General features: G+C 44.8%; 62 protein-coding genes and 2 pseudogenes (2 of these 64 only partly in view). 44 read left to right on the top strand and 20 right to left on the bottom strand.

Going from position 1 to position 56321, the window contains the following annotated elements; all coding sequences use genetic code 11:
- A protein-coding gene (locus tag FZD51_RS01870) for a competence protein ComK (protein WP_148973186.1) crosses the window boundary here: on the top strand, nt 1–297 show its 3' portion. The gene continues 231 nt to the left of window position 1, outside the view; 297 of the gene's 528 nt are visible here — the last part of the coding sequence; its start codon lies beyond the left edge, outside the window; it ends in the stop codon at nt 295–297.
- A gap of 93 nt (nt 298–390) precedes the next feature.
- A complete protein-coding gene (locus tag FZD51_RS01865; RefSeq protein WP_148973185.1) occupies nt 391–1281 on the top strand; it encodes an SAM hydrolase/SAM-dependent halogenase family protein in 891 nt (296 codons plus the stop codon).
- 440 nt (nt 1282–1721) lie between these two features.
- Here the strand turns inward: FZD51_RS01865 and FZD51_RS01860 are convergent, their stop codons facing one another.
- The gene (locus FZD51_RS01860; RefSeq protein WP_148973184.1) at nt 1722–1940 is read right to left on the bottom strand and encodes a hypothetical protein; all 219 of its coding nucleotides are present in this window, start codon (nt 1938–1940) and stop codon (nt 1722–1724) included.
- Between the two features lie 375 nt (nt 1941–2315).
- Between FZD51_RS01860 and FZD51_RS01855 the strand changes: the two genes are divergently transcribed.
- The 3 genes and pseudogenes from FZD51_RS01855 to FZD51_RS26805 all read left to right on the top strand — a co-directional run bounded on the left by FZD51_RS01855 (nt 2316) and on the right by FZD51_RS26805 (nt 5723).
- Complete coding sequence (locus FZD51_RS01855) at nt 2316–3617, top strand: coiled-coil domain-containing protein (RefSeq protein WP_187445591.1); 1302 nt, start codon at nt 2316–2318, stop codon at nt 3615–3617.
- Nucleotides 3618–4007: 390 nt separating this feature from the next.
- Nucleotides 4008–4781 (top strand): annotated as a pseudogene (locus FZD51_RS26810) (HAMP domain-containing protein); the annotation flags it as partial.
- On the top strand, nt 4767–5723 hold the full coding sequence (locus tag FZD51_RS26805; RefSeq protein WP_420886205.1) for a methyl-accepting chemotaxis protein: 957 nt from the start codon (nt 4767–4769) through the stop codon (nt 5721–5723). The pseudogene FZD51_RS26810 and the gene FZD51_RS26805, both read left to right, overlap by 15 nt.
- Before the next feature lie 129 nt (nt 5724–5852).
- On the opposite strand, the gene FZD51_RS01845 is transcribed toward FZD51_RS26805, so the two are convergent.
- Nucleotides 5853–6170: a hypothetical protein gene (locus FZD51_RS01845; protein WP_148973181.1), complete on the bottom strand. Its 318-nt coding sequence runs from the start codon at nt 6168–6170 to the stop codon at nt 5853–5855.
- Between the two features lie 160 nt (nt 6171–6330).
- Between FZD51_RS01845 and FZD51_RS01840 the strand changes: the two genes are divergently transcribed.
- The 8 genes from FZD51_RS01840 to FZD51_RS01805 all read left to right on the top strand — a co-directional run bounded on the left by FZD51_RS01840 (nt 6331) and on the right by FZD51_RS01805 (nt 14131).
- Complete coding sequence (locus FZD51_RS01840; protein ID WP_148973180.1) at nt 6331–7566, top strand: hemolysin family protein; 1236 nt, start codon at nt 6331–6333, stop codon at nt 7564–7566.
- 174 nt (nt 7567–7740) lie between these two features.
- Nucleotides 7741–8523: a helix-turn-helix domain-containing protein gene (locus FZD51_RS01835; RefSeq protein WP_148973179.1), complete on the top strand. Its 783-nt coding sequence runs from the start codon at nt 7741–7743 to the stop codon at nt 8521–8523.
- A 53-nt stretch (nt 8524–8576) separates the two neighbouring features.
- Entirely contained in the window at nt 8577–9038 is a 462-nt protein-coding gene (locus FZD51_RS01830) for an SRPBCC family protein (RefSeq protein ID WP_148973178.1), read from the top strand.
- Between the two features lie 19 nt (nt 9039–9057).
- Nucleotides 9058–9417, top strand: coding sequence for a VOC family protein (locus FZD51_RS01825; RefSeq protein WP_262380628.1), 360 nt, complete (start codon nt 9058–9060; stop codon nt 9415–9417).
- Between the two features lie 83 nt (nt 9418–9500).
- A complete protein-coding gene (locus tag FZD51_RS01820) occupies nt 9501–10961 on the top strand; it encodes a lipase family protein (protein WP_148973176.1) in 1461 nt (486 codons plus the stop codon).
- Nucleotides 10962–11143: 182 nt separating this feature from the next.
- The gene (locus tag FZD51_RS01815; RefSeq protein ID WP_148973175.1) at nt 11144–12193 is read left to right on the top strand and encodes an ArsR/SmtB family transcription factor; all 1050 of its coding nucleotides are present in this window, start codon (nt 11144–11146) and stop codon (nt 12191–12193) included.
- A complete protein-coding gene (locus tag FZD51_RS01810) occupies nt 12190–13413 on the top strand; it encodes an MFS transporter (protein ID WP_148973174.1) in 1224 nt (407 codons plus the stop codon). The genes FZD51_RS01815 and FZD51_RS01810 overlap by 4 nt, the downstream gene beginning before the upstream one ends.
- Nucleotides 13414–13564: 151 nt before the next feature.
- Nucleotides 13565–14131, top strand: coding sequence for a ribonuclease FAU-1 family protein (locus tag FZD51_RS01805; RefSeq protein WP_148973173.1), 567 nt, complete (start codon nt 13565–13567; stop codon nt 14129–14131).
- A gap of 18 nt (nt 14132–14149) precedes the next feature.
- On the opposite strand, the gene FZD51_RS01800 is transcribed toward FZD51_RS01805, so the two are convergent.
- Both FZD51_RS01800 and FZD51_RS01795 read right to left on the bottom strand, forming a co-directional pair.
- The gene (locus FZD51_RS01800; RefSeq protein WP_148973172.1) at nt 14150–14821 is read right to left on the bottom strand and encodes a hypothetical protein; all 672 of its coding nucleotides are present in this window, start codon (nt 14819–14821) and stop codon (nt 14150–14152) included.
- 29 nt (nt 14822–14850) lie between these two features.
- Nucleotides 14851–15330, bottom strand: a complete 480-nt coding sequence (locus FZD51_RS01795) for an Hsp20/alpha crystallin family protein (protein ID WP_148973171.1) — start codon at nt 15328–15330, stop codon at nt 14851–14853.
- A gap of 170 nt (nt 15331–15500) precedes the next feature.
- Between FZD51_RS01795 and FZD51_RS01790 the strand changes: the two genes are divergently transcribed.
- The 5 genes from FZD51_RS01790 (at nt 15501) to FZD51_RS01770 (ending at nt 21012) form a co-directional block, all read left to right on the top strand.
- Nucleotides 15501–16976 (top strand): spore germination protein, encoded by a 1476-nt coding sequence (locus FZD51_RS01790; protein WP_148973170.1) that lies wholly within the window; start codon nt 15501–15503, stop codon nt 16974–16976.
- A gap of 6 nt (nt 16977–16982) precedes the next feature.
- Nucleotides 16983–18173 carry a Ger(x)C family spore germination protein gene (locus tag FZD51_RS01785; RefSeq protein WP_148973169.1) on the top strand — a complete coding sequence of 397 codons (1191 nt, stop codon included), beginning with the start codon at nt 16983–16985 and terminating at the stop codon, nt 18171–18173.
- Nucleotides 18174–18188: 15 nt separating this feature from the next.
- Complete coding sequence (locus tag FZD51_RS01780) at nt 18189–19283, top strand: GerAB/ArcD/ProY family transporter (protein ID WP_148973168.1); 1095 nt, start codon at nt 18189–18191, stop codon at nt 19281–19283.
- A gap of 51 nt (nt 19284–19334) precedes the next feature.
- Nucleotides 19335–19835: a GNAT family N-acetyltransferase gene (locus tag FZD51_RS01775; protein WP_148973167.1), complete on the top strand. Its 501-nt coding sequence runs from the start codon at nt 19335–19337 to the stop codon at nt 19833–19835.
- Nucleotides 19836–19944: 109 nt separating this feature from the next.
- The gene (locus FZD51_RS01770) at nt 19945–21012 is read left to right on the top strand and encodes a P-loop NTPase family protein (protein ID WP_148973166.1); all 1068 of its coding nucleotides are present in this window, start codon (nt 19945–19947) and stop codon (nt 21010–21012) included.
- A 27-nt stretch (nt 21013–21039) separates the two neighbouring features.
- Here FZD51_RS01770 and FZD51_RS01765 read toward each other — a convergent pair whose 3' ends face one another.
- Nucleotides 21040–21273 carry a hypothetical protein gene (locus FZD51_RS01765; RefSeq protein ID WP_022544026.1) on the bottom strand — a complete coding sequence of 78 codons (234 nt, stop codon included), beginning with the start codon at nt 21271–21273 and terminating at the stop codon, nt 21040–21042.
- A gap of 12 nt (nt 21274–21285) precedes the next feature.
- The gene (locus FZD51_RS01760) at nt 21286–21537 is read right to left on the bottom strand and encodes a hypothetical protein (protein WP_148973165.1); all 252 of its coding nucleotides are present in this window, start codon (nt 21535–21537) and stop codon (nt 21286–21288) included.
- An 88-nt stretch (nt 21538–21625) separates the two neighbouring features.
- Here FZD51_RS01760 and FZD51_RS01755 point away from each other — a divergent pair, with 88 nt between their 5' ends.
- The 6 genes from FZD51_RS01755 to sigH all read left to right on the top strand — a co-directional run bounded on the left by FZD51_RS01755 (nt 21626) and on the right by sigH (nt 26912).
- Entirely contained in the window at nt 21626–21853 is a 228-nt protein-coding gene (locus tag FZD51_RS01755) for a hypothetical protein (protein WP_148973164.1), read from the top strand.
- 163 nt (nt 21854–22016) lie between these two features.
- Nucleotides 22017–22535 carry a nitroreductase family protein gene (locus FZD51_RS01750; protein ID WP_262380624.1) on the top strand — a complete coding sequence of 173 codons (519 nt, stop codon included), beginning with the start codon at nt 22017–22019 and terminating at the stop codon, nt 22533–22535.
- A gap of 205 nt (nt 22536–22740) precedes the next feature.
- Nucleotides 22741–23397, top strand: coding sequence for a molybdate ABC transporter permease subunit (gene modB / locus FZD51_RS01745; protein WP_148973163.1), 657 nt, complete (start codon nt 22741–22743; stop codon nt 23395–23397).
- A gap of 96 nt (nt 23398–23493) precedes the next feature.
- Nucleotides 23494–25083 carry a M2 family metallopeptidase gene (locus FZD51_RS01740; RefSeq protein ID WP_187445589.1) on the top strand — a complete coding sequence of 530 codons (1590 nt, stop codon included), beginning with the start codon at nt 23494–23496 and terminating at the stop codon, nt 25081–25083.
- Between the two features lie 65 nt (nt 25084–25148).
- Nucleotides 25149–26012 carry a PhzF family phenazine biosynthesis protein gene (locus FZD51_RS01735; RefSeq protein WP_148973161.1) on the top strand — a complete coding sequence of 288 codons (864 nt, stop codon included), beginning with the start codon at nt 25149–25151 and terminating at the stop codon, nt 26010–26012.
- Nucleotides 26013–26261: 249 nt separating this feature from the next.
- Nucleotides 26262–26912 (top strand): RNA polymerase sporulation sigma factor SigH, encoded by a 651-nt coding sequence (gene sigH / locus FZD51_RS01730; protein ID WP_148973160.1) that lies wholly within the window; start codon nt 26262–26264, stop codon nt 26910–26912.
- Between the two features lie 135 nt (nt 26913–27047).
- On the opposite strand, the gene FZD51_RS01725 is transcribed toward sigH, so the two are convergent.
- Entirely contained in the window at nt 27048–27503 is a 456-nt protein-coding gene (locus FZD51_RS01725; protein ID WP_187445588.1) for a YflT domain-containing protein, read from the bottom strand.
- Between the two features lie 233 nt (nt 27504–27736).
- On the opposite strand from FZD51_RS01725, the gene FZD51_RS01720 reads away from it, so the two are divergent.
- Nucleotides 27737–28558, top strand: a complete 822-nt coding sequence (locus FZD51_RS01720) for an STAS domain-containing protein (RefSeq protein ID WP_148973158.1) — start codon at nt 27737–27739, stop codon at nt 28556–28558.
- A 49-nt stretch (nt 28559–28607) separates the two neighbouring features.
- On the opposite strand, the gene FZD51_RS01715 is transcribed toward FZD51_RS01720, so the two are convergent.
- Nucleotides 28608–29186: a helix-turn-helix domain-containing protein gene (locus tag FZD51_RS01715; protein ID WP_148973157.1), complete on the bottom strand. Its 579-nt coding sequence runs from the start codon at nt 29184–29186 to the stop codon at nt 28608–28610.
- A gap of 206 nt (nt 29187–29392) precedes the next feature.
- Between FZD51_RS01715 and FZD51_RS01710 the strand changes: the two genes are divergently transcribed.
- The 3 genes from FZD51_RS01710 to FZD51_RS01705 all read left to right on the top strand — a co-directional run bounded on the left by FZD51_RS01710 (nt 29393) and on the right by FZD51_RS01705 (nt 31708).
- On the top strand, nt 29393–30502 hold the full coding sequence (locus tag FZD51_RS01710) for an AI-2E family transporter (protein ID WP_148973156.1): 1110 nt from the start codon (nt 29393–29395) through the stop codon (nt 30500–30502).
- Nucleotides 30503–30566: 64 nt separating this feature from the next.
- Nucleotides 30567–30728: a hypothetical protein gene (locus FZD51_RS26005; RefSeq protein ID WP_022544023.1), complete on the top strand. Its 162-nt coding sequence runs from the start codon at nt 30567–30569 to the stop codon at nt 30726–30728.
- Nucleotides 30729–30832: 104 nt separating this feature from the next.
- Nucleotides 30833–31708 carry a DUF2785 domain-containing protein gene (locus FZD51_RS01705; protein ID WP_148973155.1) on the top strand — a complete coding sequence of 292 codons (876 nt, stop codon included), beginning with the start codon at nt 30833–30835 and terminating at the stop codon, nt 31706–31708.
- 39 nt (nt 31709–31747) lie between these two features.
- Here FZD51_RS01705 and FZD51_RS01700 read toward each other — a convergent pair whose 3' ends face one another.
- Nucleotides 31748–32881: a sensor histidine kinase gene (locus tag FZD51_RS01700; protein ID WP_148973154.1), complete on the bottom strand. Its 1134-nt coding sequence runs from the start codon at nt 32879–32881 to the stop codon at nt 31748–31750.
- Nucleotides 32882–33314: 433 nt separating this feature from the next.
- Between FZD51_RS01700 and FZD51_RS01695 the strand changes: the two genes are divergently transcribed.
- The 7 genes from FZD51_RS01695 (at nt 33315) to FZD51_RS01665 (ending at nt 40875) form a co-directional block, all read left to right on the top strand.
- Complete coding sequence (locus FZD51_RS01695) at nt 33315–34223, top strand: ABC transporter ATP-binding protein (protein WP_148973153.1); 909 nt, start codon at nt 33315–33317, stop codon at nt 34221–34223.
- The gene (locus FZD51_RS01690) at nt 34216–35169 is read left to right on the top strand and encodes an ABC transporter permease (RefSeq protein ID WP_148973152.1); all 954 of its coding nucleotides are present in this window, start codon (nt 34216–34218) and stop codon (nt 35167–35169) included. Before FZD51_RS01695 ends, FZD51_RS01690 begins: the two co-directional genes overlap by 8 nt.
- An 867-nt stretch (nt 35170–36036) precedes the next feature.
- Nucleotides 36037–36489 (top strand): HIT family protein, encoded by a 453-nt coding sequence (locus FZD51_RS01685; RefSeq protein WP_148973151.1) that lies wholly within the window; start codon nt 36037–36039, stop codon nt 36487–36489.
- Nucleotides 36482–37291 (top strand): PP2C family serine/threonine-protein phosphatase, encoded by an 810-nt coding sequence (locus tag FZD51_RS01680; RefSeq protein ID WP_148973150.1) that lies wholly within the window; start codon nt 36482–36484, stop codon nt 37289–37291. The genes FZD51_RS01685 and FZD51_RS01680 overlap by 8 nt, the downstream gene beginning before the upstream one ends.
- A gap of 40 nt (nt 37292–37331) precedes the next feature.
- On the top strand, nt 37332–37730 hold the full coding sequence (locus FZD51_RS01675; protein WP_148973149.1) for a hypothetical protein: 399 nt from the start codon (nt 37332–37334) through the stop codon (nt 37728–37730).
- Between the two features lie 149 nt (nt 37731–37879).
- Nucleotides 37880–40060: a malate synthase G gene (locus FZD51_RS01670; protein WP_148973148.1), complete on the top strand. Its 2181-nt coding sequence runs from the start codon at nt 37880–37882 to the stop codon at nt 40058–40060.
- Between the two features lie 218 nt (nt 40061–40278).
- On the top strand, nt 40279–40875 hold the full coding sequence (locus FZD51_RS01665; RefSeq protein WP_148973147.1) for a hypothetical protein: 597 nt from the start codon (nt 40279–40281) through the stop codon (nt 40873–40875).
- 44 nt (nt 40876–40919) lie between these two features.
- Here the strand turns inward: FZD51_RS01665 and FZD51_RS01660 are convergent, their stop codons facing one another.
- The gene (locus FZD51_RS01660) at nt 40920–41294 is read right to left on the bottom strand and encodes a nucleotide excision repair endonuclease (protein ID WP_009793222.1); all 375 of its coding nucleotides are present in this window, start codon (nt 41292–41294) and stop codon (nt 40920–40922) included.
- 187 nt (nt 41295–41481) lie between these two features.
- On the opposite strand from FZD51_RS01660, the gene FZD51_RS01655 reads away from it, so the two are divergent.
- Nucleotides 41482–42015 (top strand): RNA polymerase sigma factor, encoded by a 534-nt coding sequence (locus FZD51_RS01655; protein ID WP_148973146.1) that lies wholly within the window; start codon nt 41482–41484, stop codon nt 42013–42015.
- A complete protein-coding gene (locus tag FZD51_RS01650) occupies nt 41999–42907 on the top strand; it encodes a hypothetical protein (RefSeq protein WP_148973145.1) in 909 nt (302 codons plus the stop codon). Before FZD51_RS01655 ends, FZD51_RS01650 begins: the two co-directional genes overlap by 17 nt.
- Before the next feature lie 408 nt (nt 42908–43315).
- On the opposite strand, the gene FZD51_RS01645 is transcribed toward FZD51_RS01650, so the two are convergent.
- Together FZD51_RS01645 and FZD51_RS01640 are read right to left on the bottom strand one after the other, a co-directional pair.
- The gene (locus FZD51_RS01645; RefSeq protein WP_148973144.1) at nt 43316–43807 is read right to left on the bottom strand and encodes a GNAT family N-acetyltransferase; all 492 of its coding nucleotides are present in this window, start codon (nt 43805–43807) and stop codon (nt 43316–43318) included.
- A 144-nt stretch (nt 43808–43951) separates the two neighbouring features.
- A pseudogene (locus FZD51_RS01640) lies at nt 43952–44125 on the bottom strand (YozQ family protein); the annotation flags it as partial.
- A 111-nt stretch (nt 44126–44236) separates the two neighbouring features.
- On the opposite strand from FZD51_RS01640, the gene FZD51_RS26000 reads away from it, so the two are divergent.
- Nucleotides 44237–44377 carry a hypothetical protein gene (locus FZD51_RS26000; RefSeq protein ID WP_187445586.1) on the top strand — a complete coding sequence of 47 codons (141 nt, stop codon included), beginning with the start codon at nt 44237–44239 and terminating at the stop codon, nt 44375–44377.
- A gap of 888 nt (nt 44378–45265) precedes the next feature.
- Here the strand turns inward: FZD51_RS26000 and FZD51_RS26450 are convergent.
- The 3 genes from FZD51_RS26450 to FZD51_RS01625 form a co-directional block, all read right to left on the bottom strand.
- Nucleotides 45266–45382 carry a biofilm-forming protein gene (locus tag FZD51_RS26450; protein WP_148973304.1) on the bottom strand — a complete coding sequence of 39 codons (117 nt, stop codon included), beginning with the start codon at nt 45380–45382 and terminating at the stop codon, nt 45266–45268.
- Nucleotides 45383–45432: 50 nt separating this feature from the next.
- Nucleotides 45433–46317 (bottom strand): PIG-L deacetylase family protein, encoded by an 885-nt coding sequence (locus tag FZD51_RS01630; protein ID WP_148973142.1) that lies wholly within the window; start codon nt 46315–46317, stop codon nt 45433–45435.
- Nucleotides 46318–46467: 150 nt separating this feature from the next.
- A complete protein-coding gene (locus FZD51_RS01625; RefSeq protein WP_148973141.1) occupies nt 46468–46647 on the bottom strand; it encodes a DUF8096 family protein in 180 nt (59 codons plus the stop codon).
- Nucleotides 46648–46839: 192 nt separating this feature from the next.
- Between FZD51_RS01625 and FZD51_RS01620 the strand changes: the two genes are divergently transcribed.
- Nucleotides 46840–47328, top strand: a complete 489-nt coding sequence (locus tag FZD51_RS01620) for a hypothetical protein (protein ID WP_148973140.1) — start codon at nt 46840–46842, stop codon at nt 47326–47328.
- A 40-nt stretch (nt 47329–47368) separates the two neighbouring features.
- On the opposite strand, the gene FZD51_RS01615 is transcribed toward FZD51_RS01620, so the two are convergent.
- On the bottom strand, nt 47369–47743 hold the full coding sequence (locus FZD51_RS01615; RefSeq protein ID WP_148973139.1) for a hypothetical protein: 375 nt from the start codon (nt 47741–47743) through the stop codon (nt 47369–47371).
- Between the two features lie 150 nt (nt 47744–47893).
- On the opposite strand from FZD51_RS01615, the gene FZD51_RS01610 reads away from it, so the two are divergent.
- On the top strand, nt 47894–48709 hold the full coding sequence (locus FZD51_RS01610) for a metallophosphoesterase (protein WP_148973138.1): 816 nt from the start codon (nt 47894–47896) through the stop codon (nt 48707–48709).
- 621 nt (nt 48710–49330) lie between these two features.
- Here FZD51_RS01610 and FZD51_RS01605 read toward each other — a convergent pair.
- Nucleotides 49331–50146 carry a helix-turn-helix domain-containing protein gene (locus tag FZD51_RS01605; RefSeq protein ID WP_148973137.1) on the bottom strand — a complete coding sequence of 272 codons (816 nt, stop codon included), beginning with the start codon at nt 50144–50146 and terminating at the stop codon, nt 49331–49333.
- A 135-nt stretch (nt 50147–50281) separates the two neighbouring features.
- On the opposite strand from FZD51_RS01605, the gene FZD51_RS01600 reads away from it, so the two are divergent.
- The 4 genes from FZD51_RS01600 to FZD51_RS01585 all read left to right on the top strand — a co-directional run bounded on the left by FZD51_RS01600 (nt 50282) and on the right by FZD51_RS01585 (nt 54237).
- The gene (locus tag FZD51_RS01600) at nt 50282–51049 is read left to right on the top strand and encodes a sugar phosphate isomerase/epimerase family protein (protein WP_148973136.1); all 768 of its coding nucleotides are present in this window, start codon (nt 50282–50284) and stop codon (nt 51047–51049) included.
- 5 nt (nt 51050–51054) lie between these two features.
- Entirely contained in the window at nt 51055–52098 is a 1044-nt protein-coding gene (locus FZD51_RS01595) for a Gfo/Idh/MocA family protein (protein WP_148973135.1), read from the top strand.
- Nucleotides 52095–53063, top strand: coding sequence for a sugar phosphate isomerase/epimerase family protein (locus FZD51_RS01590; protein WP_148973134.1), 969 nt, complete (start codon nt 52095–52097; stop codon nt 53061–53063). The genes FZD51_RS01595 and FZD51_RS01590 overlap by 4 nt, the downstream gene beginning before the upstream one ends.
- A gap of 265 nt (nt 53064–53328) precedes the next feature.
- Nucleotides 53329–54237, top strand: a complete 909-nt coding sequence (locus FZD51_RS01585; RefSeq protein ID WP_148973133.1) for an ROK family protein — start codon at nt 53329–53331, stop codon at nt 54235–54237.
- 193 nt (nt 54238–54430) lie between these two features.
- Here the strand turns inward: FZD51_RS01585 and FZD51_RS01580 are convergent, their stop codons facing one another.
- From FZD51_RS01580 to FZD51_RS01570, 3 genes are all read right to left on the bottom strand, one after another.
- Nucleotides 54431–54694 (bottom strand): alpha/beta fold hydrolase, encoded by a 264-nt coding sequence (locus FZD51_RS01580; protein ID WP_148973132.1) that lies wholly within the window; start codon nt 54692–54694, stop codon nt 54431–54433.
- Between the two features lie 87 nt (nt 54695–54781).
- Complete coding sequence (locus tag FZD51_RS01575; protein WP_148973131.1) at nt 54782–54997, bottom strand: hypothetical protein; 216 nt, start codon at nt 54995–54997, stop codon at nt 54782–54784.
- A 159-nt stretch (nt 54998–55156) separates the two neighbouring features.
- A protein-coding gene (locus FZD51_RS01570) for a transglutaminase domain-containing protein (RefSeq protein WP_262380618.1) crosses the window boundary here: on the bottom strand, nt 55157–56321 show its 3' portion. Its footprint extends 536 nt past the window's final position; only the last 1165 of its 1701 coding nucleotides appear in the window; its start codon lies off the right edge, out of view — the gene reads right to left on this strand; it ends in the stop codon at nt 55157–55159.

The following is a 56321-nucleotide window of genomic DNA, read 5'->3' as shown; positions in this document are numbered from 1 at the left end:
CCGCCGGTACGGCTCTGCGGCCTGCAGGATATGTTTTGGTTTCCTCACAAAGCTCCCTTTCATGAAGACTGCGTGTGGTTTTCGCTTCACGGGATAGAAGATGTGGCAGCCATTGAGGTGAATAAATGTGCTGTCCTGCTTATAAACGGAAGAACAGTACATCTTGATATTTCGGAAAAACTTTTCAAAAACAGGATGGCCAGGGCTGAGAGCTATAAATACCGGATTGAAAAGGCAACAGGCAGAACACTGACATATCTTTATACCCCGCCGGCCGGCTTTAAAATAAGTGAGTGAGCCAAACTTATTCATGCAGAGAAAATAATAAGAATCTTTGAGTCTTTCCCGGCATAACTCTTTTTATACACAAATTTTGAAAGGGTGAAAGAGATGGGGAGGGCTTTAGTATTTCAATCAGATTTCGGATTAGCAGATGGGGCGGTCAGTGCGATGCACGGTGTTGCTTTTTCCGTCAGCCCTGCCATTCCAATTTTCAATTTGACGCATAACATTCCTGCTTTTTCCGTATGGGAGGCATCCTGCAGGCTTAATCAGACTCTCCCATATTGGCCTGAAGGGACAGTCTTTGTTTCTGTCGTCGATCCTGGTGTCGGTTCTGAGAGGAGGAGCCTTGCAGTCAAAACAGCAACAGGACAGCTGGTCATCACGCCGGATAACGGCACATTGACACATGTCAGCATGAATGCAGGGATTGCTGAAGCAAGGGTCATTAATGAAACGGTGAACAGGCTTCCAGGATCCTTGGAATCTCACACATTCCACGGCAGGGATATTTACGCGTATACAGGAGCAAGGCTGGCCAGCGGCACAGTCAGCTTTGAAGAACTGGGGGAATATGCAGATCCCGGCGGTATTTGTATTTTGCAGTCTCCATGCTCTTCGCTCAATAACGGCAAATCTGCAGGGTGTATTGAAATCATGGATGTCCGCTTCGGGAATTTGTGGACGAATATTGGGAGGTCTCTGCTGAAGGAGATGGGTATAGCACACGGAGACAGATTGATAGCGGAAATCAGGGCCGGCCAATCACTTGCCTTTAGAGGGCTGATCACTTTTGGTAAATCTTTTGCCGATGTCCCTGGGGGAGAACCTGTTGCCTATATAAACTCACTTGGGAATCTCGGGCTGGCTGTGAACCAGGGTTCTTTTGCTGAAATATTTTCGATAGGGGCAGGGCAAGACTGGACCATAGCAATTGAAAAGGCAGAATTCCGGGAGGTGCTGCAGCAAAACCTTGCAAGTGGGATTGCTGCTACATGAGAGAGGATTAGGGAGTGCAGGAAGGCTTGCTCTTTTTGAAGGCCATTGGCATGTCAAGGAGATAAAAGCCAATTCCATAAGCAATGAGAAAGACCTGGAAGGGTCTTTTTCTTTTGGGCAGGTTTTATTTGAAAACCGCATGAATAGGAGAAACCTCCGGAGGAGAAGAGGCAGCCAGATCGAGGGTTAATGCTGGTCAGAGTGCTTGAAGCTATTGAGGTACTCAAAAGTCTGGATCCGCCCGCTCAAAATGCCTCAAACAGCACATATGAGGTACCCAAGAAAGTAAATGCGCCGATCAGAGTTCCTTAAGCGGAAACGGGCAGATGGCGTACTGGAGAAAGGGTCCGCAATGCTTTGACTCAATCTGCACGCCCAATTGCTGATATTAACATGTGTATATTAGACTTAAAAGTATCATATCGACTTTATATCTCCGTTCAATCCCACAACCGTGAAATCAGCCTTCCTAACCATAAAAACGGGTTTAATAATTGGCTGAGTCCCTCTGAAAGAATTTCCATAAAAATCGAGTCTTTTTGTTTTCCAGCCGCCTGCTTCCCTTTTTTTCCTTCTTTTTCCAGTCGCCATAGTTTCACCAGCCTTAGTGCGGTTGTCGCAAATTGGAATAATGAGTTACTATAACCAATATTATACAAAATAAAACTTCCTGCTTACTATATGCTATTTTACCCGGATGAATGTATGGAGAAAAAAATGTCTAAATGGCACGTTTAGATAGATTTTCGCTGTTTTTCTGTAAAATATAGGTATTTGAAGCATAAAAACTAGGATAAAAGTGGTTTAATGTCACGATTGAAATATAACTGTAATATAATTATTACCTGTTTGAAAGATTTGGGTGTTATACTTCTAATTGTGAAAAAAAGGTTTAAATTGGTTTATTTAATAGAATTTTGTCACAGAACAATCAAATTTAACATTTAAAATACATATAGTTTGCCGTTGGCTTTTGCATGTAGATAAAGAGAGAGTCTTATAGCTTGGCAAAGGGAAGCAGGGGGAAGAGAGCGATGAAAAAGAAATTAGTAGTGCTGAACACGACAATTATGCTTGGCCTGGGAAGTGCATTTTCCATCCCGGCAGTAAATGCGGATACATTACACAGCAAAAAAGCTCAAATCCAGGAACAGCGTTCTGGAATCCAGGCCAATATTTCAAAGGCAGCTCAAGAGATTGCAAAAGCTCAGAATGAATTGGAAAAATTGAATGCACAAATTGCCCGCGTCAATCAGGCAATCAAGGATAATAACAGCAAGATTGCAACAACAAAAGAACAGATTGCTGCTACAAATGCTGAGATTGAAGAACTGAAGAAAGAAGTAGCTGTCATTCAGGAACGCATTGAGAAGAGGAATGAAGTCCTGAAGGAAAGGGCGAAGTCATTCCAGGAAAGCGGTGCTTCAGTAGGCTATCTCGAAGTGCTGATGGGTTCAACAAGCTTCAGTGATTTCATTGATCGCGTAGGAGCAGTAGCTAAGATTGTCGAGGCTGACAGAGGTTTGATGGAAGAGCATGAAGCGGATAAGAAGGAGCTCGAAGAAAAGAAGGCTTCTGTTGAGCAAAAACTGGCGGGCCTCAATGAAATGAAGACAGAACTTGAAGGCATGCAGGCCCAGATTCTTGAACAGAAGGCCCAGATCGATGTGCTGAAGGCTGAGGTTCAGCAAAAGGAAAAGCAGGCTACTGCCCTGAAAGCGGACTTGCTTCAAAAAGATGCAACACTTGCATCTGAACTGACTTCAATTGATAACGCGATTGCGCAGGAAAGAAAGCGCCAGGCTGCCGAAGCTGCAAAAGCAGTGCAAAGGAGCTACAGCTCTAATACAGCAGCATCTTCCAACAGCGGATCAAGCAGCAATAGTGGATCTAGCAATAGTGGCGGAAGCAGCAGTACTCAGTCATTCGCGCCTGCACCGAAGGCAAACGGCAATATCAATACTGCCATCACCGCAGGTTATAAATATATCGGAAACTCTGTCTATGTTTTCGGCGGAGGAAGAACTGCATCTGATGTTGCCAACGGCCGTTTTGACTGCTCAGGCTTCGTACACTGGGCTTTCGCACAGGCTGGCATTAGTGTCGGTTCAAGCACTGATTCTCTTAAAAACTCAGGCACCCGCGTTTCCACAAGCGAAATGCAGCCAGGAGACCTTGTATTCTTCAATACTTATAAAACAGATGGACATGTTGGAATCTATATTGGCGGCGGTAAATTCATCGGATCACAAAGCTCGACTGGCGTAGCAATTGCCAATATGTCAAGCGGCTATTGGGCACAGAAATTCAACGGGCGTGTAGTAAGGGTCCGTTAATAAAATATTCTTGATTAAAGGAGAGGGCCTTCACGCCCTCTCCTTTTTTGATGTTCAGGAGATAATAAATTGTATGTCTTGTTGATTATTTTCAAATCTTGATCAACTTTAGCATGTGCGCCGAGACCACAATCCAAACCTCCCTATAAGGCAAAGAGAACCCTTTTTGGGGAAGTTCGTCTTGAGGCTCCCAGTAGGGGGCATTAAGTAGTATATAGATGTACAAGTGGGCAGAGTTGTTTTAATGGCAGCTTCAACTGGTAAACTGTCTTGTTACCCCCTGCACTCTACCAAATAGTTCTATATACCTATAATTATTTTAGAAAAATGAATATTTTCTGTTTATTCTATTGAATCTCGTTTATTTTCGGCCGATAATAGTAAAAAAGGATGATTCAGGGGGCTATAATGATTACTATATTAAGAAATTGGAATTTGGGAAAGAAATACATAGCTGTCTTCGCTGTTACTATTTGTTTATTCATTTTATCAGCTGCTGTCGTTTTCAATCAGTTTTCTTTGATTAAGAGTAATGTTGCTTCCATTGACGAGAACAGCATGCGCGCTGTCCAGCTGACAGAGATGGGCTCCATTTACCGCTCAAAGACTATCATGGTGCTGGATTATGTGCAGGTACGCTCACAGAGAATCGTTGAAAACTATGATAAACAATCGGGCGAATTCCTTCAGCTGCATGAGGCATTGAAAGGAAGCATGAAAACGAAGGAAGAGCAGGAGCTTTATGGTAAGTTCATTGAAAGCGATGAGAGGCTTAATGAACAGTTTAAAAAACAGCTTATACCAAATATCGAAAGCAATGCCAAGGTTTTGACGGTCCTGAATGATATCCGCACCAAGAGGGATACTGTCATCGCTCGCTTAAATGAATTAAGAGAAAGTGTGGAGGCAGGCAAAAACCAGTCAATTGCCAGTACTGAGGAACGGCTTCAGGCAAGCATCATCATTTTGATTGCATCTATCCTTGTTTCTTCTGCTTCTGGTTTTGCATTCATCATTCTTATTAACAGGACAGTCAAGAAAAATCTCAGGGCTGTGGTGGATAGTGCCAGGCGGGTGTCATCTGGTAATCTTTCAGGAACCCCGCTCGCTTGGAAGGGTAAAGATGAAATCGGCATCCTGGCGAGTGCCATGGACGATATGAAAGAAAATCTCCTCCAGATGGTAGGCTCCATTCAGGAAGCTGCAGGTTCGGTACAGACCCAAAGCAGTATCCTGACAAAGTCTGCCAACGAGGTAGCCGCAGGTGGCCGGCAAATATCAGCAACTATGGAGGAACTGGCTTCCGGGACTGACCAGCAGGCACTGGCAGCATCTGATCTTTCTGAAACAATGGCCAGATTCTCGCAGAGCATCAAGGCTGCACATCATTTTGGAATATCTATGTCGGATACGGCTGGGAATGTATTAAAGGAGGCTTCCATAGGCATGGAGAGAATGGAGCAGGCGGGAAAGGATATGACACAGATTCATAACACCGTCGAGGCTTCTGTTTCCAAGGTTGGCGAGCTTGAAAAGCAGTCAGGGGAGATTGTTTCCCTTGTTGAAGTGATTCAGGGCATTGCAGACCAGACGAATCTGCTGGCTCTGAACGCTGCGATTGAGGCGGCGAGAGCAGGAGACAGCGGAAAAGGGTTTGCTGTCGTTGCAAAGGAAGTAAAGGCCCTTGCCCAGCAGGTAACCTCATCACTGGTTCATATTACAGATATCGTAGCCAGCATTCAGAGAGAATCTAAGCAGATTGCCGGTGCTTTGAAGAACAGCTACTTACAGGTTCAGCGGGGCACCGGGAGCCTGAAGGATACTGAAGAGACCTTCAGCAGCCTGAAAGAATCCATCCTTTCTCTGGGAGAGACAATTTCCAAAATGAGCAGCACCCTTGAGGAGGCTAATACGAATACATCTGCCATCAGCCAGTCGGTTGAAACGATAGCATCGGTGTCAGAAGAAGCTGCCGCAGGTGTAGAAGAGACAGCTGCAACCATCATCCAATCCAATTCAGTGATGACCGATGTTGAACAAAATGCCAACGGTCTGGCAGACTTGGCAACACAGCTCAATCAGCTTGTCAGCCGATTTAAAATATAAGATATGGCCCGCTGATTCAGCGGGCCATTCTTATATTTGCTCCGCATCAGCGGCGAGGCAGCATTTGCCGCGTGTGCTCCTGCTGCCGGATGAAGATCTTTTGCAGGCACCTTACGAGCAATGCTCCTTTTATGCTTTATTCGCCAACGAACGGAATATCTGTGTTTTGATGCTTCCCTGTACAATGTTTTGGATGAAAAAATCGCCTATCAGCTTAACATAGTCTTCATCGTCAAAAAGCCTTTTATTCTGAAGCTCCATTTCTGCCAGGCCTTCATAGGTGCACAGAAATGCATATGTATGGTCCGGCCCTGTTACAGGGGTCAGGATATCGACTTTGTGATCGTACATTTCATTTCTGTGCTGCTGGATTGCTTTTATATTTTCAATAGCTTCTTCAAACTTGTCCTGCTTAAGTTCAAAGGTTTGGTAGACAAAGACAGACATTTCAAACACTCCTTATGCATTAAGGATGACAGCAATTATAGCTTTCACGGAAACAGAATTTTTATGCGGTGAAAAGGGAGAAAAATGTTGAATAGGTTTATGCTTTGTATATTCTTCTAATATTGGGTATGATGGAAGAAAAAACTCTTGGAGGCAAACTGTGTTTATTGCAATAATTTTCTTTTTGTTTATGTCCTTTTTCTTGTCGGGGAGTGAAACGGCGCTGACTGCCGTTAATAAAATGAAGCTGAAGACAAGAGCTGAAAATGATGATCATAAAGCCCAAAAGCTTCTTGATACTGTAGCAAAGCCGGATGAACTGATCACCGCTATTCTGATTGGCAATAATATCGCAAATATCATGCTTCCTACATTGGTCACCATCGTGGCGATCAATCATGGAATCAATGTAGGGATTGCGACCGGTATATTGACAGTCGTCCTGATCATTTTCGCAGAAGTGCTTCCTAAATCCATCGCTGCAACTTTTGCAGATAAAATTGCTTTCACCGTGTTCCCGGTCATCCGTTTTTTAATGATGATTCTGAAGCCATTAACATTTTTGCTGTCAAGATTCACAAGGGGAGTCATCCGTCTGCTTTCGAAGGACAGCGAAGCAGAAGTCAGCTTTTCCAAGGAAGAACTGATCACTATGGTGGATATTGCTACAACAGAAGGGACATTTAATAATGAAGAAACAACGAGAATCAAAGGAGTCATTGATTTCTTTGAACTTGATGTGCGAGATGCCCTGAAAACACCGCGGACTGAGATCATCGGCATTCCTGCTGACTCTTCATATGAAGAGGCGAGGGATATCGTATTGCACAGCCATTATACACGCTATCCTGTGTACAAAGAGAATATGGACAATATTGTCGGGGTATTTCACAGCAAACAGCTCCTGTCCTGGTCCCTCGACCTTTCAAATGCACTGGATGAATATACAGATAATGACCCTTTATTCATATACGAATTCCATTCAATAGAAAGGGTCTTTAAGCTTATGATGAAAGAGCGCAAACATATTGCCATCGTCCTTGATGAATACGGAGGCACACGCGGGATCATTACGCATGAAGACATCATTGAGGCCATGATCGGACAGGAAATCAATGACGAAACCGATGATGAAGAAGTGCTGATAGAGGAACTTACCGACTCTCATATTGTCTGCAGCGGAAAGCTGTCCCTCCATCGCCTTAACGAGGCTTTCAAAACGAAGATACCGGAAGAAGAGGATGTCCTGTCAGGTTTCCTGCTGAAGGAATTAGGCTATTTTCCTGAAGAAGGAGAGACATATGACTACCATCACCTGCGCTTTACAGTAAAGGAAATAGAAGACAATAAAGTCAAGCAGATCGAGATAACAAAACAGGCTGGTACAGTTGAATAGAAAAAAGTAGGATTCTGCCGGGAAAATGGCAGAATCTTTTTTTTCAATCTTAGCCTGAAACGTACATATACTGTGGAAATAAAATGATAAATTCTTTACTTTTTTCTGCAATAAAAAGGGTTTTTCAGGACAGAGAGCAAATAAAAACTAGAGCTGTAAGAAAAAGGTGAAAATATGAACCCAGAACAGATGAAGGCTGCAGATAAGGCGATTGATTATATGAAGCAGCATCTTGAGGAAGAGATAACCACAAAAGAGCTTGCCGATTTAACAGGCTACAGCCTTTTTCATTTTACGAGGATTTTTAAAAAGGCGACAGGCATATCTCCGAGGCATTTCCTTAGTGCGTTAAGGATCGAGATGGGGAAGGAAGAACTGGCAAGGAAATCTTCACTGACTAAGGCAATGATGGCTTCAGGGTATCTTAGCCCGGGTACGTTTCAAACCCGCTTTAAAAATCATGTGGGAATCAGCCCCAGACGATACGAAGCCAGTATGGAAATGCTGCAGAAAATGATGGATGAGACGAAAACGCTGCTCCCTGAGAGAACGGAAACGGAGGCACCGGGAAGCGGGGCAAAAGTAAGCTGTCTTTTCCATGTTCCCCCGGGATTCAGGGGAATTATTTTTGCAGGATTGTTTCCTGAGCCGATTCCTGATCAGAGGCCTGTCAAAGGGACTGCTTTCAGCCATAACAGCCCTCAATGCATTTTCACAGACATCCCGGAAGGAACTTATTATCTGCTGGCAGCAGGGCTGGAGTGGAGCATGAATCCCCTCAGGTATTTCCAGCCGGAAACATTCCTAAGAGGGAAATTGGAAGGAACGGTGGAAATCAAGAAAAATACGGACTGCAAAGCAACCGTTCAGCTGAGGGAGCCGCTTCCCCATGATCCGCCGATCTTAATCAATCTTCCTCTCTTGCTGTTTGAAAAAATGACCAACAAAGCAAACTAGAAGAATTCTTTGGAAAAGCAAAGCCGTATAATCAGGAAAAGGAGGAGAACAGAGTGCCTATTAAAACTGATATCATCATACAGGCTGAGAAAAGCTTAATTTGGAAGGCGTGGACTGAATCAGACAGAATGACAGAGTGGTTTGCTCCGGAAGCAGTGATTGAACCAGAAGCAGGAGGAAGGTTCGAACTTTATTTCAATCCCTCAGATAAGAGCAGTATGAATACAAAAGGATGCAAAATCCTTTGTATCTTAGAAGAAGAGAAACTTATGTTTGAATGGAAAGGACCTGATGCTTTTGCCGATCTCATGAATGATGATCATCATAACTTGACTTATGTAACCGTTGAACTGGAGGATATTCCGGAAGGCGTTCATATCTTGCTGATACATGACGGCTGGGGAGAGAGCGGGCAGTGGGATCGGGCAAAACAATGGCATATGGCAGCCTGGGATCAAATGCTTGCAAGTCTGAAGCAGAATATTGAATCCGGCAAGGGAATACTTTGCTGTTAATAAGAAAGGGGAAGCTCTAATGGCTCAATTATGTGCAATAGGAATTTACGTGCCTGATTTAACAAAAGCGGTCCGTTTTTATACAGAAGTGCTTGATTTTGAAGTAAACAAACAATATGGCCCGAAAATAGTGTCGCTTGCACACGGTGAACTGCCGATTATTCTGGAAGAAACTGAAGGTGCAGGTTATATAGAAAGAAAGGAAGCCGCAGGGCCAGTGCTTGTGCTGCAGACGGAAAACTTAGAAAATGAAGTCGTGCGCCTGAAATCCAAAGGTGCAGATTTTGTGATCGAAGAGCCGGCAGCTTGTCCTCCGGGAAGGTACATAAGTTTCAGCGATCCGTTCGGCAATAGATTAGAATATTTGCAGTTTGATTGAGGAGAATCCAACTTTCTCCTCTTTTTTTGGTTAACTTGTAAAGCTTACAATAAAGCTGAAAAATCAGTAAAAGGAGGCATTTTATGAAAGCGCTGCCAGTAATGCTGCTGATCTTTTTCTTTGCTGCTCCGCTCGTATCGTCCGCCGGAGGGGGCGGAGGAAGCGGGGGAATTCCGGGACGGTGGTATCCGGGGGAAAATCCCGATATAGTGAATCCTGCTCTCCCGCCGCTTGTGTTTATCCACGGGTACAGTAATTCTGCAAATGTCTGGCTGGAGAATAATGATATGCCGGAAATAGCGAGGGGATACGGCTATCAGACCGCCTATGCTGATCTATATCCGGATCGGGATATGTGGGAAAACGGAACGATGCTGGCCGGTATGCTAGGGGAAATCTACAATCATTTCGGACAGAAAAAACTGGCAGTTGTTGCCTATAGCAAGGGCGGTGTGGATATTCAGACAGCTCTTATCCATAATGAAGCATATCCTTTTGTCTCCAAAGTAATCACCTTATCTGCTCCCCACAGCGGCACACAGCTCGCAGATCTTGCCAATAGCAGTGCTGCAGGCTGGCTCGCCGAACTTATCGGCAGCCGCAATGAAGCCACAGCCTCACTCCAGACAGGTTATATGAGCTATTACCGCAGTTTGACAGACTCTCATCCCAACGCACGGCGGATTCCCTTTTACACGATTGGGGGGACCGGCTGGGGCAGCTTTGGATCAGCAACATATTGGGGCGGTTTGTACTTGAGCCAGTATGGCAGGAATGACGGAGTTGTGCCCGTAAGCAGTTCACGGCTTTCAGGATCCCCTGTCATAGCTGAGCGGTCCTGGAACCATTCGAGCATAAGGCAAGGGTCTGTCATATTTCCTGAGCTAAACCCATATTTATCCGTGCCTTCTCTCCAATCTGAACTTTCTCCCATATTAACTGATACAGATTTTTCACAGTCTGCCAGCATGATCATCCACGGTGGAATGGCAGATGAGGAATTTGAAGATTCCTTTCTTATTGAAGATGAAGTAAAGGCTGCCTCAGTGTCTGTGTTGAGCAGCAAAAGTGTACCTGACATGGTTCTGCAGGATGAACAGGGGAACAGCTATGCACCCGGCAGAACTTATAAAGATGCCTCAGGATTTTTTTCTGGGGCATATGTCACTGAATTCACCATAAAGAAGCCTTTGCCAGGGAGCTGGACTGTAAGCAGTAAAGAGGACGGCATCGGCTTTCTGTATACAGTCAGCCTCGAGAGGGATCAAGCAATTCCGGGAGTCGGCAAAAATCCGGAAATCTGGAAAAGCATGCATCCGGGCATGAAATACCAGACAGAGTGGGTTCACTCAAAAGGCAAGGGAGCTAAGTCTTCCTCTGTTCACGGTCTGAAAGCGGGGCTTCCTGATGCTTCAATTTTCCAAGAGGAAGGAACTTACAGCCTCACCATCCAAATGACCGGCAAAACCAGCCAGGGTAAAGCATTTGAAAGGAGCATTATACAGTCCATCTATGTAGATGATGCCGGGAAAATTTATAAGTAGAAAAAATGTTTATGACATTTTCCATAAAAAATCTGGTCCTTGGCATCGGCATACGCTGGTGCCTTTATTTTTTATGGTTATTCAATTTTTTTGAAATATAAATTCGAAATATATTGAATATAATATTCAGATTATTTAAAATGATGGTAATGCATCATATCAGGAAAATAAGGAGGAGTTCTATGGAACATATTAATTTATCCGGAAGAAAGAGGGAGAGCTACAAGGTGGAGTTCAGCCATTCTCTTTTATGGGAGTGCGCCCTTGGCATAGCTGCTGTGACCAACGGGGCACTGATTGACACGCTTGAGCATTCAGCAAAGCTTTCAGGAATCAGGGCAGGGGCATCTGCCCGCCTAAAGGATCAGCTGGATCATATAGAAAAGAATAATACATGGAAGTCGCTGCTTCAGCTGCTGCATCATGTGGAAGCCCGGACCCTGCAGGATTTTGTTGCAGCTGTAGAGGAAATGGATGGAAAAGAGCTGAAGCAGATCTGCCTGCCTTTTCTGGGCCAGGAAAAAGAAGAAGCGAGGAAGCGTGCAGCCGCTGGGAATGAGGAATCCCTTGGAGAATTAATACGTCAAGTGGAAGGGCATAAATTTTTCCCGGCATATATCTCCTATATCTTTAAGGAATCGCCAGGAAAACTGAAGAAACATCTTATTTCCAGTATGGAAGGCTGGTATATGGAAGCTATAGAACCTGACAAAGAAGAGCTTTCAGCTATATTGGAAAAAGATGTTCAGGACAAAAAAATGCTCTCAGCCAGAATTTCCCCTGAAGATCTCGCTGAAACTGCAACAGGGGGGATTACCTACCTTCCTGAGCCTGGTGTCTATACTGTCAGGCTGATTCCGCAATACGTGTACCGTCCCTGGACCATTGAAGCGGATCTGGAAGGCACAAAGGTATTTTATTATCCAGTTTCAAACAGCAGCCTGCCTGCTGATGTGCCGGACAGTCCTGGTTATTTCCTTGTTCAAAAGCAAAAGGCGCTCGGTGATGAATTCAGGCTTCGCATTGTCAAGCTCCTTTTCAAGGAGGACCTGCCGCTGCAGGATATTACCGAGGAGCTGAATATCGGGAAATCGACTGTACACCATCATCTTAAGATCCTCAGGTCAGCCAAGCTTGCAGAAGTGCACAATCATAAATACAGGCTGAAAAAAGAAGCAGTCCTTTCTTTGGGAAAAGAGCTCGAGAGGTATCTGATGGGTGGAAGTGAATGATTTGGAAAATGAAGCCGTTCCGCTATTTATGGGCAGGTGCAGCGGCTTCAGAAGCAGGGGGAGCACTCGGCACTTTCTGTAATTCGATCATGGTATATGAATTGACAGGATCGAAGCTGGCTCTTGGCAGCATGTGGCTGCTGTATTATCTGCCCTCTCTCATCCTGCAGCTTATTTCAGGGCCATTTATCGACAAATGGAGCCGCAAGTGGATCATGGTCGTCTCCCAATGGACAAGAAGTCTTTTTTTCCTTCTTCCTTTTGTGATGATCAGTACCAGCCAGCTTGAAGTTTGGCATATTTATGCTGCCCAGATTGCTGTCGGGCTTGTCTCTCCCTTTTATATCCCGGCAAGCCAGGCCCTGCTTCCTTCGCTGATAAAAGGAGACCGTCTGCAGTCTGCAAACGCTGTACTCGACGGTACAGTCCGGCTGTTGTCCATGATGATCCCGATGACGGGAGGATTTGTTATTGAGAGAGCAGGAACAGAGGTGAGTCTGCTGCTCGTAACCATTTTCCTGCTGATAAGCGGCAGCTTTCTTTTATTTATTGCAGAACCCGAAGAAGAACGGACCATCAGAAAAACATGGCTTGAAGAATTCAAGGAGGGAATCTTCTATTATATTAGGAATCCTCTGCTGCTGTGGCTTGGGATTTTCCTTGCTTTCGTCCAGTTTGGGGTAGGAGCAGCCATGGTCCTCAATCTTCCGTACATAATTGACGAACTTTCAGAGAGCTACGGCAGCTACGGGGTTTTTATGGCGGGATTTCCGGTGGGCTATCTTGCAGGCACGCTTCTGATCGGGAAGGTGCGAATAAGCAATCGCCGCACTTCTATGCTGGGCGCGCTGATGGCAGGAGGTTCGACTTATATCCTGCTGGCGATTAACACCAGTCTTGCAGCCGCAGTTGCGATTGAAGCAGCAGCCGGAATTTCCATGGCTTTTTTCAATATACAAAGTACAGTCATCTATCAGCAGACAGTACCGGACCATTTGAGAGGAAAAGTTTTCTCGGCCAGGCTGTTCATCATCAGGGGGGCAATGCCCTTGGGAGTGCTTGCAGGAACCCTTTTGGGCAGCCTGTGGGGAGTCAGGCCCATGTTCCTCCTTATTGGGGCATTGATCATCGCCGCATCTGCAATAGGGCTCCTTCATCCTTATTTTGCATTTCTAAATAATCAGACCGGTCATCAGGTACAAGGAACTGAAACGGATTAGCCTGGGTAGTGGGATGTATGAGCCTCCGTAAGGGTACCGTCTTTATGCGGAAAAGGGGAATGGATTGCTGTTCAAAAAAATTACAAGAGTGAATATATTTATATAAAAAAAGACTAGTTTTTTTAGCTGTATTTACAAGGAGGAAATTTTTATGCTTAAACGGGTAGACGGCAGGAGAGGCGCATGGAAGCGTGTTACCGACAGAGCTTATTCACAATGCTGGCTTGATGCTAAAGAATTTACGGGCCACTTAGCTCTTATTGAGCTGATTAAAGTTACGGAAAAACTGACAGTCAAATACGAAGAAAAAGAAATATGCATTGCTGCCGATGGCTACAGCTGGCTTCAGCATTTTCCGGAGGATAAATATTATACAGTAACGACCATGATGGATGAGAACGGAGAAATTCTTCAATGGTATATCGATATCTGTCATGAGATTGGACTCGAAGAAAATATTCCGTGGATGGATGATCTGTTTCTGGATATCGTTGTACTGCCAGCAGGAAATGTATATCTGCTGGATGAAGAAGAGCTGGAGGATGCCCATAATGCCGGCATAATAACTAGACAGATGTATAATCTTGCAAGGAATCAGGCTAGTGAACTGATGGCTGCAATCCAGGCCGGCAGCTTCCCGCTATTGAATCTGGCTAAAGAGCATGCTGAAATTGTGAAAAGAGCTGGTTTTTCAGAGCCTGTTAGACCAGATAGCTAAAGACGGTGAACAGAACACTCACTCCGGAGTCTGTTCTTCACCGCCTTCATTTACGTCTGGAGAATCAGGGCTTTCTTCTTCGCTGCCTGCAAAATCCTGTGGTGTGATGCCGCCTCCGTATGTTGCGCCGATATTCATCTGGCCGCTGAGTTCCTTTACTCCCAGCTGATTGATGTTATTGGTCAGTTCATATTTATCGACTATGAATCTGTCAATATGGAATTCCTGAAAAATGACGGGCGGAGGGCTTTTGGAATCAGGCTGGGAAGAAGGTGTGTCCATATGGGGATTCTCATTTGTGCCAGCGTGTAAAGCAGAGATTTCCCGCCTCAGTTCTGAATTCTCTTTCTCCAGGCGGAAAATGGCATTTTCCGTATTCTGCAGGCGCATCTCCAAGTTTTCTATCTGCTGGAGGTGGCGGCCAAGTGCTTTATCGATCATTTTTTCAATGTGCTTTTCTTCCAGAACAGGACCGGGGCTTTGTCTAGTATCAGCGGCAGGTGTCCGGGCTGTGAATCTCTTCTTCAGGGCGATCAGGCTGCCCAACTCTTTTTCTATTGAAAGGAAGCGCCTGACATGGACATCGCATGTCCTGATCTTTTTAGACTCTTCTTCAAGGGATTCGATCCTCGATTCCAGTCCGGCCAGACGGTCATCGCGATCCTTGCCAAGTAAATGTTTAAAAGCCATATCTCACCACACCATTAAGTCCTTGTATTTCATTCAATCGGTATCTGTTCCTCTGGCTGGGAGAACTTCGCGTAGCTGATCTCCAATAGGCCGTTGATGAATTTTGCTGAAAGTTTATTATCATTGGGAATGGCAGGAAGTTTTACAGCTCTTTCAAAATTCCCATGGAATCTTTCTTTTTGAATATTCTTTATACCGCTGTATGGTACGTATATAGTTCCTCTGATGATCAGTCTGTCACCCTGTAGGAACAGCTGGACATCCTCCCTTTGGATGCCTGGCAGACCGGCCAGCAGGATGATTTGTGTTTCTGTCTCGTATATATCCACTAGCGGAAATTCGGCTGACTTCCGGTAGCCGGCTTCCCCCGGCTCGCCGGCAAAACTGTTGAAAGCCGCAGATTCCCCGAATTGCCCCCCTGGCCCCTGTTCAAAAACCTGATTCCAAAAATCTCCGCCCTGTACCTTCTGGGCAAGCTCCATCCATTGCTTCATTTTTTCGAGGTCCATACTATCACCTGCTTTAAAAGTTTCCAGGGATCATTGTTTATTATTTATCTTATTTTCAAATATGCCAATCATGCCAAAATGATGAAAAGTGCATCATTCATAATAGGATAAATTTGTTTGATACAGCAAAAGATAGGAGAGAACTGAATAAAAAGTGAAGAGGAGTAGATATGCAAGGACAATCATTATTCAGCAGTGACTGTGAAAAAAATATGAAGTGGCTGGAAAGCCAGCTTGGCTGCAGCTCAGATATCAGAATACGGAGAATCAAGCCGGTTCATATTCAAATGGAGATGATTCTTGCTTATATTGATGGAATTGTGGATGCTGAAAAAATAGAAGAACAGATTATTTCACCTCTGCTTGGTGCCGGAAAGGAGGATCCAAGTCAAGAGATGCCGCCGATACCGCTGCTTGTAAGCAGCATTCTTCATTCGGGGCACATAAAAGAGCTGGATGAGCCTTCAAAAGCATTAAAAGAAATGCTGGACGGGAACAGTGTCCTGTTTATTGATGGCTGGGATAAAGCTTATGCTCTTGAGAGTTCAAAATGGCCGGAGCGGAGTCCTGCAGAGCCTCAGGCACAGCGGACACCCATTGGGCCCAGCATAGCCTTTAATGAATCTCTGACAAATAACCTGGCTTTGATCAGAAAAATTTTAAAAAGTCCTGACTTAAGGATTGACAAGGGACCATTCAATTCCAAAATTGTTACACAGCTATCACTCATATATGTTGAGGGGAAGGCGGATAAAGAGATTTTGGACAGCGTAAGGCAGTCCCTGTCAAAGATTGAAATTCCTTTCATTTTGGATATCAATTATCTGGAGGAGGCATTGACCGAGGGAACAAAAACATTTTTTCCCCTGACTCTTTCAACTGACAGGCCGGATGTGGTTTGTGCTGAAGTGATGGAAGGCAGGATAGCCATTGCTGTGGATGGAACACCTTTTGTGACTACCCTTCCTGCGGTCCTTGTACAATTCTTTCAATCTCCTGACGATTATTATACTTTGAACAGAGGGGTGCAGATCCGCAGGCTGGCCCGCATCTTTTTTTTCATGTTGTCAGTGCTTTTGCCTGCGCTTTATATTTCCTTTACGGTCTATCACCCCGGGCTTGTCCCGACCCAGCTGCTGATCGGAATCATAGCACAGCGGGAGTATGTGCCGCTGCCTACCATACTTGAGGTTTTGATATTTTACTGGCTGATCCTGATCATCAGTGAAGGATCTTTAAGGCTTCCGCAAGGGGTTGTACTGACGGTCACAATATTTGCTTCTATCACTTTGGGCCAGCAGGCTGTTGAAGCGCAGCTGGTGCAGCCTACGTCGCTTGTTATATTGAGCGCTGCCTATGTAATGGCAAGTATATCGCCGATTTACAGCCTTGTTACGGCACAAAGGAGGCTGACGTTCCGATTCATCCTTTTATCTTCATTTCTTGGGCTGTTTGGAGTGATTGTCGGATTCCTGGCTTTGCTCCTGCATTTATGCTCCTTAAGAAGCTTTATGGTTCCTTACTTATCTCCATTGGCACCATTTAATCTGTCTGATCAGAAGGATGCTTTATTCAGGGTGCCCATTCCGGAAATTGTAAAAACCGAGAAAAAATTCACTAAAGAAGAAAAAATGAAACGGAAGTAGTGTGAGATGAAAATAAGCTGGAAGGAATTTATTTTGTGGCCTGCCGTTATTATTGGTTTTTTCATTGTAGGAAAAAATGTTGAAAATTCGTTTTTAAAAAACCTGGCGATTGTATCAGCAATAGGTGTTGAAAAGGAAGAAGATTTATACAAGGTCACTATTCAGGTGATCAGTCCTACAGCCTCCCAAAAGGAAGCAACTGGTGATTTGGGCGCCGTGGTATATGAACAGACAGGAAGAACTTTTTCAGAAGCAGTGCGGCTTGCATCACAGAAGGTTTCACGCTATTTATTCCTTGATGATACGGAAGTTTTCATTATGGATGAAGAACTGGCCAAGGAAAACGGCATCAAGGAAGCTATTGATTTCCTTATAATGGAACCAAATGTCACCTCAAATTTACAGGTTTTTATTAGCAAAGGCACCAAGCCGGGAGAAATTTTAAAGATTTTTACGCCAATCCAGAAGATTTCAGCCAGAAGGATTAAAGAAATCGCCCGTAATATAGGCTCTGACCTTGGAACGGCAGTACCCGTCTATCCAAATAAAATAAAAAATTATCTGCTGAATCAGACTACTGCCCAAATCAGCATTCCGTACCTCCAAGTCGAGGGAGATGCTGGCACGGGAATGAAGAAAGCCAATATTGAAGAGTTTGATCCCCCTGCAAAAATCAAAATCGGAGGTATGGCCGTTTTCCGCAATGATAAACTTGAGGGGTTCCTGGATACTGAACAGAGTAAGATTCTGCTTCTGCTGGAAAAAAAGCTTGAGAGGACTCTGTTCGAGGCAGGGTGCCCGAATGGAGAGAAGGGTTTCACATCAATGAATGTGAGCAAATACAAGCCGAAATTCAAGCCGAAGGTAATCAATGGGATGCCAGGATTCGATATCAGCGTCAAGCTTGATGGAGAGGTAATTGAAACGAGCTGCAGCCTGGATTTTACCCTTCCATCTAATAAGGAATATGAAAAAGTCTTCACTGCGGAGCTCCAAAAACAAATTGAAGAGCTTATTGAACAAAGCCAAGAAGACAATCTTGATTATATTGGATTTGGAAAGAGGCTTTATACTAGAAAGCCGCAGCTGTGGTCAGAGATTGAGAAAAAGTGGGAATCCGTTTATCCTGATATGCGGACAAATATAGAAGTGGAAGTGGTCATTACAGAATTCGGCGATGTGATGAAATTGCGCTGAGAAAGCAGGAAAGACATGGGCACAGTTAAAATTACAGTATTTCAAATGTTTGCGCTTCTGACCCTCTTTCTTCTTGGGAGTACAGTAGTAGTGGGGCTGGGCCTGGATTCCGAGGAAAATGCATGGCTGATCAATCTCTTTGCAATGTTTGTGGGCATTGTATTGTTCTTCTTTTATGCATTTATTCTCCATAAAGGCGGATGGGCAGATTTCGGGGAAATACTTGAGAAGGGATTCGGGAAAGCAGGCGGTAAAATCATCAGCCTCTTATATTCTATATACTTTTACTATATCGCTGCAAGAATTGTAAAAGATTTTTCCTATTTTATCAGCCAGACGCTTTTTTATAATATCCGGGACTGGATCATCTCTGCCATGCTCCTTATTTTGGCAGCCTATGGATGCAAGCTGGGACTGGAGGCGCTGGCACGCACTGCTGAAATCCTGATGTTCATGACCATGCTGCTCGTTTTCTCTCTTATTGCGCTGGCGCTCATGTCCGACTTCTTTTCTATGGAAAATATAATGCCTTTGTATAATCCTGATGAAATCAAGTGGGGAACCCTGCCACAGCTGTTTACATTCCCTTATGGAGAGATGGTGGTATTCCTGCTTATTTTCGCTTCAGTCAATCAGCCCGAAAAACTTATAAAAAAAGGCTGGCTGGCCGTTATCGCGGCAGGTATAATCATTCTAATTCTTTCAGAGCTCATCATCGGCATAGTTGGGGCAAAAACAGCTGCCATATATACATATCCGCTTGTAAAATCGATCGAGATGATTGAGTATCTGGAGGTTATCCAGCATCTGGAGATATTCTCTGTGTTCAGCTTTCTTTTTGTTGGTTTTATTAAAATCGGCATCTTTTTCGAGGCTGGTACAATGGCTTTTGCAAATGTTTTCAGGAAGCTGAAAAAAGAAAATATCATATACCCCGCTGCATCATTAGCTATGCTTGCAACACTGTATATGGCTGAAAACCTTCCGCAGCATTTGTTCTTAGGGCTGAAAGTAGTCCCGTATCTGGTCCATCTCCCTTTTCAGTTTCTGTTTCCAGGTATACTGGCAGTGCTCCTTGTCTTGAAAAAAGAGAGGAATCAGGCTTTCTAGCCGCCTCTGTTTAATGCGATAATGTACTCACTATCGCATAGGGGGAGTTATATGGAAGTCAGAAAGCTGGGGAAAGAAGACGCAGAGGAGTACAAAAAGCTGCGGCTTGAAGCGCTGCAAAACAAACCTGAAGCCTTTGCATCCAGTTATGAAGAGGAACAAGGAAATTCGGCCGATTTTTACGCCAATCGTTTTGCTTCAGTTCTCTCTGCAGAGTTTGGCGCATTTGAGAATGGAGCTATGGTTGGAACGGTAACTCTGATTAAGGATGCAAAACGGAAGCTTAAGCATCGGGCAATGATTGCTGCGATGTATGTTAAACCTGATTACAGAGGCAAGAGAGCAGGCAGGAAGCTGATTGAAGCAGCTCTTGATGAAGCTCGTTCAGACCCGGGAATAGAACAGGTCACCCTTTCGGTTGAAAGCGGGAATGAGCCTGCCAAAAGGCTTTATGCGTCATTTGGATTTACTGTATACGGTGTTGAAAAAAGGGCATTAAAAATTGGTGAAAGCTATTTTGACGAAGACCACATGATTCTTTATCTTAGTTGAGGAGGCGAGAGCCTTCTTTTTTATTTGGTAATAAAAATTACTTTGAAAAGTAATTTCTAGTTGCTTTGAAAAGTAATTTATATTACTCTATAAACAGGAGGTGGAAAATTTGGAAAATTTACGCTTGAATGTATCTCTGCTTCGCAAGAAGGTTCCAAATTTGACGGCAGCTGCAAAATCCGTGGGACTTCGTCCTGCTACAGTTTCCAATCTTTGCACCGGAAAGATTCCGGTAGGCAGGGCTGAGGTAAGGACGATCGCCCTGCTTGCTGAACTGGCAGAATGCAGTCTGGATGATTTAATTATTAGAGGGGAGAAGGCAGAGATGATTGAAACGAAAATCAAGGCGCTCGACCTGTTTGCACCATTGGCGAAAGGAGGGACGGCCGGTTTAGTGGCCAGGCCAGGAATGGGACAGTTAGTACTCCTGACAGAGCTGTTTTTCCGGCTCAAGAAAGAAGGCTATAAGACAATCCTGCTCATGCCGGAAGGGGGTTATCCGGAACTTCAGGATATTCTGATCAATACAGATTATACTGCTGCAACCATTGAGGATGCATACCGGCTTCTCTCAGAACATTCAAAGAATGAAGAAGTTCTGTTTGCAGCTGACAGAGCACATGTGGTGAATGGAATCATCCATGATTTGCAGGGCAGGCTGGAGGCGAACGGGATCAGCTCTGTAACAACCTTCCTCCTGGATTTAAAAGGGGAGGCAGTAGATGATGAATTTCCTTATGGACCGCTGGAAACATTATGGCAGTTTGATGCCGACCTTGCTGCCAGGCATTTATATCCTGCGGTAAATCCTATTTACTCTGCCTCTTCTGTCCTTGAGGGAGCATATCTGGATCAGGCCCATCTGACCATCCAGCAGAAGGCGCAAAAGCTCCTCCGCCGCTACAGGGAATTAAAGGCGCTTGTCCAGGCGGGGGGAACGGAGAGGCTTCCGCACTCCGAAACACTGGGGTATCAGCGCGGTGCATTGCTGGAAGCCTATCTGACCCAGCCATTTTATACAGCGGAAGAATTTACAGGACAAAAAGGACAATCGGTATCGCTTCAGGAAAACCTGTCTGACGTCCGAAAAATTCTGGATGGCGGGGCAGATGCTTATTCGGCAGATGAGCTGGCCTATATTGGAAGCCTGGCCACCCATCAGGGGAAAGAATCATAAGAAAAAGCCCGCTCTCGCGGGCTTTTTCTATATCACACTGTTTTTCACTGAGTTGGAATCATTCAGGTCAGGATCGGCAATCCAGGATATTGGAATATTGACCGGCGACACATCGCCATTTTGTTCGCCAAATCCCTGATTCCTTTTATAAGAGATGAACTGGTCGATAAATTGGTTCGGCCCCATATTCACAATAGAAGCATGGTCAAGCACATTGACCTTTAAGGCGAGAAGATTTACCACCATGGGGGCAAATATCACAAGCATCACTCCCTACAGATTTGGAATTCTCGCAGAATCGAAAGTTGAATTGGAGTCAAGCTGATCACGGTCATCAACCATTCCCTTTGTGCCGATGAATCCGCTTGCATCACCAAAATTCTGTCCGTAGCCCTGATTCTTTTTATCCGAATTATGCCACTCGGCAAGAAGGTTCTGGCCGATATTGACAGCGGAAGCATTCTCGAAAGAATTGATCTTGATTGCACAGATGTTGATATTGATAAATGGCGCAGGAGCCGGCAATTATATCTCCCCCTTTGTTTGCTTCTAAGTATATTCAGCTCTGCATAATTTATGATAAACGGTCAGTGAGAGCAAAAGGGGGAAAAGCATGTTCTATCCTACGCGTGTAACCATAGGCAAGACATCAATAAGAAGTACTGATCATGGATCTGGTATAATCTTTGGCCAGAATATCATGGTTAACAAAGCGGTGAACGGAAAGAAAAACCAGGGGTTTGGCCAGCAGTCCGCTGACAGGGTTTTTATGGCCGTGCCAGCAGGTGTAGTGTGGGATGGTGACGAGGAAGATAGCCCGAGTGTGAAAAACAATATCTAGCTATGCCGCAAAGGCCAGCAGTATTTTAGAATACCCATCCAAATCGCTGCATACCTATAATGTATATACCTCCGAAAGCAAAAGCCCTGCTGCTTAAAGTACGGGGCTTTTGCTTTATGGTTCAAAACTAAGGAATTATTTGCTATAATGAAGTTGGACGAAAATGATTATCATTATTGATGAGGTGCTTGATGTAATGAATATTGAACAATTGGTTACGACACGAAGAACAATCAAAAAGTTTAAAGCAGATCCAGTGGATGAGGCGTTGTTCATGAAGTGGCTTCAAGCGGCCAGCCTTGCTCCCAACCATAAAATGACTGAGCCTTGGGATATTATTTTTGCCGGCCCGGAGACACGCGGAAAGCTGAAGCATAAAACAGATTTTGGCGGTGCGCCGGAAGTGATGGCCGTCACGGTCAAGCATGGAAAAACTGAACTGGAAACGGTTGAAAATACTGCTGCCGTGGCATGCTTTATCCAGAACTTCATGCTGCAGGCATGGGATGAGGGAGTAGGGACTTTCTGGTGTTCTCTTGGTGCTTCAAAGGCTGCGAGGGAAGTGCTCGGAGTTGAGGAAGGGAACGAGGTAGTCGGCATTATCGCTTTTGGCTACCCCGAAGAAATCCCGGCTATCAAAGAGCGCATCAGCATCGAAGACAAGATTAAAAAGCTTCCGTAATAATGCATAGAAGGACAGGGCAATTGCCTGTCCTTTTTTATTTTGTCAAATGGGCTGAAAACTATGAATAGGATACCTCTAATTCTTAAATGACAGAAAGCAAAATCCCTTTATCACCTTCATTTTTCGGCTATAATGAATCTAGCAGAAAATACAGGGGGCATTAAAAAATGATACTAGTTGAATATAGCCGGAGAAGGGAAGGATGACAGAGGACTTCTGGTCGCCCGTCCGGCTGTCGATTTCTGTGGCAGCCATTTCATTGGCTATTGTCTTTGCTGCAGGCATTCTTTTGGCAAGAGTGCTATCATTAAAAAAATTCAAAGGAAAGCCGCTTATCGAAACCATCCTCCTCCTGCCTCTCGTACTTCCGCCGTCTGTGGTCGGATTCCTGCTTATCATCGTGTTTGGTAAGCAGTCGTTCTTTGGAAAAGCGATAGAAATCTTTTTGGGGCAGCCGGTCATATTTACCTGGCTGGCTGCCGTGATTGCGTCCAGTGTTGTCGCCTTTCCTCTGATGTACCAGTCCGCAAAGACGGGCTTTGAAACGATCGAGAAGGAAATAGAGGATGCTTCAAGAGTTGATGGAGCTTCAGAGCTGAAGGTATTTCTCTTCATAGCACTGCCGCTGTCAGCCAAAGCGCTGGCTGCCGGGGCTATCCTCAGCTTTGCCAGAGCGCTCGGGGAATTTGGGGCAACACTTATGTTTGCCGGCAATATTCCCGGCAAAACGCAAACCATTCCGACGGCCATATATTTTGCCATTGACTCGGGCAATATGGAGATGGCCTGGCTTTGGACGGCAGTTATGATTGGGATTTCCTTTATCATGCTTGCAGCGGTCAATGCTTTCAGTAAGTAAAGTTTCGGTTTACGAAACTTTTTTTGGAGAGAAACAGGGTTTTTGCTGTCATTCCAAGAATATATAATAAGTCTGAAACCCAGAGGAGGAAAAAGCATGACAGCAGAACAGTTTTTACAAAAACAAAATGAAGCCTTGCAAAAGCTCCAGAAAAAGCGCGCTGAAGCTTCATGGAAAGCTTCTGTAACTGGAGAAGATGAATGGAACAGGAAGACAGCTGAGGCACAGACAGAGGTCAGCCTCTACTTATCAGATTCTGAAAGATTTCAAGATGTAAAGGAATTCCTCGATAGCGGGGAACTAAACCAGCTTGAACAAAGGCAGCTGCAGCTGCTGAAGAACAGCATGGTAAAAAATCAGCTGGACGCAGGTGTACTTAAGGACCTTTCTGAAAGAAGCTCAGAGTTAATAGGCGTCTTCAATACATACAGAGCCGTTCTGGATGGAAGGGAAGTTTCGGAAAATGATATCAGGAAAATCCTTACAGATAGCAAGGATAACGAGCTGCGCGAGCGGGCCTGGCATGCAAGCAAGACAATTGGCAGCAAAGTCGAAAAGAAGCTAATTGACCTTGTGAAATTAAGGAACGAAACTGCCGTGAAGCTTGGCTACAGAAATTTTCATGAAATGAGCTTTGAACTCCAGGAGCTGGACAGGGACGTTATCTTTGCTATCTTCGATGAGCTTAAGGAAATTTCGGATGAACCATTCCGCCAGCTGAAGCGGGAAATGGATGAGGAAATTGCAGAACGCCTATCCATATCTATAGAAGACATCCGGCCATGGCATTATGCGGATCCATTCTTTCAGGAAGCTCCTCCTTCTAAAGCACTGAACTTGGATTCTTACTATGAAGGGAAGAATCTGGAGGAGCTGACAGCTGATACATTTGCTTCCATGGGAATGGATATTGGAGATATGCTGGAAAACAGCGATCTTTATCCGCGGGAAAAGAAAAATCAGCATGCATTTTGTACAGACATCGACAGGGAAGGGGACGTAAGAGTCCTGTGCAACAACAGCAGCAGCGATTACTGGTCAACCACCATGCTGCATGAGTTCGGGCATGCCGTATATTTCAAATATATAGACCGTGATCTCCCTTTCCTGCTCAGAGCCCCGGCACATACATTGACCACTGAAGCGATTGCGATGCTTTACGGCCGGATGGGCCGGAACCCGGAGTGGCTGGGAAAATTCCTCGGCATTAAAGAGAAGGAATTGGAAGAACTGACTGGCGAGCTGAAATTGGCGCTCAGAAGGCAGATGCTCATTTCTGCCCGGTGGTTCATCACTTTTTCGCTGTTTGAAAAAGAACTGTATGAAAATCCAAACCAGGATCTGAACCGTCTTTGGTGGGATATCGTTAAAGAAGTCCAATTCCTGAATCCGCCGGAAAATCAGGATACCCCGCACTGGGCTGCTAAGATCCACTTTACCCTTGTGCCTGTATACTATCAAAATTATCTTTTGGGGGAACTTACAACCTCACAGCTGGAACAGCATATCAAGAAAAATCTGAAGGGTGATATTCTTTCTAAAGATGCAGGAAGCTATCTGCTTGAAGAATTTTTCAAGCCGGGAGCGGCCCTCCACTGGAATGAAAAGATAGAAAAAGCAACCGGCGAAAAACTCAACCCGCAGCATTTCATAGACCAATTCGTAGGTGATCTGCAGCAGGCATAACAGAAAAAAAGGCCGCTTTCTTCACAGGAAGCGGCTTTTATAATGGAAAGGAAGGAAACTATTATATGAAAGTAAACGTCTATATAATACATGCATTCTGCAGGGACAACAAGGGTGGAAACCCGGCAGGCGTGGTTTTCGACGCCGATGGCCTAAGCACCGGGCAGATGCAGAAAGTTGCCTCAATGGCGGGATTCCCGGAAACTGCATTTATCAGCCATTCAAGAACAGGTGAGATATCCATGAGGTATTTCACACCGGAGAACGAAGTCGACCTATGCGGGCACGCTACTGTCGCCTCCTTCCATCTGCTTGTCAAGGAAGGCAGGATTCCCCCAGGAGAGCACACATTTGAATGCCATGCAGGCCTTCTTAAAGCAATAGCGAGTGATACAGGAGAGGTCTTCCTGGAACAGCCTCTTCCAAAAATGGGAACAGCTCTACCTCCAGAAGAGGCTGCTGCTTCCTTGGGAATCAGCCAGGATGATCTTGCGGAAGGTCTGCCGGTCCAGATTGTTTCTGCCGGATTGCCGGACATTATGGTCCCGATCCGTTCCCGTGATGTTCTGGAGTCGATCCGGCCTGATTTCGTGCGGGTGGCTGAGATCAGCAGAAAGTATCAGGCAATAGGGTATCATCTGTTTGCTTTCAATGAAAAAGGCAGTCCTGCGGCAGTCTGCCGCAATCTTGCTCCTGCAGCCGGCATACCGGAGGAAAGTGCGACAGGAACTGCCAGCGGCGCTCTATGCGGCTATCTTTATCATCATCAAAAAATTGCGGCAGGCCCGCATTTTTTTCACCAGGGAGAAACAATGGGGCTTCCCTCTATCATAAAGGCAAATCTATCAGCCGCAGATTCAGGGGAAATTGAGAGACTGGAAATTGGCGGTGCTGCGAAAGTGAAAGAAAAGATGGTGATGCACATTTAATGCTGTATTCATAAAAATTTCGACAGCATCCAATTCCGCCAGCTTAAATCCACAGCAATAGACGTCCAATCTTCTGCCGTTGCTTCACTGAGTGTCATAGTTTGTAAAGAAAGCTCGCTATTTGTTCATATCTTTTAAGCGGAAAATGGTTTAAGATAGAAATAAGTTAATAGACGGACTTTTTAGAAAAAACAATAATGGTATTGTCAGTAAAACTTCAGACTCAGAATGATAGATGGAGGGATATGAGTGAGTGCAAGCATCGCAGTAAAACTGATAGAAGACTATTCAAACTATGAAGACGAAACACTGGTGGTCCTTTTTCAAAATGGGGATGGTATGGCATCTGAATATCTTATGAAAAAATACAGGCACTTTGTCAGGGCGAAAGCGAGCAAATTCTTTTTGATCGGCGGAGATAAAGATGATCTTTTTCAGGAAGGGATGATCGGGCTATACAAAGCAATCCGTGATTTTAAGGAGGACAAGCTTGCCTCATTCAAAGTGTTTGCAGAGCTGTGCATTACAAGACAGATCATCACTGCTGTAAAAACGGCTACCCGCCAGAAGCAAATGCCGCTTAATTCCTATATTTCACTGGACAAGCCGATATATGAAGATGAATCCAAGCACACACTCATGGATATCCTCCCGGGCGCCATGGTCACAGATCCGGCCATTCTGATTGTGAACCAGGAGAACACTGCAGACATCGAAGAGAAAATAGCCGAGAAGCTGAGCGATCTGGAACGGAAGGTTCTCGATCTATACGTTGCCGGCCACTCTTATATTGAGATCTCTGAGGAACTTGATACTCACGTCAAATCAATCGACAACGCCCTCCAGCGCGTCAAACGAAAACTTGACCGCTATCTTGAAAGACGTGAGCTGGTCATTTAAAGAAAGTGAGCTCCCTCTGGAAACAGAGGGCTTTTTTCTTTGGAGCAGGGTAAGGGATAATGATTTACTCTGTTTTTAGGGAACCGTACAGATCCATAAAAAAAAGAAATCCCGGCAAACAGCCGGGATTTCCCATCAATATTCTTCCCTTCTGGCAGAAGGTTCATCTCCCGGAGTATCACCGAGCTGGTTCCCTTCATGGGATGGACGGAGCAGTTCATCTTCTTCAATGGTATTATCTACAAACAGGACATATTGCCCGTCAAATACTTTTTGCGCAAACTCTTCTGCATCCTTATCAGCTGCACCATAGCTCGCGTACTCATCATTTGAATGGATACCTGAGCTGGTTCCTGGATCTGCACCTAAAAACAATGCTTTAGCGGAATCCAGGAAGCGCTGGTTTCCGAGTTCCTGTGAGCCGATGATTTTGGCAATGGCCCCGTATGTTTCAGCAAGTGCTTCGATATTGGATCCGTCCTTTGAAACGATTACCAGCTTTCTGCTGTTATAGCCGTTATCCTTAGCTGAAGAGAGTGCTTCCGTAAGCTCTTCGATCGTATCATAGCCGCCAATCAATTGATTATTCATGAATATTCTCCTCCGGTAGATTAATAGAATTACTTCTATCATTCCCTGGTTTTCATGGGAAGAAACGTTGGGAAGCTTTTCTCACATTACAGGGAAGTTTTTGAAAAACCTGATGTTAAAGCCTATTGGGATACATTTCTGCAGGTCCTGCATGAACTAATTAATCTCTGGATGATGTCCCATGCTTTATAATGCGATATAATAGAGACATCGTAACTAGGAGGAATCGACACATGAAGCCATTTGACAAAATTTCTTCATATTTCAAGGCCTATGCACAATCACTGGCAGATGAATTGGTGGATAGCATCGTTCAGGAATTTGACTTTGAGGTGCCAAAGGAAGAAATTCAGAATGCCAAAAAGACTTATGAATCTTTTATGAAGTTTATTGGGGAGTCCATTGTGTCCGAAACTGAGAAGATGCCTGACGGATTGCTGGATTGGAGCAAGGAAAATGGAGAGCGGCAGGCAAAGAACGGCGGCCGCATTTCGGACATCGTAATGCGCTATCCTGATTCCAGGCAAGTGTTTATCGACAAAGTGACCAGTATAGGGAAAGAATTCGATCTAGGCATGGACGAAGTTGTATTGCTGATAAAAAAGGTCAATTTGATTCTGGATATCAGCATCAACGAAACAGTATTTGCTTTTGAACGATTTTCCGAGTTACTTCTGGAAAAAGCACAGGATGAGGTCAACGAATTGACTGCACCTGTTGTTCCGATACAAGATGGCATTGCCGTTCTTCCGCTGATTGGCTCAATTGATTATGACCGGGCCAAGCTGATTATGGAAAAAGTGGTGCCGGAAATTAAAAAACTGCAGATAGAATGCCTGATCATGGACTTTTCCGGCATTGTCAATATAGACGCCCAAATCGCAAAGTATGTATTTGATATCCGGAGTGTGCTCCGTCTAGTAGGGGTGAATACAATCGCTTCAGGGGTCCGGCCGGATCTTGCGCAGCAGGCTGTTACAGAAGGAATCGATCTTACCTCTGTACCGACCTTTGCAAATGTAAAGCAGGCCATTGAGAGTCTTGAGGAAGAATGACTAGAGAAAAGGGTGAACCGTCCTGGTTCGCCCTTTTTGTGTAAAGAAATTATCCGGATGATGCATCAGTGTCTTCTGTCAGTGTTATTTTAGACAGCTCTGTTAGTATGGTGGCCGCACCTATGATTTGTTTTGTGCTGTCAAAGAGCGGGTGGGCAAAAATCATATATGTATAAAGATGCTTGTCTGGAAGTGAAAAGGAGACTGTCTTCCGGATCGAGATCTGTTTTTCTATGACAGTTCTTTTCATTTGTGCATACATTTGTCCCCCTATCCCAAGGCCTAGCTCATCGTCCCGTTTCCCTATGAGAGATTCAGGCGGGAATAAGGGATGGTGATTGAAAATCCATGTATACTTTAAATCCATGTCACAGTGGGCGATGATCATGGGTGCAGCCTCCAGCGCATAACGGAAGGGACTTTCATCATCCGCATTAAAGGCAGAAGAGTGGAAATTCAGGATCTGGGCTATCTTTTGCCTGATTTCCTCACTGGGATTCCTCACCCCGCTTTCAATTTGTGCGTAATAAGCCCTGTCGATGTATGCCTTTGTGGCTACGGTCTCCTGGGTGGGCTTTCTGGCTTTTCTTATTTTAATTAACCAATCTCGTTTATGTTGTTTATGCATGGCTCTAGGTTATCATGTATCACTGGCAATGGGCGTGGCTTTTGAGACACAGGAGACATATTTGGTGGAGAAAAGGGTACACGTATAAATTACTTGTAAGAATCAGGCTTTATTTAATGAATAGAGCAGAAGTTAGAGATCGGATGAATGATGAAAAGAAAGAGAGGGTATAAGTCTTTTATACATAATGAAAGTGATGTGATACTTTGCCAAGCTCTAAATGGTTTAAAATCGGCTATGGAATTATTATTGTGATGGTTATCATCTTCCTCGCAACGAAAATCGATTTTATTTTTACACCGATTGAAATATTCTTTGAAACTTTATTTATGCCTTTTCTGATATCGGGGGTTCTTTACTATCTGCTGCGCCCGATTGTTTATTTCCTTAACAGGAAAAAGGTTCCAAAGGTTGTTTCCATCCTCTTGATCTATCTTATCGTCATTGGAGGGGCAGCCGCACTTGTGTACTTTGCGGGGCCGGAGCTGCAGCGCCAGTTTAAAGATCTGATGGACAATTACCCGCAATATATAGAGGGGCTTAGAAACAAAGCGGATGAGCTTCAGAACAGCGCATGGTTTTCCCGTTTCCAGGAAAACGATTATATTACCTTCGACTATATTACAGAACAGGTGAGTTCATATTTCAAATCGAACTTCTCGGATTTAAGCTCCCGCCTGACTGGCGTATTCAGCATCGTCACGAGTGTTGTAACCGTGATTGTAACAGTGCCTTTCATTGTCTTCTATCTCCTGAAGGACAGCGAAGGGGCTTCAAAAGGCATGGTCAGATATCTGCCGTATTTCCAGGCTGCAGAGACAAGGAAAATCCTTAAGGATATGGATGAAGCCCTCAGCTCCTATATCCAGGGCCAGGCAATCGTCAGCTTCATTGTGGGTGTAATGATGTATATCGGCTATCTGATCATCGGAATCAATTATTCTCTGATTCTGGCTATTGTGGCCATGTTAACAAACGTCATACCCTTCCTGGGGCCATTTCTTGCCCTAGTCCCGGCGGTCATCGTAGGGTTTACTATGTCGCCTTTTATGGCGCTGAAAGTCATTCTCGTTGTGATAGTGGTCCAGCAAATAGACGGAAATGTATCCTCTCCGCTCATCATGGGGAGAAAGCTGGATGTCCATCCGCTTACCATTATCCTGATCCTGCTGGTTGCGGGCAATCTTGCTGGTCTGATCGGGATGATCGTCGCTGTTCCTGCCTATGCAATCATCAAGGTCATCATCAGCCATGCCTACAGGCTTTATACATTGAAGAGGGCTGACCGTGACCAGATTATCCAGGTTGAAGATTAATGGTTTCAATCATGCAGAAAAACGGGAACAGAATAGTACAACCCATACAACAGGAGGAAGCTGCATGAACCGATATAAAATTGTGTATAAAAACCGTGAGGACCAATTCATCAGTACTGAATTTTATGCAGACTGCATCACTGACCTGATTCCGCAGCTCACAAATCTTGAAAGGAAATTCAAAATCGTTGAAGTGAAGAATATGATGTACGCACAAAGAAAATGAAAAAAGCAGCGCTGAATGCCGGCGCTGCTTTTTTATGCCTATCAGCAGGAAGCGGAAGAGCGGGAGTCGAATCTACTGTTATGAAAAATTGAGGGGGAAGAAGTATGGCTTTCAGAGAAAATGCGCCGCCAGGACCATATAAGCTTAAGGATAGTTTAGAAAAATTAAATGATGCAGCACTAACTGAAACAGAACTAATACTACTGGCAGAGGCTATGCTCGAGGAGATTGGAACATCTGATCCATATCTGCGAGATCATCTTATTTACGCCAATTTTGCCCGGCTGATTGTAGAAGGCAGATTTTCTCATGCCATGCTTGAAGAAATCCTCGCCGTCTGCCTGGATGACAGCCATTTATTTTTCCATCTAGGGGCAGAGGGGGATGACAGTGTGTTCACCCGAAGCTTTTCTTCCCTGGTGCTGGCTTTGGTCATCCAAAAAGATGCTGAAAAGAGATTTCTTTCTGCTCAAACAGTTCAGTACACATATGGAAAAACATTGGAATATATGAAGGAAGAAAAAGACCTCCGGGGATGTGTGGAAGAAAAGGGCTGGGCACACAGCATGGCTCATGCAGCAGACCTTTTAAATGAGCTCGTCCGCCACCCGGTTATCTTCAGCAGCGAGCAGCTGCTCTTACAGGGGATGGATGTGATTTTTCATTGTGTATCCAGGAACGACGGCGTTTACACTGATGATGAACCCGAACGGCTCATTTTCCCGCTCACGGCTATCATGGAGAAATCAAGTGAAAACAGCTTTGCCAATAAACTGAAAGAGCTGTCTCAATACGAGGAGGACGCCAGAAGAAGCAAAAGTGATGGAAATGCCTATTATCATCTCAGGACCAATATGATGATGTTTTATAAAACATTGTATTTCAGGCTGAAATGGAATGATTTATTTCCTGCTGGCAGGGATCGCCTTGAAGCGTGTATCAAGAGACTCCATATTGAAGTCTATGGGGAGAAATTCTGAGAAGGAAATTCAAAAGGAGGAGAAGAATCTGCTTCTCCTCTAAAATCTTTCATTTTTGGCAGAAGGGCTGAAAACAGGGAAAGAAAAGTAAAATGTGGTGCCTGCCCCGACTTTGCTCTCGACTTTGATTGTGCCCTTCATCGCTTTGACGATGCTGAATACAACCATCATACCCAGGCCGGTCCCTTTTGAGCCTTTCGTAGAATAATAAGGCTCGCCGAGCTTCTGCAGCTGTTCAGGAGTCATACCAACGCCAGTATCCTTGACCGATATAGAAATATGGCTTTTCGTATAATTGGTCTCGACAAGGAGCTCGCCGCCTTTAGGCATCGCTTCAATGGCATTTTTCAGGACATTGAGAATCGACTGGTGGAATTTCTGCCGGTCTCCTTCTATGGAACCAAGGATGGCAAAATTGGCTGTAATCCTGACAGAATTCTGATTCGCGAGTGGTGTCAGAATGTTGATAACCTGCGTGATTTCTTTTTTTACGTTAATTTCCTCTATATAGTCGAGGGAAGGCTTAGTGAAAGTTAAATAATCTTTTATAACCCTTTCTGCCGATTCAAGCTCTCCTTTAACGATATGCAGATACTCTCTTCTTTTTTCAAGGGGCTGAGGATGCTCGATCAATAGCTGTACAAAGCCTGCCGCAGCTGTCAAAGGGTTGCGGATTTCATGTGAAATCGCGGCACCCATCTGCTCAACAGCTTCCAGCTTTTCAGTTTTTATCAGTTTCTTCTTGAGCTCAAGATCCCTTCTGACATATTCAATGATATAGGCTATCATTGCGACCCCGACAGTCGGAACCGCCAGATGAGCGGCCCAGGCATCAAGCCTGCTTTCAGGGGATGACCAAATTTCCATAGCGATGACTGTCACTACGCTTAAAATAACAGTCAAGAGGACCGAAAAGGCAATCCTTTTTGGGGGAGGCTGTACTTTGAATCTAGGATAAATGCGCCATAGTAAAAATCCGAGCGGCACATACAAAAGAACATTGAGCCAGAAACCGGTACCAAGTCCAAAGAACGAGCGGAAGACAATGGCAATCACGCTGAGCCAGGGGCCAAGTCCGGCATACAAGCCGCCGATCAAAACCGGGATTAGCCTCAGATCAAATTGGAAGTCGGACGAGGATTTAAAAGAAAACTGCAGGCTCATCCAAAGCATCAGTGATAGCCATATAAGGGACGACACGCGGGAAAAAGAGATTCTTTGCCTTCTCTCTGACCAAACCAATGAGAAAAAAAGAAGAATGATAATCAACGCCAAATTAAAAAACAAGTGCCTGGTTATTTCCATTTATTTCACCGCATTTTTGTATGTATATTAAAAATATTATAATTTTTTGTCAAAAGAAACAATACAATTAGCTTAAATTGACGAATATATTAACAGTTTCCCTAAAATAGTCATATAAAGACTGGCGCAGCTTTTAAGCCAGCAAGCATTTATTGCCTGTCCGGGAAAGCCGGTTTGCTTACTATCGAACAATTCAAATGGTGAAAAAGAAAGGAATAATATTAAAAACTGCTAAAAAAATGAACCTTTTTCCAGCCTCTTCCGTATTATGGTTAGAATGAGAATGATAGGAGGCACAGTTTTGGATTCTATTTTGAAGCTGGATAATGTAAAAAAAGTGATTAAAGGAAAAGAAATCATCAAAGGACTCAGTTTTTCTGTAAATGAAGGAGAGGTATTCGGCTTTCTCGGCCCCAATGGAGCCGGCAAAACGACGACCATCCGGATGATTGTAGGCCTGATCGGGATAACGGAGGGCGACGTGATCGTCTGCGGAAAAAGCATCCGCAAGGACTTTGCCGGTGCCGTTAGCCATATTGGTGCAATTGTAGAGAATCCGGAAATGTACAAGTTTCTGACTGGCTACCAGAACCTGATGCAATATGCACGAATGCAGAAGAGTATTTCGAAAAAGAAGATTGAAGAAGTAGTTGAGCTGGTCGGTCTGCAGGACCGGATCCATGATAAGGTGCGCACCTATTCGCTCGGAATGAGGCAGCGGCTCGGACTGGCACAGTGCCTGCTTTATGATCCGAAACTCCTGATCCTGGATGAGCCGACGAACGGCCTTGATCCTGCAGGGATAAGGGAAATCAGGGACCATCTGAAAATGCTCACCAGGGAAAAAGGCATGAGTGTTATCGTATCGAGCCACCTGCTTTCGGAAATGGAAATGATGTGCGACCGGATTGCCATCATCCAGGATGGCCGGCTTGTAGAGGTACAGCAGGTGAATGATTTTGTTCAGACCGGGACGGTTTACGCTTTTGAAACAGGCGATCTCAGCGAGGCATTCTCTCTTCTGGAAGACAAATTTGGCATAGTCCGGACAGCCGGTGGTTTTACAGCGGCCTGCACAAGAGACGAAGTGCCTGTTATTGTCCAAAGCCTTGTTGAACGTGGAATAGCGGTCTACGGGGTGAGAGCGGCTTCGCAAACATTGGAAGACAGATTCCTAGAAGTGACGGCTGGGGGTGTCAAGCATGGGTAGTTTAATCAAGAATGAATGGATTAAAATTTTCCGCAGAACAGGTACGCTTGTAATGGTCGGACTTGTGATTCTCTTTACAATGGTCTATGCCGGATTTGAAAAATATGACCAAGTAAAAAATGGCGGACAGGAGCCGCAGGCTGACTGGAAGCAGACAATGGAACAAAGCATCCAGACTGACAAAACGGATATGGAAGAAAATTTCAATGCCAATCTCGATATGTTCTATAAACGGCAAATTGCCATCAAGGAATACCAGATTGAGAATGATATCCCTCCTCAAACCGAATATTCGGTTTGGTCTTTCGTAGAGAAAGCCCAGGCATTGATATCCTTTGCAGGCCTTTTTACCATCATCGTAGCAGCAGGCATCGTCGCCTCTGAATTTTCATGGGGAACAATCAAGCTCCTGCTGATCCGGCCAATCAGCAGATCGAAAATCCTGCTGTCCAAATACATAACCGTCTTTTTGTTCGGGCTTTTCATGCTGGCTTTGATTTACGGGCTGGCCACATTGCTCGGTGTGATTTTGTTCGGTCTTCCTTCTGAACAAATTCCTCATCTTGCCTATTCAGGTGGAGAAGTGGTTGAAAGGGGCATAGCGGGACATCTGGCAATTTCCTATCTGCTCGCCAGTATTGATGTGCTGCTTGTCGCAACGATGGCTTTCATGATTTCAGCAGTTTTCCGCAACAGTTCGCTTGCGATCGGCCTTTCCCTGTTTCTGCTTTTCACAGGAGGGACGGCAACATTTATTTTGGCAGGTCTTTTCGATTGGGCAAAATATATTCTTTTTGCCAACACGGATCTGACTGTTTATTTCGACGGAGTACCGCCTGTAGAAGGAATGACGCTCACCTTTTCGGTCATCGTCCTGCTTTTCTATTTCACCATTTTCCATGCGCTTGCCTTCTGGCTGTTCAATAAAAGGGATGTATCAGCGTAAAAGAGGAAGCCGGACATTTTCTGTCCGGCTTATTTTGTTAGCAGAAGAATGGGGTAAGTTCTTAATGGTCAAAGCGGGAGGGTGTTAGTGAGAGGTACTGGGACCGTCTAAATTGGGAAAAGAGAAAAAGAGGGTGTTAGTGAGGGGAACTAAGACCATCTAAATTGGAAAAAGAGAATCAGAGGGTGTTAGTCGGGGGAACTAAGACCGTCTAAATTGAAAAAAGAGAATCAGAGGGTGTTAGTCAGGGGAACTAGGACCGTCTAAATTGGAAAAAGGGAATCAGAGGGTATTAGTCGGGGGAACTAAGACCATCTAAATTGAAAAAAGAGAATCAGAGGGTGTTAGTCGGGCGAACTAGGACCGTCTAAATTGGAAAAAGAGAACCTGAGGGTGTTAGTCGGGAGATCTAAGACCGTCTAAATTGAAAAAAGAGAAATAGAGGGTGTTAGTCGGGGGAACTAAGACCGTCTAAATTGAAAAAAGAGAATAAGAGGGTGTTAGTCGGGGGAACTAAGACCGTCTAAATTGGAAAAAGAGAATCAGAGGGTGTTAGTCGGGGGAACAAGGACCGTCTAAATTGGAAAAAGAGAATCAGAGGGTGTTAGTCGGGCGAACTAGGACCGTCTAAATTGGAAAAAGAGAATCAGAGGGTGTTAGTCCAAGAAACTAGAGCCCTCTAAACTGAAAAAGAGTAATAGAGGGTGCTTGTGAAAAGAACTTCTGCCTACTAAGCCCCAAAAAAAGGAAAGATGCCAGCTCGAACGCCTAATCCACTCCTTCAATCAAAAAAACCATAATATCAGAAAATATAGACAACAAGCATTGAAAGGTATATTATACCAATTACCAAAGGAGGGAAATCGTATGGGTGATTGCTTTATTTGCAATAAGCAACAGGGGAAAATCAAAACTTCAGGAAGTGTAATCTATGAAGATGATTTTGTTTATGTTGGACATATTGACGGAGGCGGTAAGCCTGTTTATCTTGGACATTTGATGATTGACTTGAAAAGGCATGCACCGTCGCTGGCGGATTTAACGATGGAGGAAGCTTCAGCTTTTGGGAGATCTATGGCGAGGATTAGCCGGGCCTTAAAGGAAAGCGAGGGAGCAGAGCATATTTATTCTCTTGTATCAGGTAACGCTGTTCCCCATCTGCACATGCATCTGGTGCCGCGCTACCCGGGGACACCGGAAAAACATTGGGGGCCGATGAGTGTTTATGACTGGGAGCAGGCTCCGATGGGAGATGAAGAGGAGGTCAGCGAAATCTGCCGCAGGTTCAAGGCTTACCTCGAGGAGCGGAAACATGATTGATATTTGCTGGACCGGGAAGGATGCCCCTTATCTGGATGATCCCGATGTCAGACAGGACGCCCATATTACGGTAGGGCGGTTTGGTGGAAATACAGAGGCCGGGCAGTATAAAAATGAGGATGGCTGCCTTGTCTGGGCAGATGAAAATCGTGAATGGGAGTTTGCCATCATACTGGATGCACATGAATCAGCAGAAAGCGCAGAGCTGGTCCTGCAGCATATTCAATTAAAAAAGGAAGACATATTTGAAATACTGATGCTTCCAGCACATACGGCAATACCTGGTGTGGAAAAATATATATTGTCACTCCTGGCTTCTGAAGAGTTCCGGATGGAATGCAGCAAGATAAAAGGTGAAACAGCCTGCCTGTTTGCTTTTCGGAAAGGCCGGTATCTTTGGTGGCTGTCTATCGGTGATTGTGTGCTGTTCCTCTTTCATCCAGAACTGGTGGCTATGGGGCAGCATCAGATGAACCAGCGGCAATTTTTTGAATGGACAGGAAGGGCCAATGCTTTTGATTTGCCCGTCCCCTGTTATACAACAGGAAGGAGGGAGCTCAGAGCAGGCTTAAATACCATCTTGCTTACGACAGATGGCCTCCTTGAATGCCCGGGATTGCCATTTGAAAACCCTGAGAAAATCATGTCGGCATTGAAGTATGCTTCAGAAGGGCAGGGTGTGAAAGAAATGCTAGATGTAATTAAGGCACACCAAGTCCGGGACAGTACTACGATCATCTCCTGGGAAGCGAGTTCCTCCAGCAGGCCATTAATGCCGGGAAACCTTACTAGCAAGGGATAAATTTCCCCAGGATGGGCAACATACAGGCGGAGGGCTGCCGATGGCCAAGTTACAGCATATACAGCAGGATACCAATATTGAAAGCTATTATATAACCTTATGCGATGTGTATTTTTATCATCTTCCCGGAGAATCGGAAAAGGAAGAGCAGCGGCTGGAGGCGGCTGTTGAAACTTTATCGAGCCTGATTTATCATGCCATCAGCATAGACGGGACAACAATCAGGGAAATGGACAACAGCCGGTATGAGAAGGAGTACAAGCGGTTCTATACTGATATTATGAGAGCGATCAGAGAATGTTCGCAGAATGAAGTGGACTTTGGCGAATTTCTCGAAATCTTGGACGAAATTATCAGCGCCGCCATTCTTCTTGCCAATGCATTTGAAAAAATTGATAAGGTAAAAGAAGAGGCCGCACAAGAAGAAGAAGAAGAATGACCGGTTCAGGTTTGGGCCGGTCTTATCTTTGTATATAAATAATTGAATTTTAAGAAAAAGAATTGTAAATACTTCATTTTTTATGCTATTCTGTACTATAACAGATATAAAATACAACGTTGTGTAATAGGATACAAAGGAGGATAAGGATGGCGAATTATCGGAAAATCGGAAACTTGCAGGTGGATGAGGCTCTGCATCAATTTTTACAGAAAGAGGCGCTTCCCGGGACCGGCCTGGAAGAAAAAGCATTCTGGAATGGTTTTGAAAAGCTGATTGAAGAGCTTACACCAGAGAACAAAAGACTGCTGGCCAAAAGGGAGAAGCTGCAAAGGGAGCTTGACCGCTACCATAATGAGAACCGGGATGACTTCCACTTTGAGGCGTATAAACAGTTTCTGATTGATATAGGTTATCTGCTGCCGGAGCCGGGAGAATTCCAGATCGGCACGGAAAATGTGGATGATGAGATTGCCCAGCAGGCAGGTCCGCAGCTGGTTGTGCCGGTCAATAACAGCAGATACAGCATCAATGCGGCCAATGCACGATGGGGAAGCTTGTATGACGCCTTATATGGGACAGATGCGATCAGTGAAGAAGGCGGAGCAGAAAGGTCAATCGAGTATAATCCTGTGCGCGGAAATAAAGTAATTGAATTCGCAAAGGGATTTCTTGATCAGGCTGCCGCTCTCGACGGTGCCTCCCATAAGGAAGCTGTCAGGTATTCAGTGAAGGAAGGCAGTCTGGTCATCACTTTGAAGGATGGGTCTTCGTCAAAACTTAAAGTTCCGGAGGCATTTGCCGGTTACAGGGGAGATAAAGACCTTCCCGAAGCTGTATTGCTGAAGCATCATGGACTTCATTTTGAGATCCAGATAGACCGTGCATCTGATATTGGAAAAAGTGACCCGGCGGGCATAAAAGATATTCTTATGGAAGCAGCTGTTACAGTGATCATGGATTGCGAGGACTCAGTTGCGGCTGTTGATGCGGAGGACAAGGTGCTCGTCTACCGAAATTGGCTGGGTTTGATGAAAGGGGAGCTCAGCGCAGATTTCTCAAAGGGCGGAAAGATCAAATCAAGGAAACTGAACGGTGTCAGGCACTATCGGGATCCTGAAGGCAATCTTTTTTCCCTGCCAGGCAGATCGCTTCTGTTTGTCCGCAATGTCGGCCATCTGATGACCAATCCGGCAGTTCTGGATAAGGAAGGAAATGAAGTGCAAGAAGGAATCCTTGATGCCGTCTTTACGGGGCTGGCAGGGAAGCATTCTCTTTTAAACACAGAGGAACCGGCTAACTCCAGGAAAGGCTCTATTTATATAGTAAAGCCTAAAATGCATGGGCCGGAGGAAGCCGCGTATGCAGGGGAGCTTTTCGATAAAACAGAGGATTTGCTCGGGCTTGATAGGAATACCTTGAAAATTGGACTGATGGATGAAGAGCGCAGAACCTCACTGAATTTACAGAGCTGTATAAAAGAAGTCAAAGACCGCATCGTGTTCATCAATACAGGCTTCCTTGACCGGACAGGGGACGAAATCCATTCAAGCATGGAAGCGGGCCCGATGGTGCGTAAAGGAGAAATGAAAAAGTCCAATTGGCTGCAGGCATACGAAAAATCCAATGTTTCAACAGGTCTAACAGCAGGTTTTTCAGGCAAGGCTCAAATAGGCAAAGGCATGTGGGCTATGCCTGACAAAATGGAAGAGATGCTCGAGCAGAAGGGTGCGCAGCTCATGACCGGGGCTAACACTGCCTGGGTGCCGTCACCGTCAGCGGCCGTCCTTCATGCATTGCACTACCATCAGATTAATGTAAAGGGTATACAGGAAAAAGAGTATCAGAGCCCGTCCCTGTATAGAGATGAAATGCTGTCAATACCGGTGGAAGCCCGCGGATCCTGGTCATCTGAAGAAATCCAGGAGGAAATCGAAAATAATGCCCAGGGTATTCTTGGCTATGTGGTCCGCTGGGTGGAACAGGGCATCGGATGCTCAAAAGTGCCGGATATTCATGATGTCGGCCTGATGGAGGATCGTGCCACATTGAGGATATCAAGCCAGCATCTGGCCAATTGGATCCACCATAAAATTGTTTCTAAAGAGCAGGTCATGAATGCACTGCAGAAAATGGCGAAGGTAGTCGATTCACAAAATGAGAAAGAGCCAAGCTATAAGAGGATGTCTGATGATTTCAGCACTTCAGTTGCATTCCAGGCGGCTTGTGAGCTGATCTTTGAGGGGAGAAATCAGCCTAATGGCTATACAGAGCCTATTTTGCATAAAAGGAGGCTGGAGGCAAAGTCGAAACAGGCTGTCCGGCAGTAAGGCAGAACGGATGTGAAAAAACAATAAGGCAAGTCAGCAGACAGTGCCACCGTTTTCATCCGGCTCGTCAGTGAAACCTGGGATGATTCCCGGTGAAGCCGCACTCAGCTGCTGATTGCTTCTGCAGGATGGTCTTGGCAAGCGCGTGAAGTAAATTGACGGTTTCAGATTCCTTCAGGTAAAATTTAGCTATTCTTACAGAAACTGAGGGGATTTTGTTGAAGCATTTGAAATTGTTATTAGTATTAATAGGCCTGTTCATGACGAGCGCTGCCTGTTCCAGAGCTGAGGAAAGCGAGCCAGCACCAGATAAAAAGACAGCAGCTCCTGTAAAAAATGCAATAGAAGAAGTGGAAGCTGAAGAGGCGGCAGAGAAGGAAAGCTTTATCGCCAATGGAAAGGAATGGGAGCTTGGATTTACCGATTCTCAAAACGGGCTGTTCAAAGAGTATGTCCTTGCGGGAGAAACAGTCGACAACTGGTCGGAACTGATCACAGTCCACCGCTTCAGCAATCCGAATGAGGTGCCGGTGCAGGCATATGCAGCCCAATTTAAAAATTCTCTTGAACAGTCTGTTTCCGGTGACCTTCACTTTGAGGTTCTAAAAGAGGATGCTCATAATCTTTATTATGAATTTCAGCTGGCCAAAGATCCTGCCCATCCTGATCAATATGAAACAGCCAGGATTCAAAGCGGGGGCGGGGAAATCTGGTTCCTGCATTATGCCATTAAAACTGGCGGTATAGATGAAGGGGAAAAAGAGGCCTGGCAGTATATATTATCAACAGATGACTTGAAAAGCTGGGTTGAATAGGACAAAAAAACGAAGCAGAGATGCTTCGTTTTTTCGTTCATAGGTTATTTATAAAAAACCTTATCTGTATTATATTTGGCCTGAAGAGTATTGATGATATAGGTCTCATAGATTTCTCTCTCCATTGGATCTTCTACATAAATCAAGGCAATTTTGTATACATCATGGCGGACATCCTTGATCGGTGAAACAGTGTCTTCAAAATGCTTCTTCACACGCTGCCTCAGTTTACGGGCTTTTCCTACAAACATCAGGTCCTCATTTGAATCAAGGAACAAGATCAGACCGCCTTTATCACGGGGGATTCGGTGGTAATCCGTAAAGCCGTAAAGATTGCTCAGTACAGAGGATGTCTGTTCATCGGCATGCTTGTTTTTAGTCAGAGTCAAATCCGGATTTGGGATTTCAATTTTTATCATCTTCAGTCACTTCCTTTTCTTTAACTTGTAAATGGTATCATACCGCAAGCCTGATATCCACTATATCCTGATTATTTTACCCTTATATCAAGGATAAAAAAGGTTTTTCAATTTTTCTCTTCTTAAAGTGTCACAGTTTTGTCTTAAAGGCGACTAAGTATATAGAATATGAAAAGCAGGTGAGTGTGTGGGAAATCACAAGGAAAGGCTGATCCTTGAATGGTATGAGCAATACGGCACAGAACTGTTCCGGTTTGTTTGGATTATGCTCGGAACAAAAGAGGGATGTGATGATATTGTACACGATACTTTTCTGAAAGCCTGGTCGGCTATAGATAGATTCGAGAAGAAATCGTCTGTGAAAACCTGGCTGTTTGCCATCGCCAAACATAAGGTGCTCGATGAAATCCGCAGGCAGAAAAGGAGAAGGATCTTTCTTGGAAGATTAGCGGAAAGCTCTATTCCATCTGGTTTGGATGTACAGAAGATTGTGGAGCTGAAGGAGGAAGCAAAGGAACTGATGAAACAGATCCAGGAGCTGAAGCCCAACTACAGGATTGTCATTATTTTAAGCAAGGTAGAGGAATGCACTTCGAAGGAAATCGCTGAAATCCTGGGCTGGTCTGAAGCAAAGGTACGCAAAACTCTCTCGCGCGCCATACAAGTGCTGAGGAAGGAAAAGCAGCTGAAAGGAGGCGATGGAATTGAAGAGTCAATATGATGACCGTGAATGGAATGATCTTCGTGAGCTTGTGCCTGGCAAAGATGAAAGCGAGCAGTTGAAAAGGAGAATCATGCATTCTGCAAGGAAGGGCAGTCACATGGGGCCCTATTTTTTCAGGGCAGGTTCAATTGCGGCGGCATGCCTGCTTTTGATTATTTGCGGAAGTCTGCTTTTTCTTTCCCTGCAGGAGTCAAAACTGCCGCAGGATGCTTCTATTATGCTGGATGGCCACCCCTATACTTGGGACCTGCCGGGTATTGAAGTGAAAACATCACAAGGAGAAATTGAGTTTTTAAGGGGAGCGGAGGGAACGGAAACCAAGGCGGGCTTTGGCAAAAACATATCAGAGCAGGACATGGAAAGCATCATATCTTCCCGTTCGATGTACGTCAGGCAAGAACTTGAGCATTTCCCGTATAAAACCATCATGTATATTGAGCATGTCAAGATGATGGATACGGCTCTCCGCTATCATTTTTTCATCCAGCCTGAGGGTGAAGAATGGGTTTACTTCTCGTTTGATTATCCTAAATTCGAATATGCAGAAATATTTCAGGCTATTGCCAGCTTGCGGTTCAAAGACGTTGAACCTTACATTCATCCGGAGCCCCTTTATGTCACCCATGGATATGGAGAGATATTATATCCGGTTGGCCTGACGCCGGTCACTGTCAGCTCCGGCTATGAAGAATACCGGTGGGAGGAGGCTTCGAGCCGCAATCTTACGGATTATTTAAAAGCTTTAGAGAGCAGCCCGGCAGGATGGGAGAGACAGGAATCAGCGGACAGTTCAGCTAATTATATATCCCATTCCGGACTTGTGGAAGTAGCCATCCGCCTGGAAGGCAATATACTCACATACACGATTCACTATAACAGACAGGAATAAAGCTGATTGGTTCAGTCACAGCATTTTTAATCAATAATAATGGAAGCCCCGGCATGACTGGCGTTGGGGCTTTTTGCAGGTGGTCTATAACTGGTATAGGTGCCTGTCACCTAAAAAATGACATATTTTGTTGTTTTCATTTTTGTAAAAAGGGTAAAGAGTAGTAAATAATTCAAATTGTAAGAGGGCGATTATGAACAGCATAGAATACTACATTTTTTTAGAGGAAATCCAACGGATGCAAAAAGAGTATAACAGATGTAAAGACAAAAACTTAAAGACAGAAATTGTTAAGGATATCGAGCTATTGCAGACTGCGATCAACTGCGTAAGATAAAATGAAATCGTCTAAACCATGAGTTAGGCGATTTTTTGTTTTTTATAAAGCCGGCATTCTGCCGGCCTTTGTCATTTATTAAAGAAATACTGATAAAAAAGGACATCCTGCCATTCCCCGAATTTAAAGCCGACTTCCTTAAATATGCCGATATAGCGGAAGCCAAGCCTTTCGTGGAGCCTGACGCTGGCCTCATTGCCGGCAGTAAGCCCGCTGATGATGGTATGGTAGTCCAGGCCGGCTGCGCGGGAGAGCATATCCTCTACCAGACCCTTCCCGATCCCTTTCCCCCTGAAGCGGGATGATATGTATACAGAAAGCTCTGCTGTTTTCTCATAGGCCTGTTTATCGCGGAATGGTCCAATGGAGCAGTAGCCTGCAATTTGGCCATCTTCCTCTGCAACCGTCAGGGGATATCTGCCGCCGTATTTTTCGAACCAGGCCGTCCGCTCTTCCAGGCTTTGTTCTTCGAGGTCAAAAGTCGCTGTCAGTGTGCGGATTGCTTCATTATAAATATCAAGAATTTCCGGCAAATCTTCTTTTGCTGCTTCACGGATTATCATTTCAAGATCCCTCCTGGTACTTATTTTAAAAGAGCAGGAGATGGAGGGGAAGTTTATTGGCTTATATCCTGACATAAGAAGATTGTTTAGGCAAGTCTGTTATCACGGAAGAGAGCTGCTTGCAGAGACAAGCAGCTATTATTTCTATTTCTTCAGCTGATCCACAGTTCCTTCATTATAATCATCCCCGACTTGTTCATGGGTTTCAGCGAGACCCTGCTCCAGCTGGGAGTTCCCTTCATAATCGGATGCATTGAAGTATCTGGCGGCAATTTGCGTTGTATCAGGTTGGTTTTGCTTATTATTTTTCAATCGTTCCGCCTCCTTTCATTCATAGTATAAGTCAATTCAAGGCAGATTATTTGGCTAGCGGAATTGTACATAATTGGAATCAGGAACGGGGAAATTACAGTGGAGGAGGTGAGCCTCATGGCTAAAAATCAAAAGGGTGAAGACCGGACGGACGATCTTGGAAGATTCGCCGGAATATCCAAGGAGTATGACTTTGAAACAGGAGCGCTTAATACAGCGGTACCGCAAAGCCAAAGGAAGAGTGATAAGAAGAAATAGCACTTTACAGTGTAATGCTTTGATAGACAGCGGACTGGGAACTTTTTCTGATCTGAAATAAAGCTTCGAGCAGAGCTGGCTGGAACCGCTATTTTGGTGTTTTGCTGAAATAGTGGTTGCAGGGTGGCGGGCTGGGACCGCTATTTTGGTGTTTTGCTGAAATAATGGCTCCAGCGGTGCTGGCTGGGACCGCTATTTATGATTTTTGCTGAAATAGTGGTTCCAGCGGTGCTGGCTGGGGCCGCTATTTATGATTTTTGCTGAGATAGTGGTTCCAGCGGTGCTGGCTGGGACCGCTATTTATGATTTTTGCTGAAATAGTGGTTCCAGCAGGGCTGGCTAAGACCGCTATTTTTGGTTTTTGCTGAAATAGTGGTTCCAGCGGTGCTGGCTGGGACCGCTATTTTTGATTTTTGCTGAAATAGTGGTTCCAGCGGTGCTGGCTGGGACCGCTATTTTTGATTTTTGTTGAGATATTGGTTCCAGCGGTGCTGGCTAGGACCGCTATTTTTGATTTTTGTTGAGATAGTGGTTCCAGCGTTGCTGGCTAAGACCGCTATTTTTGGTTTTTGCTGAAATAGTGGTTCCAGCAGGGCTGGCTAAGACCGCTATTTATGGTTTTTGCTGCAATAGTGGTTCCAGGGGTGCTGGCTAGGACCGCTATTTATGATTTTTGCTGAAATAGTAGTTCCAGCAGGGCTGGCTAAGACCGCTATTTATGATTTTTGCTGAAATAGTGGTTCCAGCGTTGCTGGCTAGGACCGCTATTTATGATTTTTGCTGAGATAGTGGTTCCAGCAGAGCCTGCTGGAACCACTATTATGAATCCTGGCTGAAATAAAGGTATTAGCTTTATTTCCTGCCATTCTATTGAATCTGTAACTTAAATCATTTCCGACCCTGTTTCATTTTAGCGTCGTTCTTCTGGAAAGCAGACTCCGTTTCATGGTCTTTTTTGATTTGTTCAATGCTTGATTTTTGGATGCCCTTTTTTGCCGCTGCTATCGCTGCCTCTCCATATTGATCCTAATATAGGTTGGCATTTTGCTATGATTTCATTCCCGATCAGCTGATTCAGCCAGGTGAAAATACTCCCGGTCAAAGATCCGGTAATAGATGGATGCCGGAATTTTATCATAATACGGCTGCACACTTGAAATCACTTCTTTTTGGGTCCGGTGGGCGAGGAGGACTTTTTTTCGTGAAGCAGCTTCAGTTGCCATTGGGAAAGCGATGTCCGGCTCTGGAAGACCTTTGCTGGTATTCTTGGGATACTTGTCCTTGAAAGTTGGAGAGAGCTTAAGGGCCACTTCAATCATCGGCTTGGGCAGAGTAACCATATAATGCCTCTTAACAGAAGAATTGCCCTTGGAAAGCTCTTCCTTTGCCACTTCCCGCACCAGCTTGCCGGTAACCACATGGTCGGGATGGCCGTATAAGCCAATTTCATCATCATAAGATATCAATACTGTCGGCTTAATATCTGTAATCAAATCTCTGATGACCTGTTTGATCTTCTCTCCATTCACTTCTTCTAAGCCTCCATCTGGAAAGTCAAAAATCTCCAGATGATCCACGCCAATAACTTCAGCAGATTTCTTCACTTCCTTTGTTCGTTCAGCCCCAAGCTTATCCCTTGTGACCACCCCGCCGTCAGGACCTGCTTCGCCCCTGGTGAATACCGCGAGTGCGGTAAATGCATCCTTCTGTTTCCCCAGCTTAGAAAAGGTTCCGCTGACCATAATTTCATCATCCGGGTGTGCAAACAGGGCAAGCACTCTTTTCGGCTCATTCTCCGGGAAAAGCTCCTGTGACACAGGCACTTCGCCGTCATTGACATAATAGTTGGCATAAATGATGGCAGAAACAGAGCCGAGCAAAAGAAAGACAAAGAGGATCCCCAACAAAATCACCAGCCTTTTAAGTATATTTCTTTTCATACCAGACCGTTCACTCCTTTAAAATTGTGCTAGTCCAGTATATGAGTAGCGGGTCAAAGAGATGTGCACAATAATAAACAGATAGATAGAGCGCTTTTTCTTTCAGCGGAAAATAAAAGAGACGCAAAATTTGCGCCTCCTTCCCCAGCTTTATATACTTTTTTTCATTCCGCATTTCCGGCATTCACGGAGAAAAATAAAATCCTTCACCGAGCTTTTAAACAAGGTATTATCGCAATTATCGCATCTCCCGCTTTTTTCATCAGGATAATCCTTATAATCATAGACGATAGTTGTATCAAAGCCTTTGAATTCGTTTGTTTCAGACATGTTTATTCACCTGCAAGTTGATTTTTATCTTTTTATCTTAGCAAACTTGCAGGTTTTTCGGTAGTGGAATATAAGGACTGCTGTTTCTGTTGACCACTAGACACCATTTTTTAAAGAATGTTTTACCGGAGATCAGTTAACTGGTTTATAATGGAAATAATTAAGAAATTAGATTTAGTAGGAGTGAAGATTATGCCTATCACCAAACTGCCTGAAACAATCGGCGGAAGAAATATCCATGAGAGGGTAATACCAACTGTATGCAATTTAGAAAATATGATTAATAAACTATTCTTGTTAAATGGAGATGTACAGAAATTAAATGCCTGGGAAAAAAGTTGCTTTAAAGCTTACTGTTTAGAAAAATTAAAGTTACCTCTTCTAGTTTCCGGCAAAAATACTAGAATTGAACTTTTAAGAGAGCATATTCTGAAAAACAACCCAAAGGATTTGGGAGCGAATTGTATTTGTATTTATTTAGTAGCATACGTCTCAGAAACGATTGGCGGTGGAAGGAACAATTTCTTCGAGTATGTTAAAAACAGTGGGATATCAAAAAAAGCGGGAAGTGCACAGGCCATTTGGCAAGTGGGGAAGAGGGATGGTGTTTATTTGAAAATATTAAATGATGACGGCTCAGTACGCGACTGGGAGTTCTTTTCTGAGTGGCTTGCTGGTTAATACCAAAGAGCCGGGTCCCATAAATTGGAACCTGGCTTTTTTATGCTTCCTTAGAAGCCATCCTCTCTCTCTTAATCCCATACCAAACCAAAAAAGATCCCCCAATAACAAACAGCGGCTCCAGCCAGTTGGCTTCAGGCCCGTTAGTGATCCTGTGGAGCTGAAAGATCCAGTGGAATACGGCGATGTCAAAGCTCAGGAACAAACCTGTTGCGGCTGTAAACCCATTGAAAAAGGCAGCAGAAAACAGACGGTAGAAGATGAGCATCAATACGCCCAGTACACAGACGCCAAAGAATACAGCCCCGATCCGTTCCAGGATGGTTTCGGCCTTAAGGCCATATGCAAAAGCGTCGATCAGGTGGAACAGGTTATCAGCAGCAATAACTCCAATAATAATGCCAAGCAATCTCATAAAAAAAAACTCCTTCCGATGAACCAGAAAATACTATTGTACTATCTTTTCTGGAAAAAGGGTTATGGTTTTTAAAAAGACTTCCTTCAACTCCCACTAGGACTTAGGGAACAAGACCCTTATACTGGTCAAGTAGGAGGAGATGTGCGAATGTCATTATATTTTTTCTTGATTATTTCTGTCTACCTTGTATATTCACTGATTAAAGCAAATAAAAATACAAGTAAAATAGCTGTCAGGACAGTATCGGTCGAACGGCCGGATATTGTGCTTGCCGGCAATAAGATAAAGATTCTACATTTATCTGATCTGCATTTGGAGAATATCTCAATCAGCCCAAAGGAACTTTATGAGCGGATAGCCGGAAAGGATATCGACCTCATTGCCCTGACGGGGGATTTCATGGACCGAAAATGGAGTTTGCCGAAACTGGCCCCTTACCTGCAAATGCTTAATAAACTCGAACCTCGATATGGCATGTATGCTGTTTTTGGCAATCATGATTATGTCCTGAAAGGAAAGAATTTTGCAGACCTAAAAAAGATCCTTGAGGAAAACGGGTGCAGGACACTGCAGAATGAGCATTCGGTCATTGATATTAATGGAGAAAAGTTAAATATTATTGGAATTGATAATTACAGTACCAAGCATCATGATGTGGCTCAATCCTATTCAGGGGCGTCTGATGGGTATAATCTGGTGCTTACGCATGATCCAAATGTAGTCCTTGAGATGAAGGACTATAAATATGATTATCTTTTATCCGGCCACTTCCACGGCGGCCAGATCCACTGGCCGAAACCGTATCACCTGGCTAAGATGGGAAAGCTGGTACGCATGAATATGGTCAAAGGCCTGCACTATCATAACGGCATGCCTTTCTATATCAGCGAGGGGCTGGGGCAGACAGGTGTAAACATCCGCATCGGAAGCCGGCCTGAAATCACTTTTCATGAGATTGCATAATTTGTAGAATGGCGCGTGAAGAGCATGCGCCTTTTTGGTGTGTCGAGGGATAGTGAAATTGTTTTTCTTAGGAAATGATGAACTTTTGGACCATCTGTTCCGGTGTGTGCTTTGTATTGCGACATGAGTCACTTTAAGGCTGGAAGAATTGGGTGCAGAGTGCTTCATTTCAGCGACATGAGTCACTCTAAGGCTGGAAGTACAGGTGCCGAGTGCTTCATTTCAGCGATATAAGTCACTCTAAGGCTGGAAATATAGGTGCAGAGTGCTTCATTTCAGCGACATGAGTCACTCTAAGGCTGGAAGTATAGGTGCAGAGTGCTTCATTTCAGCGATATGAGTCACTCTAAATCTGGAAGTATAAGTGCAAAGTGCTTCAAAACAGCGACATGAGTCACTCAAAATCTGGAAGTATAAGTGCAGAGTACTTCATATCAGCGACATGAGTCACTCTAAGGCTGGAAGTATAAGTGCAGAGTGCTTTATATCAGCGACATGAGTCACTCTAAGGCTGGAAGTATTGTGAAGAGTACTTCATATCAGCGTTATGAGACACTCTAAAGCTGGAAATATAGGTGCAGAGTGCCTCATACCACCAACACCACCTTCCATCCAAAACCCTCAGCTCTTCACGCTCCCCATCCCCCCATATTCCATCCGCCGGTAAACCCCCGGTGCCCTGCCATGCATTTTGCTGAACACCCGGTGAAAATAAGGGTAGGTGCCGAAGCCGCACTCTTCCGCAATCTGCTCCAGTGTCATGGTGGTATATTTCATCCTTTCCTCAGCAGCTGCGAGCCTGATTTCCATTGCATATTCCATGATCGTTTTCCCTGTGCTTTCCTTGAAGAGATGAACAGCACGCGAAACGCTCAATCCGGCATGGGCAGCTGCTTCTTCTACTTTAAAAGAGGAAAGGGCATGCTCCTCAATGAACCTGAGCATTCTTGTCACTGCATATGGCCTGTGGGCAGAAAGAGACGATTCCTTCAGCGATCTTTCAAGCAAGATGCAGAGCGACCGGAGAAGGTAGTCGGACAGTTCATTAAACTCTTCCTTCGAAGGCCGTCTTAATTCAATGATTAAATGCCTCCAGAGGGAAAGCAGCCGCTCATCTGCGTCAATCCGTGCCACATCCGGTTTATTGGATCTTTTCCACCAATCTTCAATCCATTCCCCCTCACAGATGAGATGATAGTCGCCGCTCAAAATAGCCTTATCAGGAAGAAGGCTGTCGACCATCAGTTCATAATGATCCCCAGGCTTAATCAGCAGCAGGTCGCCTTTTTCCAGTTTCCTGCGATTGCCTCTGACGATCGCTTCGCAAGCTCCTTCTGTCTGCAGGCGGATCAGGTAGGAAGGGTAGCCGGACTTATGATGAGAATAAAAAGGCTGTGTATGGTATGAATAGCCGCAAAATAATGTATCCGTTTTCAAAAAGAGACCCCCGTCACTCAAAATAGCAAAATAGTGCATGTTTTAATCATATCATGAATGTTCAAATAATTGGTGGTCACTTATGATGGAATCAAATAGTTTATTTTGAAATTATTCGGAAGCGAGGGGATCAGGATGGCTGGAATACCAATTGCAGTGCAGCTTTATACACTCCGTGAAGAAACGGAGAAGGATTTTGCAGGTACCCTGAAGAAAGTGGCAGAACTCGGTTTTGACGGCGTCGAATTTGCAGGTTTTGGAGGGTTGAGTGCAGAAAAAGTGAAGGAATTGACTGACGATCTTAATCTTGCGCCAGTATCAGCCCACATCCCGCTGGCCGATCTTAAGGACAACCTGGACAACGTGATTTCTGATCTTAAAACGGTTGGGATTCAATATGCAGTTTGTCCATTTCTGATGCCCGATCAGCGGACAGAGGAAAACTATCAATCACTCATTCCCCTGCTGAACGAAGCAGGCCGGAAGCTGAAGGATGCAGGAATCACATTATGCTACCATAACCATGATTTCGAACTTGAAAGATTAAGTGACGGGCGGATGGCGCTTGAGGCCATTTTTGATGATAGCGACCCTGGCCTGCTGCAGACAGAATTGGACATATATTGGCTGGCAAAAGCAAAGGAAGATCCGGCTGCCTGGATCAAAAGGTATAAAGGCAGGTCACCGCTTGTGCATCTGAAGGATATGACAAAAGATGAAGAACAGTTCTTCGCGGAGCTTGGGGCCGGAAGCATCGACCTGGAGGAAATCCTCAGTCTGGGGGATGAAGCAGGAGTAAAGTGGTGGGTAGTAGAACAGGATGCAACCCGTTTGACGCCATTTGAAAGCATTGAAATCAGCATCAATTACTTAAAAAAACAATTATCCATTAAAGGAGTTTGATCTTTATGACTACATTGAAAGTTGCTGTAATCGGCTGCGGAAGCATTGCTCAATATCGCCACCTGCCGGAATATGCCGCAAATCCATTGGTAGAAATCGCTGCTGTATGCGACAGCAATCAGGAAAGAGCAGAAGAGACGGCTGCGAAATATGGAGCCAGGGCATTTACCGATTATAAAGAAGCGATTGAAATGGAAGGAATCGACCTGGTCAGTGTTTGCCTGCCGAATTTCCTCCATGCAGAAGTCACACTGGCAGCCTTGAATGCAGGCCGCCATGTATTATGTGAAAAGCCTATGGCTGCATCAAGGGAAGAAGCAGAAGCAATGAATGAGGCTGCAAGAGCTAACGGAAAGAAACTCATGATTGCCCACAACCAGCGTTTCACTGCTGCACATCAGAAAGCAAAGGAGATCATTGAGAGCGGCAAGCTTGGCAGGATCTTCAGCTTCAGAACGACATTCGGGCATGCCGGCCCGGAAGGATGGAGTGCGGATGGAGCTGACAGCTGGTTCTTTAATAAAAAAGAAGCTTTTATCGGTGCCATGGGTGATCTTGGCGTACATAAAGCTGATTTATTGCGCTATCTGCTCGGCGAGTTCACTGAAGTCGGTGCGCTGATTGCGACTAACGCGAAAGAAAATACAGAAGTGGACGATAATGCGGTCTGTGTCCTCCGATCAGAGTCAGGAGCAGTCGGCACATTGGCAGCAAGCTGGTCATATATGGGCGGAAGCGATAATTCCACTGTCATCTACGGGGAAAAAGGGACCCTCCATCTTGAAGCAGATCCGGAATATTCCCTGATAGAGGTTTACCGTGACGGCAGTTCGGTTCAGCATAAGCTGGACAAAATCCAGACAAACGAGGAAGGCGGACAGACGACTTCCCATGTGATCAATCATTTTGTTGAAAGTGTAGCAGAAGACAAGGAGCCGCTGATCACCGGAGCAGAGGGCCTGAAGAGCCTTGAAATCATCCTTGCCGCTATCGAATCACAGAAAACAAAGCAGATTATCCCCCTTAAGAAAGGAGTACTGGCAGAATGAAACTCGGTGTTTTTGCAGTATTATTTTCACAAAAATCTTTCGAAGAAATGCTTGACCATGTAAAAGCAGCAGGTCTTGATGCGGTTGAAATCGGCACAGGCTGCTATCCTGGAAATGCCCATTGCCCATTGGACGAATTGCTTGAAGATGAGGCAAAAAGAAAAGCTTATCTGGAAGCTGTAACATCCAGAGGCCTGACGATCAGCGCATTCAGCTGCCACGGGAACCCGATTTCCCCTGATAAAGCTTTTGGTGAAGAATCTGATGAAGTACTCAGAAAAACCATCAAGCTTGCTTCACTCCTTAATGTACCGGTCGTCAATGCCTTTTCCGGCACAGCGGGCGACAGTGAAGAAGCAAAACAGCCAAACTGGCCAGTTGTACCATGGCCGGCAGAATATGGCGATGTCCTGAAATGGCAATGGGAAAACAAGCTCATCCCATATTGGAAAGAAATCGGCACTTTAGCAGAAGAACATAATGTGAAAATAGGACTGGAGCTGCATGGCGGCTTCCTTGTCCATACACCTTATACGATGCTGAAGCTTCGCGAAGAAACAAGCCCGGCCATCGGGGCGAACCTGGATCCGAGCCATCTGTGGTGGCAGGGCATCGATCCCGTCGCAGCGATTAAGATTCTCGGAAAAGCCGGTGCCATCCACCATTTCCATGCCAAAGACACCTATATTGACCAGGATAACGTCAATATGTATGGACTGACAGACATGCAGCCATATGGAGAAGTCCAGACACGCGCCTGGACATTCAGAAGCGTCGGCTGCGGCCACAGCATCCAGGAATGGAGCGATATGATGAGCGCTTTGAGGCTGTATGGCTATGACTATGTTGTCAGCATCGAGCATGAAGATCCGCTGATGTCCATCGATGAAGGGTTTGCACGTGCAGTGAAGAACCTGAATGAAGTTCTGATTCGGGAAACGCCTGGGGATATGTGGTGGGCGTAAAAACAAATTTAATGAGCGGGGCAAACCAGACAAGCGGGTTGGTGCCCCGCTTTTTTGTGTTTGTGCCTTATCAGGTGAACCGTGAACCATGAACCATACAATATGTAATCTTGTTAAAATTCGGTGTCCATCATTCTGCATCCATCAGAGTTGCAGTACTGGTGCAATCCGTATTATATTTGCTCCTGGATACTCCGAATTAGATGATAAGTATCTTTCGGTGATCCAATAGAAGCAGAGTTGCTGGGTAAGGAGCTATTTTGAAATGGATGGATATGTAATAGGTGTTGACATAGGCGCTACAAATATTCGCGTGGGACTTATCGGAAAAGAGCTGTCGGCTATCCGTATGGAGACGGCAGTAACCAGGAGTTTTAACAATGCAGATGAAATGTTTGGTGAGATTTTTCGGATGGCTGAAAGGGTCGATCCTCAGAAAAAAGCTAAGAAAATTGGAATTGCCCTGCCTGTCCCATGGAATGACCAGACAAAAATAATAAAAGATGCAGACAACATCCCTGTTCTTGATGGAATAAGAATTGAGTACATACAATCCTGCTTTCCCGGGCTTGAGGTTTCATTTGACAATGATGTCAATGCAGCGGGACTGCTGGAAGCTGAAAAGGGAGCTGCTGCAGGAAAAAGCTATTCTCTCTACATGACAGTGAGCACAGGCATTGGGATGGGTGTTTACTATAAAGGCCAAATGATCAGGGGGGACAATGGATATGCAGGCGAAGCGGGCAGAATGATCATCGGCCAGGCAAGCGGGGAAGAGGGGACCAAGGAAATGACACTGGAATCCCTTTGCAGCGGCAGGGCTCTTGATGCCAGGAGTAAGCTAATATATGGTGAAAGTGCGGACGCAGAATACCTGTTTAAAAAATTTAAAGATAAGGAAAAGATGGCTGTTAAAGTGATCTATGATTGGATTGAGCATTTTTCCAGTGCTGTTGCCTCCATCATTCAGCTCATGGATCCAGGGGCATTTGTCCTTGGCGGAGCTGTCATCTGCCGTAATCCCTGGCTGATAGATGAAATTAACCATAAAATTAAGGGAAAATTATATGCCAATCTAAGAGGCAAAATAAAGCTTGGCATCTGTGCTTTTGGAGGAGAAGCAGGGGTGATCGGCGCCGGCTATATGGCGTTAAACCAAGCCAAAAAGCAATAAAAATTCTAAATTGTGTTCACTTGTGAGTTTACTTCATGGCTTTGTATAAAATTGGAGCAAAGCCGTGGAATAGCTAAGGGATGAAAAATGATGCAAGCACAATGAAAAGACAGCTAATTGAGTAGCTGTCTTTTTGAAGCTGAATTTTGAAGGTGGGCCAGTAATTCAGCCGAAACAATGCCTGGCTGATCAATCATTGAAAAGTGGCTTGCATTAGGATCAGTTTGAAAACAGAATGCGGGACATACTGATGCAGAAGCTGCCCCCAGTAGGGAACCAGGTACCGGTCAAGCTGCCCCCATAAGAAGGTTGCCGGACATTCTATTTGAGGCAAATAGGGAACCAGATCCACAGTCTGGTGATGGTTTAATGCAAATGAGGCCTGCTGCAGCTCTTCAGGACCTGTTTCAGTGCTGAAAGGAAAAGTGAATCTCCTGATCAGCTCCGGCTTCAGCATAAAAGGTTAATAGACTCCTTCCTGCAGCCTCCTTTCAATGAAAGGAGGCGAAGGTACAAATTCCTCTGCAACAGGATAACTGATGTATTACTTTACCTCCAAAGGCCCCTCCAGCTTCATCTTCTCCAATTCAATCCTCATCTTCTGTGTCTCTATCAAATAATTCTCATGCTTCAGTTTTTCGAGTTCTAATTCTTTTTCAACAATCTTAACTTTTGTCTTGGCAAGTGATTGAAAGTGGTTTGTGACGATGGCGACAAGCGGGATGGAAAAAATCATAACCACAGTAACTAAACCTGTCATATGTATTGCCCCCTTTATAAAGCTCTGTCATTTATTCTTATCAAAATATTCGCTTCTGTCTAGTTTCATACTACCATATTATGGTCTTTCGCCCCATATGAAAATGAACCTTTTTAAAAAGGAGAGACAGAACGCCAAGGTTCTGTCTCTCCAATCGGTTTAGTAGGTAACGCCTTTTCTCGTATGGGTCTTTTCAAGTTCGGCCGGATTGGGCTCAAAGTATTTATCGGTGTATTTGGCGACGAATTTGTCGTTTTGAATATAGCCAGCTCCCCAGGTCGGGTCCATGACGATCCAGCTGCCGTTTGCCTTGGCTTCGACCCAGGCATGGTTGGATGGCCAGAAGCCGCCGCGCGCGGTACCCTCAATGATTCGCGCTTCAATCCCGCTGGCACGCAATAGAGCGGTGGCGAGGTAGGCATAATCCTGGCAGACGCCGGTTTTCATTTCCAGCGTTTTCAGGGCGCTGTCATCCCAGCTGAATGTACTATTTTCATATTTGCTGACATCATAGGAAACATTTTTGGCGACATATTCATAGATTGCTTTGATTTTTTCCTTATCAGTGCTTTTTCCGGTTGTCAGTTTGCCGGCGAGACTCTGAATCTCTGGTGCCTCTGACTCAACGCCTCTAGATGGAAGAAGGTCGCGCTTATCTTCGCTGTCTGCTTCCACTTCAAAAGAAGCAAAGCCGTAATAGCGGAAGCTGTCACTGTTTTCTTCCTTGATTTCCGGGACGCTCAGTGTAACCTCATATGTGCCTGGACCAAAGCGGAGATAAAAGGAGCCGTCAAATTCAAAGTCTTCTACCGGGATGACATCTAGTGCTTCATCTTCACCTTTTTTAGTAGAAACATAGATGTGCGTTGTTTCAGGACCGAAATCAGCCTCTGGAGCTATTTTTCCCTTTACTGTATACTCATCATTGGACTCCTCGCCGCCAAATTGCGGAGACTCCAGTGTGACACCGCGTTCCCTGTAAGCTTCATAATACTCGATCGGCTTCATGGTCCTGTCTGACTGATTGTCGATCAGAAGCGTTGTGGCTGTCTGGTAATAGTTCTCCCTTTCTTTGTCAGGCACGAGCACTTCCAGCTTGTGGACGCCTTTTCCATACAGCAGGGGGACGTCATAAGCGAACTTGCCCTGTTCGACCGGCAGGACATGAGTCCATGTATCAGAGTCTTTGTTCAGCTTGATCATTATGGTATCATTGTCACCGAGTTTGCCTGCGTCTCCTTCAAGCTGGAAGATTTCATTTTCTTCAACATAGCTGGACTTAAGATCCAGGCTGATTTCATCCTCCTGTCCGAAAGGGGTATAG

The organism is Bacillus infantis, assembly GCF_008180445.1.
Classification (GTDB): Bacteria; Bacillota; Bacilli; order Bacillales; family Cytobacillaceae; genus Bacillus_AB; species Bacillus_AB infantis_B.
Note: the sequence above shows the minus strand (reverse complement) of the source record. Positions and strands in the feature narration are given on the sequence as shown.

Bases quoted from the DNA above. Each gene is read 5' to 3' on its own strand.
- FZD51_RS01865 (WP_148973185.1), top strand. From the start codon at position 391: ATGGGGAGGGCTTTAGTATTTCAATCAGATTTCGGATTAGCAGATGGG.
- FZD51_RS01855 (WP_187445591.1), top strand. From the start codon at position 2,316: ATGAAAAAGAAATTAGTAGTGCTGAACACGACAATTATGCTTGGCCTG.
- FZD51_RS26805 (WP_420886205.1), top strand. From the start codon at position 4,767: ATGGACGATATGAAAGAAAATCTCCTCCAGATGGTAGGCTCCATTCAG.
- FZD51_RS01845 (WP_148973181.1), bottom strand. From the start codon at position 6,170: ATGTCTGTCTTTGTCTACCAAACCTTTGAACTTAAGCAGGACAAGTTT.
- FZD51_RS01835 (WP_148973179.1), top strand. From the start codon at position 7,741: ATGAACCCAGAACAGATGAAGGCTGCAGATAAGGCGATTGATTATATG.
- FZD51_RS01825 (WP_262380628.1), top strand. From the start codon at position 9,058: ATGGCTCAATTATGTGCAATAGGAATTTACGTGCCTGATTTAACAAAA.
- FZD51_RS01820 (WP_148973176.1), top strand. From the start codon at position 9,501: ATGAAAGCGCTGCCAGTAATGCTGCTGATCTTTTTCTTTGCTGCTCCG.
- FZD51_RS01815 (WP_148973175.1), top strand. From the start codon at position 11,144: ATGGAACATATTAATTTATCCGGAAGAAAGAGGGAGAGCTACAAGGTG.
- FZD51_RS01810 (WP_148973174.1), top strand. From the start codon at position 12,190: ATGATTTGGAAAATGAAGCCGTTCCGCTATTTATGGGCAGGTGCAGCG.
- FZD51_RS01805 (WP_148973173.1), top strand. From the start codon at position 13,565: ATGCTTAAACGGGTAGACGGCAGGAGAGGCGCATGGAAGCGTGTTACC.
- FZD51_RS01800 (WP_148973172.1), bottom strand. From the start codon at position 14,821: ATGGCTTTTAAACATTTACTTGGCAAGGATCGCGATGACCGTCTGGCC.
- FZD51_RS01795 (WP_148973171.1), bottom strand. From the start codon at position 15,330: ATGGACCTCGAAAAAATGAAGCAATGGATGGAGCTTGCCCAGAAGGTA.
- FZD51_RS01790 (WP_148973170.1), top strand. From the start codon at position 15,501: ATGCAAGGACAATCATTATTCAGCAGTGACTGTGAAAAAAATATGAAG.
- FZD51_RS01785 (WP_148973169.1), top strand. From the start codon at position 16,983: ATGAAAATAAGCTGGAAGGAATTTATTTTGTGGCCTGCCGTTATTATT.
- FZD51_RS01780 (WP_148973168.1), top strand. From the start codon at position 18,189: ATGGGCACAGTTAAAATTACAGTATTTCAAATGTTTGCGCTTCTGACC.
- FZD51_RS01775 (WP_148973167.1), top strand. From the start codon at position 19,335: ATGGAAGTCAGAAAGCTGGGGAAAGAAGACGCAGAGGAGTACAAAAAG.
- FZD51_RS01755 (WP_148973164.1), top strand. From the start codon at position 21,626: ATGTTCTATCCTACGCGTGTAACCATAGGCAAGACATCAATAAGAAGT.
- FZD51_RS01750 (WP_262380624.1), top strand. From the start codon at position 22,017: ATGATTATCATTATTGATGAGGTGCTTGATGTAATGAATATTGAACAA.
- modB (WP_148973163.1), top strand. From the start codon at position 22,741: ATGACAGAGGACTTCTGGTCGCCCGTCCGGCTGTCGATTTCTGTGGCA.
- FZD51_RS01740 (WP_187445589.1), top strand. From the start codon at position 23,494: ATGACAGCAGAACAGTTTTTACAAAAACAAAATGAAGCCTTGCAAAAG.
- FZD51_RS01735 (WP_148973161.1), top strand. From the start codon at position 25,149: ATGAAAGTAAACGTCTATATAATACATGCATTCTGCAGGGACAACAAG.
- FZD51_RS01725 (WP_187445588.1), bottom strand. From the start codon at position 27,503: ATGAATAATCAATTGATTGGCGGCTATGATACGATCGAAGAGCTTACG.
- FZD51_RS01720 (WP_148973158.1), top strand. From the start codon at position 27,737: ATGAAGCCATTTGACAAAATTTCTTCATATTTCAAGGCCTATGCACAA.
- FZD51_RS01715 (WP_148973157.1), bottom strand. From the start codon at position 29,186: ATGCATAAACAACATAAACGAGATTGGTTAATTAAAATAAGAAAAGCC.
- FZD51_RS26005 (WP_022544023.1), top strand. From the start codon at position 30,567: ATGAACCGATATAAAATTGTGTATAAAAACCGTGAGGACCAATTCATC.
- FZD51_RS01705 (WP_148973155.1), top strand. From the start codon at position 30,833: ATGGCTTTCAGAGAAAATGCGCCGCCAGGACCATATAAGCTTAAGGAT.
- FZD51_RS01700 (WP_148973154.1), bottom strand. From the start codon at position 32,881: ATGCTTTGGATGAGCCTGCAGTTTTCTTTTAAATCCTCGTCCGACTTC.
- FZD51_RS01690 (WP_148973152.1), top strand. From the start codon at position 34,216: ATGGGTAGTTTAATCAAGAATGAATGGATTAAAATTTTCCGCAGAACA.
- FZD51_RS01685 (WP_148973151.1), top strand. From the start codon at position 36,037: ATGGGTGATTGCTTTATTTGCAATAAGCAACAGGGGAAAATCAAAACT.
- FZD51_RS01680 (WP_148973150.1), top strand. From the start codon at position 36,482: ATGATTGATATTTGCTGGACCGGGAAGGATGCCCCTTATCTGGATGAT.
- FZD51_RS01675 (WP_148973149.1), top strand. From the start codon at position 37,332: ATGGCCAAGTTACAGCATATACAGCAGGATACCAATATTGAAAGCTAT.
- FZD51_RS01670 (WP_148973148.1), top strand. From the start codon at position 37,880: ATGGCGAATTATCGGAAAATCGGAAACTTGCAGGTGGATGAGGCTCTG.
- FZD51_RS01660 (WP_009793222.1), bottom strand. From the start codon at position 41,294: ATGATAAAAATTGAAATCCCAAATCCGGATTTGACTCTGACTAAAAAC.
- FZD51_RS01645 (WP_148973144.1), bottom strand. From the start codon at position 43,807: ATGATAATCCGTGAAGCAGCAAAAGAAGATTTGCCGGAAATTCTTGAT.
- FZD51_RS26000 (WP_187445586.1), top strand. From the start codon at position 44,237: ATGGCTAAAAATCAAAAGGGTGAAGACCGGACGGACGATCTTGGAAGA.
- FZD51_RS01630 (WP_148973142.1), bottom strand. From the start codon at position 46,317: ATGAAAAGAAATATACTTAAAAGGCTGGTGATTTTGTTGGGGATCCTC.
- FZD51_RS01625 (WP_148973141.1), bottom strand. From the start codon at position 46,647: ATGTCTGAAACAAACGAATTCAAAGGCTTTGATACAACTATCGTCTAT.
- FZD51_RS01620 (WP_148973140.1), top strand. From the start codon at position 46,840: ATGCCTATCACCAAACTGCCTGAAACAATCGGCGGAAGAAATATCCAT.
- FZD51_RS01615 (WP_148973139.1), bottom strand. From the start codon at position 47,743: ATGAGATTGCTTGGCATTATTATTGGAGTTATTGCTGCTGATAACCTG.
- FZD51_RS01610 (WP_148973138.1), top strand. From the start codon at position 47,894: ATGTCATTATATTTTTTCTTGATTATTTCTGTCTACCTTGTATATTCA.
- FZD51_RS01600 (WP_148973136.1), top strand. From the start codon at position 50,282: ATGGCTGGAATACCAATTGCAGTGCAGCTTTATACACTCCGTGAAGAA.
- FZD51_RS01595 (WP_148973135.1), top strand. From the start codon at position 51,055: ATGACTACATTGAAAGTTGCTGTAATCGGCTGCGGAAGCATTGCTCAA.
- FZD51_RS01590 (WP_148973134.1), top strand. From the start codon at position 52,095: ATGAAACTCGGTGTTTTTGCAGTATTATTTTCACAAAAATCTTTCGAA.
- FZD51_RS01585 (WP_148973133.1), top strand. From the start codon at position 53,329: ATGGATGGATATGTAATAGGTGTTGACATAGGCGCTACAAATATTCGC.
- FZD51_RS01580 (WP_148973132.1), bottom strand. From the start codon at position 54,694: ATGCTGAAGCCGGAGCTGATCAGGAGATTCACTTTTCCTTTCAGCACT.
- FZD51_RS01575 (WP_148973131.1), bottom strand. From the start codon at position 54,997: ATGACAGGTTTAGTTACTGTGGTTATGATTTTTTCCATCCCGCTTGTC.